Annotated in this window: 54 protein-coding genes and 2 tRNA genes (2 of these 56 cut by a window edge); 34 read left to right on the top strand and 22 right to left on the bottom strand. The window is 60.9% G+C overall.

Annotated features, from left to right (window positions below; all coding sequences use genetic code 11):
• The 4 genes in view from ACWFSR_RS10385 to ACWFSR_RS10370 are tightly spaced (at most 43 nt apart) and all read right to left on the bottom strand, a layout consistent with a single transcriptional unit that may run on beyond the window.
• Window positions 1-512, bottom strand: partial view of an AAA family ATPase gene (locus tag ACWFSR_RS10385; RefSeq protein WP_447522346.1) — the 5' portion only. 445 nt of this gene lie to the left of the window's left edge; 512 of the gene's 957 nt are visible here — the first part of the coding sequence; it begins with the start codon at window positions 510-512; its stop codon lies off the left edge, out of view.
• Window positions 513-555: 43 nt separating this feature from the next.
• Window positions 556-1,755 (bottom strand): DUF4350 domain-containing protein, encoded by a 1,200-nt coding sequence (locus tag ACWFSR_RS10380; RefSeq protein WP_447522345.1) that lies wholly within the window; start codon window positions 1,753-1,755, stop codon window positions 556-558.
• The gene (locus tag ACWFSR_RS10375; protein WP_197109621.1) at window positions 1,752-2,450 is read right to left on the bottom strand and encodes a DUF4129 domain-containing protein; all 699 of its coding nucleotides are present in this window, start codon (window positions 2,448-2,450) and stop codon (window positions 1,752-1,754) included. The genes ACWFSR_RS10380 and ACWFSR_RS10375 overlap by 4 nt, the downstream gene beginning before the upstream one ends.
• Window positions 2,447-3,673 carry a hypothetical protein gene (locus ACWFSR_RS10370; protein ID WP_447522344.1) on the bottom strand — a complete coding sequence of 409 codons (1,227 nt, stop codon included), beginning with the start codon at window positions 3,671-3,673 and terminating at the stop codon, window positions 2,447-2,449. The genes ACWFSR_RS10375 and ACWFSR_RS10370 overlap by 4 nt, the downstream gene beginning before the upstream one ends.
• A gap of 120 nt (window positions 3,674-3,793) precedes the next feature.
• Between ACWFSR_RS10370 and mtrA the strand changes: the two genes are divergently transcribed.
• The 6 genes from mtrA (at window position 3,794) to secA (ending at window position 12,303) form a co-directional block, all read left to right on the top strand.
• Complete coding sequence (gene mtrA / locus ACWFSR_RS10365) at window positions 3,794-4,474, top strand: MtrAB system response regulator MtrA (protein ID WP_197106170.1); 681 nt, start codon at window positions 3,794-3,796, stop codon at window positions 4,472-4,474.
• Window positions 4,475-4,479: 5 nt separating this feature from the next.
• On the top strand, window positions 4,480-6,093 hold the full coding sequence (gene mtrB / locus ACWFSR_RS10360; RefSeq protein ID WP_197106169.1) for an MtrAB system histidine kinase MtrB: 1,614 nt from the start codon (window positions 4,480-4,482) through the stop codon (window positions 6,091-6,093).
• Entirely contained in the window at window positions 6,086-7,762 is a 1,677-nt protein-coding gene (locus ACWFSR_RS10355; protein ID WP_447522343.1) for an LpqB family beta-propeller domain-containing protein, read from the top strand. The genes mtrB and ACWFSR_RS10355 overlap by 8 nt, the downstream gene beginning before the upstream one ends.
• A 63-nt stretch (window positions 7,763-7,825) precedes the next feature.
• The gene (locus ACWFSR_RS10350; RefSeq protein ID WP_197106167.1) at window positions 7,826-8,596 is read left to right on the top strand and encodes a ComF family protein; all 771 of its coding nucleotides are present in this window, start codon (window positions 7,826-7,828) and stop codon (window positions 8,594-8,596) included.
• A 45-nt stretch (window positions 8,597-8,641) separates the two neighbouring features.
• The gene (gene hpf / locus ACWFSR_RS10345) at window positions 8,642-9,340 is read left to right on the top strand and encodes a ribosome hibernation-promoting factor, HPF/YfiA family (RefSeq protein ID WP_197106166.1); all 699 of its coding nucleotides are present in this window, start codon (window positions 8,642-8,644) and stop codon (window positions 9,338-9,340) included.
• A gap of 161 nt (window positions 9,341-9,501) precedes the next feature.
• A complete protein-coding gene (secA, locus tag ACWFSR_RS10340) occupies window positions 9,502-12,303 on the top strand; it encodes a preprotein translocase subunit SecA (protein ID WP_197106165.1) in 2,802 nt (933 codons plus the stop codon).
• Between the two features lie 100 nt (window positions 12,304-12,403).
• On the opposite strand, the gene ACWFSR_RS10335 is transcribed toward secA, so the two are convergent.
• Window positions 12,404-12,892 (bottom strand): Rv3235 family protein, encoded by a 489-nt coding sequence (locus ACWFSR_RS10335; RefSeq protein WP_197109623.1) that lies wholly within the window; start codon window positions 12,890-12,892, stop codon window positions 12,404-12,406.
• A 150-nt stretch (window positions 12,893-13,042) separates the two neighbouring features.
• On the opposite strand from ACWFSR_RS10335, the gene ACWFSR_RS10330 reads away from it, so the two are divergent.
• Window positions 13,043-13,642, top strand: a complete 600-nt coding sequence (locus ACWFSR_RS10330; protein ID WP_447522342.1) for a hypothetical protein — start codon at window positions 13,043-13,045, stop codon at window positions 13,640-13,642.
• Window positions 13,643-13,672: 30 nt separating this feature from the next.
• Here ACWFSR_RS10330 and ACWFSR_RS10325 read toward each other — a convergent pair whose 3' ends face one another.
• Window positions 13,673-13,954, bottom strand: a complete 282-nt coding sequence (locus ACWFSR_RS10325) for a helix-turn-helix domain-containing protein (RefSeq protein ID WP_100388489.1) — start codon at window positions 13,952-13,954, stop codon at window positions 13,673-13,675.
• A gap of 119 nt (window positions 13,955-14,073) precedes the next feature.
• On the opposite strand from ACWFSR_RS10325, the gene ACWFSR_RS10320 reads away from it, so the two are divergent.
• The 3 genes from ACWFSR_RS10320 to ACWFSR_RS10310 are packed head-to-tail and all read left to right on the top strand — an operon-like array spanning window position 14,074 to window position 17,464.
• Complete coding sequence (locus ACWFSR_RS10320; protein WP_447522341.1) at window positions 14,074-14,721, top strand: hypothetical protein; 648 nt, start codon at window positions 14,074-14,076, stop codon at window positions 14,719-14,721.
• A gap of 1 nt (window position 14,722) precedes the next feature.
• Window positions 14,723-15,955, top strand: a complete 1,233-nt coding sequence (locus ACWFSR_RS10315) for an AAA family ATPase (RefSeq protein WP_197109625.1) — start codon at window positions 14,723-14,725, stop codon at window positions 15,953-15,955.
• A 9-nt stretch (window positions 15,956-15,964) separates the two neighbouring features.
• A complete protein-coding gene (locus ACWFSR_RS10310) occupies window positions 15,965-17,464 on the top strand; it encodes a sensor histidine kinase (protein WP_197106161.1) in 1,500 nt (499 codons plus the stop codon).
• A 136-nt stretch (window positions 17,465-17,600) separates the two neighbouring features.
• Here ACWFSR_RS10310 and ACWFSR_RS10305 read toward each other — a convergent pair whose 3' ends face one another.
• On the bottom strand, window positions 17,601-17,849 hold the full coding sequence (locus tag ACWFSR_RS10305) for a WhiB family transcriptional regulator (RefSeq protein ID WP_009772809.1): 249 nt from the start codon (window positions 17,847-17,849) through the stop codon (window positions 17,601-17,603).
• Between the two features lie 184 nt (window positions 17,850-18,033).
• Between ACWFSR_RS10305 and ACWFSR_RS10300 the strand changes: the two genes are divergently transcribed.
• Window positions 18,034-18,453 carry a hypothetical protein gene (locus ACWFSR_RS10300; RefSeq protein WP_197109626.1) on the top strand — a complete coding sequence of 140 codons (420 nt, stop codon included), beginning with the start codon at window positions 18,034-18,036 and terminating at the stop codon, window positions 18,451-18,453.
• Here the strand turns inward: ACWFSR_RS10300 and bcp are convergent.
• Complete coding sequence (gene bcp, locus ACWFSR_RS10295; RefSeq protein WP_447522340.1) at window positions 18,450-18,929, bottom strand: thioredoxin-dependent thiol peroxidase; 480 nt, start codon at window positions 18,927-18,929, stop codon at window positions 18,450-18,452. The genes ACWFSR_RS10300 and bcp overlap by 4 nt on opposite strands.
• Window positions 18,930-19,000: 71 nt before the next feature.
• Between bcp and ACWFSR_RS10290 the strand changes: the two genes are divergently transcribed.
• Together ACWFSR_RS10290 and ACWFSR_RS10285 are read left to right on the top strand one after the other, a co-directional pair.
• Window positions 19,001-19,073, top strand: a tRNA-Lys gene (locus ACWFSR_RS10290).
• A 594-nt stretch (window positions 19,074-19,667) separates the two neighbouring features.
• Entirely contained in the window at window positions 19,668-21,449 is a 1,782-nt protein-coding gene (locus ACWFSR_RS10285; RefSeq protein WP_447522339.1) for a hypothetical protein, read from the top strand.
• Window positions 21,450-21,487: 38 nt separating this feature from the next.
• Here ACWFSR_RS10285 and ACWFSR_RS10280 read toward each other — a convergent pair whose 3' ends face one another.
• The gene (locus ACWFSR_RS10280) at window positions 21,488-22,138 is read right to left on the bottom strand and encodes a M23 family metallopeptidase (RefSeq protein WP_231599657.1); all 651 of its coding nucleotides are present in this window, start codon (window positions 22,136-22,138) and stop codon (window positions 21,488-21,490) included.
• Between the two features lie 288 nt (window positions 22,139-22,426).
• Between ACWFSR_RS10280 and ACWFSR_RS10275 the strand changes: the two genes are divergently transcribed.
• Window positions 22,427-23,176 carry a gamma-glutamyl-gamma-aminobutyrate hydrolase family protein gene (locus ACWFSR_RS10275; protein WP_447522338.1) on the top strand — a complete coding sequence of 250 codons (750 nt, stop codon included), beginning with the start codon at window positions 22,427-22,429 and terminating at the stop codon, window positions 23,174-23,176.
• A gap of 83 nt (window positions 23,177-23,259) precedes the next feature.
• Here the strand turns inward: ACWFSR_RS10275 and ACWFSR_RS10270 are convergent, their stop codons facing one another.
• On the bottom strand, window positions 23,260-23,451 hold the full coding sequence (locus tag ACWFSR_RS10270) for a hypothetical protein (RefSeq protein ID WP_197106156.1): 192 nt from the start codon (window positions 23,449-23,451) through the stop codon (window positions 23,260-23,262).
• 160 nt (window positions 23,452-23,611) lie between these two features.
• Here ACWFSR_RS10270 and ACWFSR_RS10265 point away from each other — a divergent pair, with 160 nt between their 5' ends.
• The 3 genes from ACWFSR_RS10265 (at window position 23,612) to ACWFSR_RS10255 (ending at window position 28,879) form a co-directional block, all read left to right on the top strand.
• Window positions 23,612-24,166, top strand: coding sequence for a TetR/AcrR family transcriptional regulator (locus tag ACWFSR_RS10265; protein ID WP_197106155.1), 555 nt, complete (start codon window positions 23,612-23,614; stop codon window positions 24,164-24,166).
• A gap of 73 nt (window positions 24,167-24,239) precedes the next feature.
• Window positions 24,240-27,143 carry an MMPL family transporter gene (locus ACWFSR_RS10260; RefSeq protein WP_447522337.1) on the top strand — a complete coding sequence of 968 codons (2,904 nt, stop codon included), beginning with the start codon at window positions 24,240-24,242 and terminating at the stop codon, window positions 27,141-27,143.
• 20 nt (window positions 27,144-27,163) lie between these two features.
• Window positions 27,164-28,879, top strand: a complete 1,716-nt coding sequence (locus ACWFSR_RS10255; RefSeq protein ID WP_447522336.1) for a YhgE/Pip family protein — start codon at window positions 27,164-27,166, stop codon at window positions 28,877-28,879.
• Window positions 28,880-28,910: 31 nt separating this feature from the next.
• Here the strand turns inward: ACWFSR_RS10255 and ACWFSR_RS10250 are convergent, their stop codons facing one another.
• On the bottom strand, window positions 28,911-29,072 hold the full coding sequence (locus tag ACWFSR_RS10250; RefSeq protein WP_447522335.1) for a hypothetical protein: 162 nt from the start codon (window positions 29,070-29,072) through the stop codon (window positions 28,911-28,913).
• A 148-nt stretch (window positions 29,073-29,220) separates the two neighbouring features.
• Between ACWFSR_RS10250 and otsA the strand changes: the two genes are divergently transcribed.
• From otsA to ilvC, 6 genes are read left to right on the top strand one after another with little or no spacing between them, the layout of a single operon-like run.
• Entirely contained in the window at window positions 29,221-30,735 is a 1,515-nt protein-coding gene (gene otsA / locus ACWFSR_RS10245) for an alpha,alpha-trehalose-phosphate synthase (UDP-forming) (protein WP_197106151.1), read from the top strand.
• Window positions 30,732-31,529, top strand: a complete 798-nt coding sequence (gene otsB, locus ACWFSR_RS10240; protein WP_307783823.1) for a trehalose-phosphatase — start codon at window positions 30,732-30,734, stop codon at window positions 31,527-31,529. The genes otsA and otsB overlap by 4 nt, the downstream gene beginning before the upstream one ends.
• A gap of 27 nt (window positions 31,530-31,556) precedes the next feature.
• A complete protein-coding gene (ilvD, locus tag ACWFSR_RS10235; protein ID WP_197123723.1) occupies window positions 31,557-33,260 on the top strand; it encodes a dihydroxy-acid dehydratase in 1,704 nt (567 codons plus the stop codon).
• A gap of 34 nt (window positions 33,261-33,294) precedes the next feature.
• A complete protein-coding gene (locus tag ACWFSR_RS10230; RefSeq protein WP_197109633.1) occupies window positions 33,295-35,079 on the top strand; it encodes an acetolactate synthase large subunit in 1,785 nt (594 codons plus the stop codon).
• A 4-nt stretch (window positions 35,080-35,083) separates the two neighbouring features.
• Window positions 35,084-35,590 carry an acetolactate synthase small subunit gene (gene ilvN / locus ACWFSR_RS10225; protein ID WP_197106147.1) on the top strand — a complete coding sequence of 169 codons (507 nt, stop codon included), beginning with the start codon at window positions 35,084-35,086 and terminating at the stop codon, window positions 35,588-35,590.
• Between the two features lie 29 nt (window positions 35,591-35,619).
• A complete protein-coding gene (gene ilvC / locus ACWFSR_RS10220; protein WP_197106146.1) occupies window positions 35,620-36,645 on the top strand; it encodes a ketol-acid reductoisomerase in 1,026 nt (341 codons plus the stop codon).
• Between the two features lie 106 nt (window positions 36,646-36,751).
• On the opposite strand, the gene ACWFSR_RS10215 is transcribed toward ilvC, so the two are convergent.
• Complete coding sequence (locus tag ACWFSR_RS10215) at window positions 36,752-37,516, bottom strand: DUF1353 domain-containing protein (protein ID WP_447522334.1); 765 nt, start codon at window positions 37,514-37,516, stop codon at window positions 36,752-36,754.
• Between the two features lie 46 nt (window positions 37,517-37,562).
• Here ACWFSR_RS10215 and ACWFSR_RS10210 point away from each other — a divergent pair, with 46 nt between their 5' ends.
• Complete coding sequence (locus ACWFSR_RS10210) at window positions 37,563-38,285, top strand: Pr6Pr family membrane protein (protein ID WP_447522333.1); 723 nt, start codon at window positions 37,563-37,565, stop codon at window positions 38,283-38,285.
• Between the two features lie 9 nt (window positions 38,286-38,294).
• Here the strand turns inward: ACWFSR_RS10210 and ACWFSR_RS10205 are convergent, their stop codons facing one another.
• The 3 genes from ACWFSR_RS10205 to ACWFSR_RS10195 all read right to left on the bottom strand — a co-directional run bounded on the left by ACWFSR_RS10205 (window position 38,295) and on the right by ACWFSR_RS10195 (window position 40,229).
• On the bottom strand, window positions 38,295-39,083 hold the full coding sequence (locus ACWFSR_RS10205) for a HesA/MoeB/ThiF family protein (RefSeq protein ID WP_197106143.1): 789 nt from the start codon (window positions 39,081-39,083) through the stop codon (window positions 38,295-38,297).
• A 172-nt stretch (window positions 39,084-39,255) separates the two neighbouring features.
• Window positions 39,256-39,777: an META domain-containing protein gene (locus ACWFSR_RS10200; RefSeq protein WP_447522332.1), complete on the bottom strand. Its 522-nt coding sequence runs from the start codon at window positions 39,775-39,777 to the stop codon at window positions 39,256-39,258.
• A gap of 62 nt (window positions 39,778-39,839) precedes the next feature.
• Window positions 39,840-40,229, bottom strand: coding sequence for a DoxX family protein (locus ACWFSR_RS10195; protein ID WP_447522331.1), 390 nt, complete (start codon window positions 40,227-40,229; stop codon window positions 39,840-39,842).
• 135 nt (window positions 40,230-40,364) lie between these two features.
• Between ACWFSR_RS10195 and serA the strand changes: the two genes are divergently transcribed.
• Complete coding sequence (serA, locus tag ACWFSR_RS10190; protein ID WP_447522330.1) at window positions 40,365-41,957, top strand: phosphoglycerate dehydrogenase; 1,593 nt, start codon at window positions 40,365-40,367, stop codon at window positions 41,955-41,957.
• Between the two features lie 93 nt (window positions 41,958-42,050).
• On the opposite strand, the gene ACWFSR_RS10185 is transcribed toward serA, so the two are convergent.
• From ACWFSR_RS10185 to ACWFSR_RS10175, 3 genes are all read right to left on the bottom strand, one after another.
• A complete protein-coding gene (locus ACWFSR_RS10185) occupies window positions 42,051-42,308 on the bottom strand; it encodes a DUF6458 family protein (protein WP_197106139.1) in 258 nt (85 codons plus the stop codon).
• Window positions 42,309-42,411: 103 nt separating this feature from the next.
• Window positions 42,412-43,470, bottom strand: coding sequence for a DUF3039 domain-containing protein (locus ACWFSR_RS10180; protein WP_447522329.1), 1,059 nt, complete (start codon window positions 43,468-43,470; stop codon window positions 42,412-42,414).
• 36 nt (window positions 43,471-43,506) lie between these two features.
• A complete protein-coding gene (locus ACWFSR_RS10175) occupies window positions 43,507-44,094 on the bottom strand; it encodes an excisionase family DNA-binding protein (protein ID WP_447522328.1) in 588 nt (195 codons plus the stop codon).
• Between the two features lie 196 nt (window positions 44,095-44,290).
• On the opposite strand from ACWFSR_RS10175, the gene ACWFSR_RS10170 reads away from it, so the two are divergent.
• From ACWFSR_RS10170 to ACWFSR_RS10150, 5 genes are read left to right on the top strand one after another with little or no spacing between them, the layout of a single operon-like run.
• Window positions 44,291-45,337: a 3-isopropylmalate dehydrogenase gene (locus ACWFSR_RS10170; protein WP_197109637.1), complete on the top strand. Its 1,047-nt coding sequence runs from the start codon at window positions 44,291-44,293 to the stop codon at window positions 45,335-45,337.
• A 39-nt stretch (window positions 45,338-45,376) separates the two neighbouring features.
• Entirely contained in the window at window positions 45,377-46,483 is a 1,107-nt protein-coding gene (locus ACWFSR_RS10165) for a branched-chain amino acid aminotransferase (RefSeq protein WP_197106137.1), read from the top strand.
• Window positions 46,480-47,250 carry a fumarylacetoacetate hydrolase family protein gene (locus tag ACWFSR_RS10160; RefSeq protein ID WP_447522327.1) on the top strand — a complete coding sequence of 257 codons (771 nt, stop codon included), beginning with the start codon at window positions 46,480-46,482 and terminating at the stop codon, window positions 47,248-47,250. The genes ACWFSR_RS10165 and ACWFSR_RS10160 overlap by 4 nt, the downstream gene beginning before the upstream one ends.
• A gap of 54 nt (window positions 47,251-47,304) precedes the next feature.
• Window positions 47,305-48,795, top strand: a complete 1,491-nt coding sequence (gene gltX / locus ACWFSR_RS10155) for a glutamate--tRNA ligase (protein WP_447522326.1) — start codon at window positions 47,305-47,307, stop codon at window positions 48,793-48,795.
• Window positions 48,792-49,772 (top strand): NAD(P)/FAD-dependent oxidoreductase, encoded by a 981-nt coding sequence (locus ACWFSR_RS10150; RefSeq protein ID WP_447522325.1) that lies wholly within the window; start codon window positions 48,792-48,794, stop codon window positions 49,770-49,772. Before gltX ends, ACWFSR_RS10150 begins: the two co-directional genes overlap by 4 nt.
• A gap of 3 nt (window positions 49,773-49,775) precedes the next feature.
• Here ACWFSR_RS10150 and ACWFSR_RS10145 read toward each other — a convergent pair whose 3' ends face one another.
• Window positions 49,776-50,213: a hypothetical protein gene (locus ACWFSR_RS10145; RefSeq protein WP_447522324.1), complete on the bottom strand. Its 438-nt coding sequence runs from the start codon at window positions 50,211-50,213 to the stop codon at window positions 49,776-49,778.
• Entirely contained in the window at window positions 50,210-50,761 is a 552-nt protein-coding gene (locus ACWFSR_RS10140) for a PadR family transcriptional regulator (RefSeq protein ID WP_197109642.1), read from the bottom strand. Before ACWFSR_RS10140 ends, ACWFSR_RS10145 begins: the two co-directional genes overlap by 4 nt.
• Window positions 50,762-50,863: 102 nt before the next feature.
• Between ACWFSR_RS10140 and ACWFSR_RS10135 the strand changes: the two genes are divergently transcribed.
• Window positions 50,864-50,935, top strand: a tRNA-Gln gene (locus ACWFSR_RS10135).
• A gap of 1,358 nt (window positions 50,936-52,293) precedes the next feature.
• Here the strand turns inward: ACWFSR_RS10135 and ACWFSR_RS10130 are convergent.
• Window positions 52,294-52,761: an SRPBCC family protein gene (locus ACWFSR_RS10130; protein ID WP_447522323.1), complete on the bottom strand. Its 468-nt coding sequence runs from the start codon at window positions 52,759-52,761 to the stop codon at window positions 52,294-52,296.
• A 296-nt stretch (window positions 52,762-53,057) separates the two neighbouring features.
• Between ACWFSR_RS10130 and ACWFSR_RS10125 the strand changes: the two genes are divergently transcribed.
• From ACWFSR_RS10125 to ACWFSR_RS10115, 3 genes are all read left to right on the top strand, one after another.
• Window positions 53,058-53,366, top strand: a complete 309-nt coding sequence (locus ACWFSR_RS10125; protein ID WP_447522322.1) for a hypothetical protein — start codon at window positions 53,058-53,060, stop codon at window positions 53,364-53,366.
• Window positions 53,367-53,443: 77 nt separating this feature from the next.
• The gene (locus tag ACWFSR_RS10120) at window positions 53,444-53,920 is read left to right on the top strand and encodes a MarR family winged helix-turn-helix transcriptional regulator (protein WP_447522321.1); all 477 of its coding nucleotides are present in this window, start codon (window positions 53,444-53,446) and stop codon (window positions 53,918-53,920) included.
• On the top strand, window positions 53,917-55,206 hold the full coding sequence (locus ACWFSR_RS10115) for an MFS transporter (protein ID WP_447522320.1): 1,290 nt from the start codon (window positions 53,917-53,919) through the stop codon (window positions 55,204-55,206). The genes ACWFSR_RS10120 and ACWFSR_RS10115 overlap by 4 nt, the downstream gene beginning before the upstream one ends.
• 143 nt (window positions 55,207-55,349) lie before the next feature.
• On the opposite strand, the gene ACWFSR_RS10110 is transcribed toward ACWFSR_RS10115, so the two are convergent.
• Window positions 55,350-56,235, bottom strand: partial view of a tripartite tricarboxylate transporter permease gene (locus ACWFSR_RS10110; RefSeq protein ID WP_197123844.1) — the 3' portion only. It continues 623 nt past the right edge of the window; only the last 886 of its 1,509 coding nucleotides appear in the window; its start codon lies off the right edge, out of view; it ends in the stop codon at window positions 55,350-55,352.

Here is a 56,235-nt window from a genome sequence, read left to right as displayed (position 1 = left end):
TTCAGCAGAAAGCGGTCGAGCTGAGCTTCGGGCAGCGTGTAGGTGCCTTCGTATTCGATGGGGTTCATCGTGGCCGCGACCATGAAAGGTATGGGCAACTTGAGTGTCTTTCCATCGACCGAGACTTGGCGTTCTTCCATCGCTTCAAGCAACGATGACTGAGTCTTCGGGGGTGTGCGGTTGATCTCATCCGCGAGCAAAATGTTGGTGAAGACGGGGCCTTCGCGAAACTCGAACTCGCCAGCCTTGGCGTCGTAGACGAGCGAACCGGTGACGTCACCTGGCATGAGGTCTGGGGTGAACTGAACGCGCTTGGTGTCGAGCTGCAGTGCGCGGCTGAGGGTGCGCACGAGAAGGGTCTTGGCAACGCCGGGAACACCTTCGAGCAGCACATGGCCGCCCGTGAGTAGCGCAATGGTGAGGCCGGTGACGGCCGCATCCTGACCAACGACGGCCTTGCCTACTTCAGTGCGGAGTTGAGTGAATGCGTGCCGCAGTTGCTCGTCAGTCATATCTCGATTCTTCTCTATCTCTGGCTCGGTGGGGCTGAGGTTGTTAGGCGGGGCGGATGACGGCGTGCACTCGATCTTCGAGAGCAAGCAATTCATCGGAAAGCGTGATCAGTTCGTGGTCGGAGGTCGGCTCGCGATCGATGAGCAACTGTCGCAACGGCTCAATCGGCTGACCGACCAGTGGCGAAATCCGGTTGATGACATCGTCGATGGATGCTGTGGTCGGCATACCGCACAGTACGGCGATGCGGCGAATGGTTCCAATGCGCAGCGAATCGAGGGTGTGGAGTCTCGCTGTGGAGCGCTCATAGAGCCGCGCCCGCCCCTGCATCGTTTCGCTTGAGCGCACCGTCACGGGCAGTTTTTCGATCACGAGCGGGCCGAATCTGCGACCACGCCAGAGTGCGCCAGCCAGAAGTGTCAGCATCGTAAGCCAGACACCGGGCAAGACCCACCCGGGGGCGAGTTCAGCGGGCGTCTTGGCGTCACCGGAGTTGGCGAGGTCGAGGAAGCTTGGCGTGTACCAGACGAGCGTTTCGTGCTCGCCGAGGAGCCGCAGAGCGAAGGCCGCGTTGTCGGCTGCCGTGATATCGCCATTGCTGAGCGCATCAGTGGCGCCAAGGATCCGAAGTTCAGTCTCGCCACGGTCGAGCACGATCAGCCCGTAGCCATCGTCGTCGTTTCCGTAGCAGGCCGTGATATCGGCGCTCGGCTCGATCACGCGGTAATTGCTGGGGCCGGCGGTGATATCGGGGGCCTTCGCGACGAGCGGTGCTGAACAGGATGCCGAAACAGCATCCGAATTTTGGCCGGCGTGGGCGACTTCTGGTGCCACTCGCAGAAGTTCGGTGAGGGTCGGATCGGCGAACACGATGGTCGCCGCGAGTCCGGTTGCCGCGGCTACCTGGTCTTCGCTGAGGTACGCCTCAAAGTTAGTGAAGAACAGCGTGCTGTCGTCGGAGGAGTCGAGCGCCGCGCGAGTGTCATCGAGCGTCGTCGTAACCACCACGTCGACGCCCTGATCGCGCAATACTTCGGCGAGCGCCTGCGTTCCTGCTTCATAGGCACTGGTGGGGTCGAGCGGTGGGCCTTCGACTGCTGTCCCGGCGAGATTGAGACTCGCGATCGCGACGAGAACCACGAGAATCGAGCCGGCAACCCAGTAGAGGGCGCGCTTGGCTGTGGTGCCGACGCGGGGGGTGAGCACCGTTGTTTCTGTCGCGGTTGCTTGTGTGGCGCTCACAGGGTTGCCTCGGCAAGATCAGGTTTGGCCGCACGCACGCGTGCTTCCAGCGTGCGCAGTTCGTCGTACTGTTCTCGCGTTGCTGGTTTGCGCATGTAGCGCACGAGGTCGAAGACGTCGGCACTGTGGCCTAGCTCGCGGGCGAGCTCGGGCAGCGCGCGACTAGCGCGACTGGCGAAGCCGTGACCCGTGGTGCCTGGCGTCATGCTCACGAGAGTGCGTTCCGAGAGCCCGCGGGCGATCGAACGGAACATGTCAGCGATCGCTTCAGCAAAGTCTTCGCGCGCAGCAGCTTGCTCTGCGGATGCCCGCAATTGGGCCGCCGTGCGGTAGTCGGCCTCACCGAAGATGCCCTCTTCGTGGCGGCTCTTGCGGTTGAGGCGGGGGAGTCCGTAGACCACGATTGCAGCAATAATGGCGATCGCGACAAGAGCCAGCAGCACGATCAACACAATGGTCGGGATGCCCGTTCCTTCACCGATGGTGAGGCTCGCTAGCCAATCGCTAAACGCCTTCGAGACTCGGTCGAAGAGTGTGGGGCGGGCTGCCTGATACGGAGCCTTCGAAAGCTCGTCGATCAACCAATTCGTGGCCTGCTCCGAGTCGGGATCGACCGGAACCTCGCCAGAAACCGCGCGCGCCGAGCTGGATGACAGCAAGGCGGGCACGGTGACCGAGAGCGTCGTTAGCGTCATGAAGCCGTGTAAGGAGACGCGTCAGGTGCGCGTCGAGGCGAGCTGTCGAGGGTGAGGTACGGGTCGGGCACCGAGAAGTCACCAGCGTTCCGAGCCTCGACGAAACGAGTGAGTTCCAGGTCGAACCCTTCTTTTCGCATCCGCATGTCGATGTACAACAGGGCGGGGGCTGCTGATTGGATGACGATCGTGACGGCGCTGATCACGATTGAAACGACGATCGTCACGATGTAGAGCGCGATGAAAGCGACAACGCCGGCATCTTCGTCGCCGGTTGGATTGAGGAGGCCAACGCCGAGACCGCCGATGAAGCTCAGCGGGGCGGTAACCACACTCGACACCGTGTTCACGATGACCATGATGAGCAGCAAGATGCCGAAGGTGCGCCAGAAGCTTCCCTTGACAAGCGACCATGAGCGACGAATCGCTTGGCCGAGCGGCAAGCGCTCGATCATGAGCGCACTCGGAACGAACGCGAAGAAGGTACCGAGCCAGGCTGCGAGGAAGACACTCGCGGCGATGCCGAACAGCGTCACGAGCACTCCAATGACGATGCCAGCCGTGTCACCCCACGTGAACAGCAGCACGGCAATGCCAGCGATGAGAGCGATTCCGATAATGGCGGCGGCAGCAACAAGGGCTGACCAGCCAACGAGAGCCCACATGCGGCCCTTCGCGGCTGCCCACAGCCCGCGCAGGCGCAGTCGTTCACCGACAGCACCGCGTGCCACCTCGAGCGAGACGATTCCCTGAAGGAGTGCGCCACCGATCAGGGAGAGCACGACGGCAAAGAGTGCCGACAAAATTGTTCCGGCGGTGGCGCCAGCTTCGATGGCAGCGGCATCCGCATCGCTCGCGCTGAGCGTGCGTTCGACGCCGGCAAAGGTCACGACGCCCACGAGTACGAGCGAAGCGATCATGACGATGCTCATGATCAGCAGGGCGAACCCAAATGTGGGGCGGGGGTTGCGGCGAAGCACCATGAGCGATGCCGAAAGAATGGCGCCGAGTCCCAGGGGGGCCAAGGGGATAAGCCCGGGCTTGGGTGGTGGGGTCCACGAGGGAGCTGGAGCACCATACTGGGGCGCTCCCGGCGCGCCGTGAGGGGCTCCGGATGTCGTTCCCGGTGCGTACGCCGCAGACGGGGCAGGGGGTGCAAGCGGCTGGGAACCGTCGACAGGGTTACTGCTATCTGGCGATTGCCACGGACTGTTATCGCTCACGTCTCACCCTCGAATGTTGAACTGCATCTATTCAATCTCACTCATGTTTTCACACTCGACTACTCTTATGCGAAAGCTTCTCACTCTGTTAGCCCGAGAGCTAGAAAGTATCGAGGACACGTGAACCCGCGAATTCTTGTAGTCGATGACGACACTGCCCTGGCAGAAATGATCGGAATCGTTCTACGCACTGAAGGTTATGAACCATTTTTCTGCCAAGACGGCGCCCTAGCGTACGACGCCTTCAAGTCAGCAGCGCCCGATTTGGTGCTGCTTGACCTGATGCTGCCCGGAATGGACGGCATCGAAATTTGTGCCCGCATCCGTGAAGAATCTGGCGTGCCGATCATCATGCTCACGGCCAAGAGCGACACGGCGGATGTCGTGAAGGGGCTCGAGAGCGGTGCCGACGACTATGTCGTCAAACCTTTCAACCCCAAAGAGCTCGTTGCGCGGGTGCGCACCCGGTTGCGCCCAGCCAGCGACGCTGCCACCGGCACGCTGACCGTCGGCGACCTTGAGCTGGATGTCACGGGCCACGAGGTTCGCCGCGGCGACACCAAGATCAACCTGACGCCGCTCGAATTTGAGCTCCTGTTGGCGCTTGCGATGAAGCCTGAGCAGGTCTTCACTCGCGAGATGCTGTTGGAGCAAGTGTGGGGCTACCACTACAAAGCAGACACCCGGCTCGTGAATGTTCACGTGCAGCGGTTGCGCGCCAAGGTTGAAGAAGATCCCGACAACCCGAAGATCGTGATGACGGTTCGCGGGGTTGGCTACCGCGCCGGCGCCAGCGCCTAACTTTCATGCTCGAATTTGACTGGCGCGGCTGGATGCAGCGTATTGCTGCTCTGTGGCGCTCGTCGCTTCAAGTGCGCACTGTGGCGATCACAGTGTTGCTGTCGTCGGTCGTTGTCGCGGTGATCGCGGGCTATATGTCGCTCAGCGTTGGCGCGAATCTTTTTGATGCGAGTCGGGATCAGCTGACGCGCACGTCTTCGAATGCGACGCTTGCGGGTCAGCAGGTGTTCGATGCCGCTGATGAAGACCTGGGCCTTGAAGATCTCGATGACATGATGCGGGATGTTGCTGGCGTGATTGAGAGCGTCGCCTCGAGCACGGGTGGCACGAGTTACGCGATCTTGCGCACGCCTGGTCAAGACGGCCCGCGGGTTCCCGCTGACGTGCAGACTCAGGGGTTGTCGTCGGAGTCACTTATTTCTCAAGAGCTCCGCGACGTGGTGGCGGAATCCACCGAGCAGCGCACCTACTGGCAGTCGGTGGCACTCGAGCAGTCCGAAGATGGGGCCGTGCATCCTGGCCTCATCGTGGGGTCGACCCTCGACATTCGGGGCACGCAGTACGAGCTCTATCTGGTGTACGACATCCAAGACACTCAAGACACTCTCGTTGTAGTGCAGCAAACGCTTGGGCTTGGTGGCTTTGCCCTCTTGGCGCTCATCGGCATTGTCACGTTCGTCGTGGTGCGCCTTGTAGTCGGGCCAGTGAAGTTGGCGGCTGAGACCAGCCAACGCCTTGCCGCCGGTGAACTTGAAGTGCGCATTCCGGTTCAGGGCAACGATGTCATCGCAACGTTGGCGCGTTCGTTCAACGGAATGGCCACGAGCATGCAGCAGCAGATCACCCGGCTGGCTGCTCTCTCGCAGGTGCAGCAACGCTTTGTGTCGGATGTCTCGCACGAGCTTCGTACGCCGCTCACGACTATCCGGCTCGCCGGCGACGTTCTTTACGACCAGCGTGAGTCGTTCCCGCCCGCAACGGCCCGTACGGCTGAACTGCTTCACACTCAAGTGGAACGATTCGAGTTGCTGCTCGCCGACCTGCTCGAAATGAGTCGTTACGACGCGGGTGCCGTCGATATGGAAACCGAGCCAACCAACCTCGTGCGTCTCGTCGAGGACGCCATCGAGAGCCTCACGTCGCTGGCGGCAAGCAAGGGGTCCGAACTGCGACTTGTGGCACCCGGTGGCTACTTTGAAGCGGATGTCGACCCGCGTCGCATCCGTCGTATCCTTCAGAATCTGCTCAGTAACGCCATCGACCACGGCGATGGATTGCCGATTGTGGTGTGGATTGACAGCGACCAAGACGCGGTCGCTATTGCGGTGCGTGATTATGGCGTCGGCATGAGTCAGGGAGCCCTTGAGCGAGTGTTCGACCGCTTTTGGCGCGCCGACCCTTCGCGCCAGCGCACCACAGGCGGCACCGGTCTCGGCCTTGCCATTGCCCTTGAAGATGCTGCACTTCACGGTGGCTGGTTGGAAGTGTGGTCGGATGGGGACAACGGCTCGTGCTTCCGCTTGACCATTCCGAGAGCTCGCGGTTCTGAGTTGCGCTCGTCGCCTCTTGAACTGCCGCCGAATGATGACGTACCGAGTTTGGAGGGACCACATGCCTAAGGTCTCTCTCGCCTACCTCGCCCTTCTGGCTGCCGTTTCAGTGGCGCTCACGGGCTGTGTGGGCGTTCCGCTCTCGAGCGACGTCCAGTCGGGGCCGCTCATCGATGAACAAGACGATACTCAGTACGAAATTGTGGCATCGGGCCCTGTTGCGGGCTCAACCCAGGAGCAAATTCTTACCGACTTCATGAGCGCCGTGCGGTCGCCATCGCGTGACTATTCGGTGGCTCGCGAGTTCCTCACGAGTTCGATGAACGAGACGTGGGCTCCCGCGGCAAGCGCAACTGTCCGCGAGCGTGACAAGCTGCCGACAATCGCTCCGGCGCTCGAGGGCGATTCGCTCAGCTACTCGTTCTCCGCGCAAGCAGTGATCGATGAGCGGGGGGTGTACTCCGAGCTGCGAGCTCCGGTCTCGCAAACCCTCGCGTTCGAGTTCGAGCAGGTGGCTGGCGAGTGGCGGATATCTAGCGCTCCACCGGGAATCGTGCTCTCCGACCGTGGTTTCGAAGTGAGTTTCGAAGAACAGGTTTTGTACTATTTCGATCCCAGTTTCGCCTACTTGATTCCGGATGTTCGTTGGTTCGCTGTGCGGCAGTCCTCCCAATCGCGTGCCATCCAGGCGCTGTTGGCCGCAGATTCTGCCTGGGTGCAGCAGGGCGTGCTGCTGACGGCGTTCCCGCCATCCACAACGCTCGGCGCTACCAGCAGCCTGACCTCGGGGCGGGCCGTCGTTGACCTGAGTTCTGAAGCGCTCGCCGCGAATACTGTTGCTCGCGAGCGCATGCAGCAGCAATTGTCGGCCACGCTGCACACGCCCATTGTGGTGTTGACGGTCGACGGTCGCGATCTCCAGAGCACCAGCTCAGGGCAGAGTGCTGCTGTGATTGAGCCGGGTTCAGCTGGGCCGCTCGTGGTAGGAACCGGCAGCGAGTTCGGGTTCAGCACGAGCGATGGACTCAGCGAAATCAACGAACTGAGCGCATTTGTGGTCGAGGCAGGCGCGACAACCGCGGCGCTGTCGGCCGACCGGCTTTCTGTGACCTATCGGGCTGCCGACGGAGGTGCCTACTTTGCAACGGTGGGAGTCGCTCCGCGACTGATTGACGAACGACCCGGCTTGGTTGCGCCGTCGCTTGATCCGTTCCGATTCGTGTGGTCAGCGCAAGAGGCCAGTGCGACGTCGCTCTCCACGTTCGAGGTCGACGGCACCGAGCATCCGCTGCAAACGACGCTGCCAGCGGATTCCACAATCGTGTCGCTGGATGTCTCGCGTGACGGTGCGCGACTGCTCGTGTATCTCTCCACGCCGTCTGGGCCGCAGTTGTTGGTGTACGGAATCGTGCGCCAGCAGGGCAATGTGCCCGTGCAACTCGTGGAGCCGGTATCGCTGCCGGTTCGCGCCGGGGAAGCCGTTGACGCCGCCTGGGTCGGTTCCAGTACGGTCGCGACGCTCTCGGGAACCGCTGACTCCACCGAGGTGACTGCCTACGAAATTGGTGGCCCTTCTCGTGAGCTCGGCGATGTTGACGGGGCGACGCAGCTGGTCAGCACGGGAGCAAACACTGATGGGCTGCGGGTGCTGGCTGACGGCGAAGTATGGCGGCCGCAAGGCAGCCAGGCGTGGGTGCTCGCGGGGCTCGACGCCTCCTTCATGGCGTCGCAGCAGTAACAGCTATCCACTGATCACCCGCGATCGTCGTCGTGGGGTGACGCCTCCGGGCACGCTCGACTCATGACGCCTTCCGAGCAGCCTCCCGACCAACCTTCCGGCGGTCGTGAGCCCATCGGGTGGAGTGTGCTGGTGCGCGAGGCACTGCGCGACGCTCTCGCACTCATCCTTCCCGTGGAGTGTGCCGGATGCCAACGCCCCGACCGAGCGCTGTGCGACGAATGCGCGCGCAGTCTCGTCTCGCACACGAGCATCCACTCGACACCGCAGCACCTGCGCGTGTACGCCGCGCTGAGGTACGAGGATCGTGTTCGGCGGGTTCTCCTCGCCTTCAAGAACCATCACCGCACCGACCTTGCGCGACCGCTCTCCGTTGCCCTTCTCTCGGCCCTCAGGCGCGCGCTCAGCGAGTCAACGGCGCCCGGGGGAGCATCGGGCCCTATCGAGATCATTGCGGTCCCCAGCAGCAAGACGGCGATGCGCACGCGGGGCTACCATCCCGTCGGGCTCGTGCTGAAAACCGCCGGCGTCCGCCACGCCCGGGCGCTTCGCGTCGCTCAAAAAACTCGAAGCCAGAAAATGCTGAGCGCCGAGGAGCGCGCCGTCAACGTGAAAGGGGCGTTCATTTCGGTGCGTTCGCTCGCCGGCAGCCGCGTAATCATTGTGGATGACGTGCTCACCACAGGAGCGACCCTCGACGAAGCCGCGAGAGCGATTTCAGCCGCGGGCGGAACAGTTATCGCGGCCGCAACCATGGGGTTCACTCCAAGAACGCTGGCGGTTCGTGACATTGCCAGCGGCGAGGGCTACGGTATGGAAAAGGGCGCGAAATAGAAGCTGCCTCACGGGGCAGCCGCGCATTATGGCTAGGAGGTCGCCGTGGAAATCACCGTCAACGGACGAAATGTAGGAGTCACGGATCGTTTCCGTGAGTACGCGATCGAAAAGTCTGAGAAGGTTTCTCACTTGGCCGAGAAGGCAATCGCCTTCGAAGTCAAGGTAACCCGACACCACGAAACCAAAGGTTCCAGTGGAGACGACCGCGTTGAGTTGACGTTGATTGGACCAGGTCCGCTTGTTCGAGCGGAAGCTGCTGGTTCAGATAAGTATGTTGCTTTCGATTTGGCTATGGCCAAGCTCGTCGAGCGAATCCGCCAGTCGAAGGATCGCAAAAAGATTCACCGCGGAAACCACCGCCCCACTTCGCTTCGTGAAGCGAGCGCTGGCGGTTTTGCGGTTGTTGATATCACCCCCGCAAGTCCCGACGTGATCGAAAAGGTCGCGACCGGAGCAATTCCTATTCAGGGGGAAGAGGCGGAACCAGGGGACGAGGACTACTCGCCCGTAGTTATTCGCCGCAAGGTGTTCCCGTCCAGCCACATGACGGTGGAGGAAGCTCTCGATCACATGGAATTGGTCGGCCACGACTTCTTCCTGTTCGTCGATAGCCAGACCGATCGTCCGAGTGTGGTCTACCGCCGCAAGGGCTGGGATTACGGCGTTATTGCTCTCGAAGAAGAGGCAGAAGACGCAGTTCCCAGCGGCCGCTCGCGCAAGCGCAAGGTCGCTAACGGCTAAGTACACCAAGTTTTTGGCTTGGAGTTGATACGATTACGAACCGGTAACGCGGCTGTGCGCTGATCGCACACACCGCGTTACCGTGACGTAAGCGTCTAAAAGACTGCGCTTCGTCGAGCAGTGCCAGCGTCGGACCCGTCCGACAAGAATGGGAGTATTCGGTGGCGAATGTTTTAGAACGCGCTCTTCGCGTAGGTGAGGGTCGACTTCTTCGACGCTTGAAAGGCTACGCGGCGGCCGTTAACCATCTCGAGGATGACTTCAACACCCTCACTGATGATGAGTTGAAGAACGAGACTGTAGAACTGCGCGAGCGCTATGCCGGTGGAGAGTCGCTCGACGACTTGCTCCCCGAGGCTTTCGCTGCGGTCCGTGAAGCGGCAAAGCGAACTCTGGGCATGCGTCACTTCGACGTTCAGCTCATGGGTGGTGCAGCACTGCACTTGGGCAACATCGCTGAGATGAAGACCGGTGAGGGCAAGACCCTCGTGGCAACGCTCGCTGCCTACCTCAACGCCATCGCGGCGCAGGGTGTGCACGTCATCACGGTCAACGACTACTTGGCCAGCTACCAATCTGAACTTATGGGCCGCGTTTTCCGCGCCCTCGGCATGACAACTGGATGTATCGTCTCCGGTCAAGCGCCTCCTGAGCGTCGCGAACAGTACGCGGCTGACATCACGTATGGAACCAACAATGAGTTTGGCTTCGACTACCTGCGCGACAACATGGCGTGGCAGGCGAGCGACATGGTTCAGCGCGGACACTATTTCGCTGTCGTTGACGAGGTCGACTCGATCCTCATCGACGAGGCACGTACCCCGCTCATCATCTCGGGTCCTTCGTCGGGGGAGGCGAACCGGTGGTTCACCGAGTTTGCGAACCTCTCCAAGAAGCTCATTCCTGAAGTTGACTTTGAGGTCGACGAGAAGAAGCGCACCGTTGGTGTGCTCGAGCCCGGTATCGAAAAGGTCGAGGACTACCTCGGCATCGACAACCTGTACGAATCGGCGAACACTCCGCTGATTTCGTTCTTGAACAACTCGATCAAGGCTCGTGCGCTGTTCAAGAAAGACAAGGACTACGTCGTCATGAACGGCGAAGTGCTGATCGTTGATGAGCACACCGGCCGTATTCTTCAGGGCCGTCGGTACAACGAAGGTATTCACCAGGCGATTGAGGCCAAAGAGGGCGTTGCGGTTAAGGCCGAGAACCAGACTCTTGCGACCGTCACTCTGCAGAACTACTTCCGTTTGTACAACAAGCTGTCGGGCATGACCGGTACCGCCGAGACTGAGGCGGCAGAGTTCATGTCGACCTACAAGCTTGGCGTGGTCGCTATCCCCACTAACCGTCCGATGCAGCGCATCGACCAGTCCGACCTGATTTACAAGAACGAGCAGTCCAAGTTCGAGCAGGTTGTCGCTGATATCGCGAAGCGCCACGAGCAGGGTCAGCCGGTTCTGGTGGGTACGACAAGTGTTGAGAAGAGCGAACTGCTCTCGCGCATGCTCGCCAAGAAGGGCGTCAAGCACGAGGTGCTGAACGCTAAGAACCACGCTCGCGAAGCAGCAATCGTTGCTCAAGCGGGTCGTCTCGGCTCTGTCACCGTCGCCACAAACATGGCTGGTCGAGGCACCGACGTCATGCTCGGCGGAAACGCCGAGTTCTTGGCCGTCGCTGAGATGAATGCCCGTGGCCTTAACCCCTCGGAAACTCCTGACGAGTACGAAGCCGCCTGGGATGACGTCTTCGCTGAGGTCAAGTCGGGTGTCGAAAAGGAAGCTAAGAAGGTTATCGATGTTGGTGGGCTTTACGTGCTTGGCACCGAGCGCCACGAATCTCGTCGTATCGACAACCAGCTGCGCGGTCGTTCCGGTCGTCAGGGCGACCCGGGCGAGAGCCGTTTCTACCTGTCGTTGCAAGACGACCTCATGCGCTTGTTCAACAGTGGTGCCGCTGAGGCGCTAATGGGGCGTTCGTCGGTTCCCGACGATCTCGCTATTGAGTCCAAGGTCGTCAGCCGCGCCATCCGCAGTGCGCAGTCGCAGGTTGAATCTCGTAACGCGGAGATCCGCAAGAACGTTCTCAAGTACGACGATGTTCTTAACCGTCAGCGTGAAGCAATTTACAGCGACCGCCGTCACATCCTCGAGGGCGATGATCTGAAGGACCGCGTTCAGCGCTTCCTGAAAGACGTCGTGACTGAGGTTGTTGACGTTCACACTGCCGAGGGCCACTCCGAGGAGTGGGACTTCGATGCGCTGTGGGTCGAGCTCAAGACGATGTACCCGGTCGGTATCACTGTCGACGAGGTGCTCACCGAGGGCGGTGCGCGCGGCAAACTGACGAGCGCGTTCGTCGCCAAGGAAGTTCACTCGGATGCCGTTATCGCTTACGAGCGTCGCGAACAGCAGCTGGGCGAGACCGCCATGCGCGAGCTTGAGCGTCGAGTTGTCCTCAGCGTGATCGACCGCCGCTGGCGCGATCACCTCTACGAGATGGACTACCTGAAAGACGGTATTGGTCTGCGGGCTATGGCTCAGCGTGACCCGCTCGTCGAGTACCAGCGTGAAGGTTTCGCTCTCTTCCAGAGCATGATGGGTCAGATTCGCGAAGAAACCGTTGGCTTCCTCTTCAACCTTGATGTCGAAGTCAATGGCGGCGGCGAAGCGACTACGGTTCAGGCGCGTGGTTTGGATGCCCCGGCTGCACCGGCAACTCAACTCAGCTATTCGGCGCCAAGCGCTGATGCGTCGGGTGAGGTTGAGGTTCGCAACGATCGCGGCCAGGTTGAGCGCGCGGCAACGGCTCAGGCGCAGCAGTCGAAGGTTGCTCCTCAGCAGCAGGCGCAGCCCCAGGGCAACGATCGTGGCGCGTTCGGTCAGCGTCCCGAGGGCGCTGCCCCGGAGGCTCCGTTGAACCGTTCCCAGCGCCGAGCGCAGGAGAAGCGTAAGAAGTAGTGAGATCTCACGCCGGCGATTGAACGCCGGCTGCACACAACGAATGCCCCACTCGAGTTTCGAGTGGGGCATTCGTTGTGTGCGCTGTAGGGGTGTGAAACTACAGCACGTTGATGGCGGTCGCTCGCCAGCGCTTGTCGAGGCCTTCGAGGCGCACGGCGACAGCGCGGGTGCGGGCACGACCGCGCACGATAACGACGGCTTCGATAGCGCCATCGCGGGGCTCGCACAGCCTGATCGAGCCCATGCTGAAGCTGGGGCGAGTGACGGGCTGGCCTTTGGCTCGACGGGCGCGTGCGGAGAGCACGGTGCGCTTGAGCAGATGACGGTAGACGTCGTCGGTGACCCACCGAGCGATCTGTTCCAGGTCGCGTGCGCCGGCGAGTACTTCGATCACGCAGCGAGTGAGGTTCTCGACGAGGGGAGCGGGGTCAGGCAGCTCGGCGCTCGGAGTGGGCTGGTGGCCAAAGAACTCGTCGGGAACGAAGCGAGGCCGGATGACCTTCGACGGAAGGGTTCCAGTGCGCTGGCGCGCCTGTCGGGGTATTTCCACACTCGGTAAGGAGGCGGGAAGGGGCTCGGTACTCATGATCTCCCGGGTAAAAGGTCAAGACGGCGATGTTTACCCCCATAAGGGGGTAGACCACACTTAAGCAGGAAGTAGACCAGTTGTCTATGACCAATCTTCAATTGTGGATAACAATTTGGAGCCGAGAGCCACCGTCAGTACCGTCAACGCATGCGCTGGGACAACCTCTTTGACGACCTCGAGAGCCAGCTCGAGCGCGAAATCACCGCCGATGACCTTGAGATCGATGCAGAAGAGGAACGGCTGCGGTTGGGCCGGCTCAGCATCCGCGACCGCATTGTGGCGCTGCACACCCGCAGCACTTCCGAGTCCCCGCTGACTCTTTCGGTGCTTTTGATCACCGGCACGCGCGTGATCCTTCGCCCCGTCATCATTGGTCGAGATTGGATGTCGGCTGACCTCGTCGACGAGAGCGGCCGTCCTGGTCAGTGCATCGTTCCTTTCGCGGCGTTAGCCGGCATTTCGATGGGGGCGGCTCACATCACGCCGAGCCTCGCGACCACGCCTTCCAACGGACATCCGAGTCTCTCTCAGCGGTTGAGCCTCAGTTATGTATTGCGGGATCTGTGTCGGAGACGCCGGGCTGTTTCGCTTGTACTGGTTGCGGGGGAGGTGCACGGCACGATTGACCGCGTTGGCCGTGACCATCTGGATGTTGCGGTGCACGAGCGTGGGGCGGTGCGCCGCGAGACTGCGGTATCGGAGTACCGCTTGGTGCCGTTCACCAGCGTCGTACTCGTTCGGCCGTAACTTTCGTTAGCGTTAGCGTTAGCGTTAGCGCTAGCGCGTGCGTTGCTCGCCGAAGTTGACTTCGGTGACCGTGGCGATGTCGGACTGGTTCCACAGACTCATGCGACGAGTCTCTTCGTAGAGGGCTTCAATATATGACTCGAGAACGGAATTCTCGATGCGCCATTGACCCTTGCTGCCCACTTTGATCGCGGGTAGTTCGCCGGAACGCACGAGTTCAAGAACCTCATGCGGAGAGACGCTGAGCACTTCGGCAGTGTCGGCCAGGGTGAGAAATCGCCCGAGGCCCTCTGCTGGGTTGATCGCGTTCATGCATCGATTATGCGGCCATGAAGCTGGGAATGGGGTTGATGTGGATAACTATCGCGCCACTTCCGGGCGGTAACGAACCATGGTGCCATGATCAAGACCCGACGTGGAGAGTGCGCGCTATGAGCCGTCGCTCCGGCAGAACTCAGTCCCAAGCGCGTGCGCGAGCGTTCGCTCTCGACCCGCGGTTAGCGATCGGTGTCGTGCTCGTCGTTGCCTCCGTGGCTGGTGTCGTTGCGATCGTTGCTGCGGCTGACGATTCCACTGAGGTCTACGCCGCAGCGTCGTCCTTGACGCCGGGTGATCGAGTCATGAGCTCCGATCTGGTGATCCGCAGCGTCAAGCTCAACGAAGCGACCAACCACTACATCGCTCGGGGCGAGCTGCCGGCTGAAGGCTTTATTGCGACCAGGCCAATTGAGGCAGGGGAGCTGGTGCCCACATCCTCGCTTGGCAGTCATGATGGGCTCTCGCTGACCTCGGTTGTGGTGTCCCCTCAGGGAGGCTTAGCCACCTCGGTGACCACGGGAGCGGCGGTCGACGTCTGGGCCAGCGCTGAGACGGAAGAGGGCGGCTATGGTGCCCCAGGCGTCATTATCGCGGGAGCCGTCGTCGTGCGCTTGGTCGAGGATGATTCGCTCGTGTCGTCGGCTCAGGGGAGTGCCATTGAGTTGCTGGTGCCGCGCTCGCGTGTAGCCCGCTTGCTTGAGGCGATGGCCAACGGCGATGTTCTGTCGGTCATCCCGGCGAACTTGCCCGCGGAGGGCTGAGATGACCGCGTTCGCTCTCGCAATGCCCGTGAATCTTGAGGATCAGTTCGCGTTCGAGGTCGGGCATCATGGCCACGAGATTGTGCTGCGCGCGGTGAGTGCGCCCGAGCTCGCCTCACGAGTGGCCGGCGCCCACGCTGATATCGCGCTTGTCGCGGCAGAAGCGCGGTACCTCACCGATCGACTTATTGCGTCCTGCGATCAGAGCGGGGTGCGCCTCGTCGCGATCGCCAGTAGCGAGCGTGAACAGCGCTACGCGAGCGACCTCGGGCTCTACGACATCGTGGATGCTGCCGAGGGGTGGGCGGGGCTCGATGCTCTGCTCTCTCAGTCCCCATGGGGTTCAGAGCCTCCGCCTCGCGAGCGCAGCGCGCTCGGGCAAGTGATCGCAGTGTGGGGCCCCGGCGGGGCTCCCGGCCGAACATCCATTGCTATTTCCGTTGCAGCCGAACTGGCAGCGCTCGGGTACAGCGTGGCGCTCGCCGATGTGGACACTCACGGGGCATCGGTGGCGCCGGCGCTCGGCATGCTCGATGAAGCTCCGGGCTTTGCGGCAGCTTGTCGGTTGGCAGGCACCGAGACTCTCACCACCGAAGAGCTGGGGCGTATCGGGCAGCGGTATGAGTCGCCGCTCGGGGCTTTTTGGGTACTCACGGGCATCGGGCGACCGAGCCGTTGGCCCGAGCTCTCCTCGGAGCGGGTGGGAACCACGATCGCCCAGTGCCGCCAATGGGTCGATTACACCGTGCTCGATACGAGTTCCAGTTTGGAGAATGACGAAGAAATTACCAGCGACCTTTTCGCCCCGCGTCGCAATGCTGCTGCGGTCACGGCGGTGCGTGCGGCAGATCACGTCATTGCGGTCGGCTCAGCAGATCCTGTGGGCCTGTCGCGGTTTTTGCGCGCCCATGTCGATCTTCTTGAGACCGTGACTACCCGCAGCGTGAGCGTCGTCATGAACAAGGTTCGCGTGAGCGCCAGTGGCATGAATCCGCACGGCCAGGTCACCCAAACCCTCTCGCGATTCGGAGGTATCGAGCATCCAATACTGGTTCCTCACGACCTCTCGGGCTTCGATGGGGCCGTGCTCAGTGGCAAGACTCTGGTGGATGCGGCACCGCGATCGCCAGCGCGTGCCGCGATTCGTGACCTCGTGACATCGAGACTCGTGCCCGAGGAGACAGAGTCAGTTCCCCCACGGTCATTGTTCAGCAGGATGGTGGCGCGCAGGTAACCTGTAGGGGTGTCGACTCTCAGTGATCTAGTCCAAGAGCAGGGCCATTCGAGCGAAGCAGATATCGAATGGCTGCACATGCTTGTCGGCGACTGGCAGCTTCTTGCCGATCTTGCGTTCGCGGATATCGTGCTCTGGGTGCCCAGCGACGATGACCAGTTCGTCGCTGTTGCCCACGCTCGCCCCAGCAGTTCAGCCACGCTTTTCTACCGTGACTTCGTTGGTCAGAAGATCAAACCGGAGTGGCATGCGCAGGTCACCGAGGCCTTCGAGACCGCTCGCATCGTCGATACCGCGGCCCCCGCGTGGTACGAAGAGACTCCGACCCGCGTGCGCGCGGTTCCCGTCATGCGTCGGCTCACGGCCACGGGCAATGAGACAACGGCAACGCCGATTGCCGTCATCACGCGGCACACCAATTTGGGCGACGCTCGCACTCCCTCACGTCAAGAGCTCACCTTCAACGGATGTGCGAACGACCTTTTTGCGATGATTGCGGCAGGTGACTTTCCCGATATGGGCGCTCCGGCAGCACCGCGTCGAGGCGCTCCCCGCGCATCCGATGGTCTGATCCGTTTGGATGTCGACGGTCTCGTGACATTTGCAAGCCCCAATGCGCTCTCCGCGTTCAACCGCATCGGTTTCTCTGGGGAGCTTGAGGCGGAATCGCTCGCCGAAGTAACGACCACTTTGATCGCAGGCCAGCCCGAAGTGGATGAGTCGCTTCCGCTGGTCGTGACCGGTCGAGCTCCGTGGCGTACCGACATCGAAGCGCGAGGAGTGACGGTGTCGTTGCGGACGATCCCGATTCGCGACCGCGGTGAACGCGTTGGCGCCATCGTGTTGTGCCGCGATGTGACAGAGGTTCGTCACCAAGAGCGTGAACTCATCACGAAGGATGCGACGATCCGGGAGATTCACCACCGGGTGAAGAACAACCTGCAGACGGTCGCATCACTGCTGCGCATTCAGGCGCGTCGAACCCACAGCGAAGTTGCGCGCGAAGCGCTTGGCCAAGCTATGCGCCGGGTAGCGGCAATCGCCGTGGTGCACGACACCCTGTCGGAGGGGCTCAACCAGAACGTCGACTTCGACGTCGTGTTCCACCGGGTATTGAAGCTCATCGCCGAAGTCGCATCGAGTCACAACACGACAGTGCACCCAACATCCGTGGGAAGTTTTGGAGCTCTCCCGAGCGAGTACGCGACACCGTTGGCGCTCGCGCTTACCGAGCTCGTCACCAATGCCGTCGAACACGGTCTAGCCGGTCGGGCTGATGGAACGGTCGAAATTGATGCTCGTCGCACGGCAGACAAGCTCACCGTGCAGGTGCGCGACAACGGTGTGGGGCTGGCCGAAGGGCGCGTCGGTGAAGGCCTCGGCACCCAGATTGTGCGCACGCTCATTCAGGGAGAGCTCAGCGGAACCATCGACTGGCACACGATCGTGGGCAGTGGCACGGAAGTGACGATCGACATCCCGCTGACCTGGCTCACGCGCGCCAAGTAGGGCAGAAAATCGCCGACTAAAGCGGTGCCCAGCCGAGCGAGGCGGCGGCCTACTCAGGCGCGACGAATAGCGCAGATTCTGATCTGCAGAGTTGGTCGCGTCGGTAGGCCTCACGGCCTGCGGCGAAGAGTGTTGCTTAGGAAGCGCGGCGTGCGCGTGCGGCGCGACGCTTGAGAGCGCGACGCTCGTCTTCGCTGAGTCCGCCCCAGACGCCTGAGTCTTGGTTGGTCTCGAGTGCGTACTGGAGGCACATTTCAGTTACTGAGCAGCGACCGCAGACGGCTTTTGCTTTTTCAATCTGATCAACGGCCGGACCAGTGTTTCCGACCGGGAAGAATAGCTCCGGGTCAGCGGTGAGGCATGCAGCGTTATCGCGCCAGTCCATGTGTAGCTCCTTACAGTGTGTTGCGATGCTCGAGCGCACAAAAAAATTACGCCCTGATCGGCGTCGAGCTTGAGAAATTATGTGGGTCTCGCTCGCAACACTGGGAGCCAGAAATCAACCTCAACTAGAATCGCATATCGTCAAAGGCAAAGCAATGGTCTTTCAGCGATTTAACGGGGAGCGAATGGTAGACGAACTTGTCCCAGAAGAGAAAACGTCACGTCATCATCCGTATTTGATAGCGCTGGCCGTAGTCATCTTCCTTGAGAGCGCCGTACTGTTTGCCGCTCTGGCGTACTTGATCTTCGAGCTGGGAGCAGAAACTCCGCAGTCGTATCCGAGTGCAATTGCGCTGACTGTTCTGACCGCAATCGCGGCAGTGTGGGTAGCGATAATTGGTATCAATGCCCTGCGGCAACAGCCCTGGATCCGCGGCGCCGCCGTCGTCTGGCAGGTACTACAGATCTCGGTGGCGATCGGCAGTTTCCAAGGGGTGTTTGCGCGGCAAGATATCGGATGGTTGCTGCTGACTCCGGCAATCGTGGTGTTGGTGCTGCTCTTCACGAAACCGGTGCTTGCGGCAACCACCCGCCACGAGGGTTAGTCGAGCCCGAGCTTCTTGCGCAACGACGCAACGTGACCGGTCGCCTTCACGGCGTAGAGGGGGAGTGTGATGGCTCCCTGCTCATCGAGCACAAAAGTGGATCGGATGACGCCAACAACCTGCTTGCCGTACAGGTTCTTTTCGCCCCAGGCTCCATACGCCTCGTGCACCGCGTGGTCGGGGTCGCTGAGGAGGGGAAAAGTGAGTGCTTCCTGCTCGCGAAACTTCGTGAGCTTCTCGGGAGTATCGCGAGAAATGCCCAGCACGACATAGCCCTCCGACTGCAGCGAGCCGAGCTGATCACGGAAGTCACAGGCTTGCTTCGTGCATCCGGGAGTCATGGCCGCAGGATAAAAATAAAGAATCACTTTCTTGCCAGAAAAGTCGCTCAAGGACACCGAATTTCCGTCCTGATCAGGCAGTGTGAAGCTCGGTGCGGGGGTGCCGGCGGCAAGTCGTGAGGATTCAGTGGTCATTGTGCTCCTTAGTCGCTTTAACTCATGGTAACGTTGTTCCTCGGTTGCCCTGAGAGGGAAAACCAAGCCACGCACCTCTAGCTCAATTGGCAGAGCAACTGACTCTTAATCAGTGGGTTCCCGGTTCAAGTCCGGGGGGGTGCACAGCAAGAAAAGCCCCGTGATCCTTACGATCACGGGGTTTTTCGTTTAATACTCGCGTGAGCTCCCGCACACTTATTGCTCGCCGATTTCTGTCTGTAGTGCGCCGCTCCCAAGCCCACTCGACATCGCCCGCGGCATGCTCGCTCAGAGCCCGCAGGCGAGCGTGTGCAGCGCTATCGTGGGCCGTTCGCGGGAGAGTAACGGCGCGGTCATTTTCGTCGACATAGACGGCATCCAGTGGTTCGGATCTCGTAGCGGCACGCACGTGGGCGGCGAGCGATTCGGGGGTCGGAGATTCTCGAGGCTAAGGAGGGATTGGCTCACCCTGCGAAGTGGTATCGCACAATTTTGGCCAACAAACACGTCTACTGTCCACCGAATGGGGGGCGTGCTAACTTGTTGGGCACACCAGACCGGCCCGCTCCGGTCACCCCCGATGGTGACGAAGAAGGTGATACCCGAATCACTCCCCAGCGGCGCAGTTCACCCCCGTGAATGCGCTCGCACTCCCTGTCGTGAGCCAATGGCGGCTCCGATTCTGCAGTTGCGTGCGGATGCGCCGAAACGCATTCCCCCTGCAGAAAGCTGCCACACATGTTCATCAAGAAACTGCTGGCGACAGTTGCCAGCATTACCCTCATGACTGGTGCACTTCTCGGTGTATCCTCACCCGCATTTGCTGACGATGCAGTACCCGCCCACGACCCACCGGTGACCGAAACCATCACCGACACCCCTGCGGCCGCCCAAGAATCTCCGGCCCCCGCATCCTCTCCCGAACCCGCCGTGGCCGCCCAACCTCAGCCTGTGGTGGCGGTTGTGCCTGAAACGCCTGCTCCCGAGCCCTCGGCCGCCGCACCCGTCGAGAACCCTGCTGCCGCGGAACCAGCGGCAGCAGCGGCTCGTTCCTCTCAGCCCGAACAGCAGTCCCGACCGCAGAACAACACAAAGGTCTGGGTGTGCAAGTTTGTGTCGAGCGACAATTCTCCATCGGGCTACCAACTCAAATCAGGCAAACAGCCCATTCAAATGAGCATCAATGCGCTCGGCGATGACGTCAACGACACGGGCAGTTTCAATGATCGCCACCCCTCATTCGTTGTTGCAAGCGACGATGTGAGTCTGTGCTCGCGCACAGAGGTAATCGTTGATGAGGAGGTCACGTGCCCGACGTACCAGTACGGCGGAATCGTGAACGTCACGACCTCAACGAAGTTCTTCTATGGCAGCGCTCAGGTGGACTTCACTCAGACGCAGTCCACACGCCCTCTCACCGCGGGCGAATTGCGCGCCTGCGACCCTCCGTCCACTGAGGTGTACGTGTGCCAGTTCGTGCCGAGCGAGAGTCATCCAAGCGGTTGGGTCGTGCAGGAAGGGGCACAACCTGTACTCCTAGCGGAGGGCGATCTCGGGCCGGACGTCAACGATACGGGCGACTTTGACCCGCAGGCTCCCTCGTTTATCGTGGCCAGCGACGATAGTTCGTTGTGCGCATCGAAGACGGTTGAGCGCTCCACGGAGATCATGTGTCCCACGGTGAGTTCTGACGGCTATGCGACGATCACGACCGTGCGCTCGTTCTTCTATGGCTCGATCAAGGTCAAAGAACGCACTACCGAGAACATTCGTGCGCTGACGGCACAAGAGAGCTCTCAGTGCCCGCCAGTGGTTGAACCGCTCGTGGCGACCGCGCAAGCGGACTTCGCTGCGGCAACGTGCAATGCTCCGGAACGGTTGGTTCTTGGGCCAATCGTGAATGCCACCTGGGGTGAGATCACTGATCCCGAGGGCCCGAACGATTACAGCGTGACAGCAACGGCACATGCGGGGGCGCTCTTTGCTCCACCAGCAGGTCCAGGGCTGCGCGCGGTTGGAGGACTGACGACGCTCACCTTCAGCGGAATACTCAACCCACAACTCGATCCGTTCGACCCTGAGTGTGACCTCGTGACGCTGGGCCTCGTAATGCCGGCAGTGACGTTCTCGCAAGCGAGTTGTGACGTCGGGGGCAGCTACACGCTTGGTGTGGCCGCCGGGTATGACCCCGCATTGGTGACGTTCACGGTGAACGGTGTCTCTGGCATCGTGGCGGGAACGTACCCGGTAGCAGCATCCGGTTCGGTCCTCGTGACTGTCCAAGTTGTCGAGCCGAACGGTCTTGAATTCGACTGGAGTGACCCCCCTGCTTTCGAGTTCCAGACCCCGAGCAGTGACGACTGCGTGGCTCCCGAAGTTGTTACCGCACAGCTACCCACCCTTGCCTACACCGGCGGAGGCGGTAGTGCTGGCGCCTGGTGGCTGTTGCCTCTGAGCATGATTGTGCTCGGTGGCGCCGCCATCGTCGTCAGACGCCGAATGGATGCTGAGCTCCACTAATCAGCGCAGTCCTGCCCCGGCGCGAATTCGCGTCGGGGTTAGGGCAACCACGGTGTCGGATCGACGCGGGTGTCGAACACGTAGACCTCGAAGTGGAGGTGGGGGAACGTCGAGTAGCCGGTGTTTCCGACTGATCCCAGAACGGTGCCCGCTGCTACCCACTGGCCGGCAGTGACGACCTGCGAACCTTCGATCATGTGAGCGTAGAGAGTCTTGATTCCGTTGCCGTGATCGATGATGACATGTCGACCCCAGCCGCCACCGTCGGTGACGCTTTCCACGGTGCCTGGGGATGCGGCGATGATGTCGGATCCTTCGGGCGCCATGATGTCGATGCCGCCATGGAATTCGTTGCCATCCCGGTAGCCGAAGCCGTCGTTGACATCACCGTTGGCGGGGAAAAGTTCGAGGGTGCCGGTAAGGCCGGCGGCCGTGACGACGACTTGCTGCTGCACTTGTTCGACGTCGTAGCTGTCGCGCACGACAGGGGCAGGAAGCCCGGTTGCGGGCGAGGCGAAGGTTTGCACGTCGTCAACGGTTGTTGTGCTCGTCGCGGAGGCGGGCGGGGCGGCGAGAGTTGCGGCGTCCGCAAGGAACACGTCGTTGTCGTGCGTCGGGAAGACTGCCGCGGGAACTGTGCCGCCGACGAGGATCGCCCCTACGGCGAGCATGGTAATTGTTCGTTTCAACAGCGTTCCTTAGTTGGGTTCAGAAAGGTGTGGCTGCGTCGGGGAAGGCACAATCTGATTGAGCCTGCCGCTCTCGTTGGTGAGACGTGAGTTAGAGCAAGACAGAGGCTCGATTGGTGCGAACTGCAGCACACTCGCCGAAAGCGCTTCGATGCGGTTAGACAGGCGAGTAAGTCAGCAAAAATACGGGACGAACCTGAGAACGACACTCAGGGAGCAACAATTCATTGCGATCGCCCTATATCCTTTGGGTGCAAACGTTCTATTTCTTCGATGGGGAGGAGCCGCATGGGCACCAGTTCGCGACCGATTATTGGTCTCACGTCGTACCTAGAGCAGGCCCAGACCGGTGTCTGGGATCTCCCCGCATCCTTCCTTCCGAAGATCTACTTTGAAGCGGTGACGGATGCCGGTGGCATCGCAGTCCTGCTCCCTCCTCAGCCTGTCGACGACGACATCGCCGCATCCATCGTGCAGGGGCTCGATGGTTTGATCCTCACCGGCGGCAAAGACGTCGACCCGGCGCGCTATGGCCAGGAACCGCATCCGACAACGGACGTTCCCCGCAAGGACCGCGACGCCTTTGAAGACGCGCTCGTACGCGCCGCTATTAAACAGAACGTGCCATTTCTCGGAATCTGCCGCGGGGCGCAAATTCTGAATGTTGCGCTGGGCGGCACGATCATCCAGCATCTGCCCGACGTTATTGGCTCGACGCGCTACAGCGCAGGCGGGGGAGTGTTCTTGGTCAACGATGTGGCTGTTGAACCTGACACAACTCTCGCGGGTCTACTGGGTGGCGATGATTCCGTAGCGGTGAAGTCGTACCATCACCAAGCGATCGACGCTCTCGCTGACGGCCTCGTCGTCACCGGACGTGGTGACGACGGCGTGATTCAGGCAGTCGAATTGCCGAGTGTTGATTTTTGTGTCGCTGTGCAGTGGCATCCAGAAGAGGATGCCAAAGAAGACGCCCGCTTGTTCCGTGGCATTGTCGAAGCGGCAGCCCGGCATCGCGACAAGCGTTCACGGGCTTAGCGCTAGCCTGACGGGCTGATGCGCTAGACCGACGAGCTGATGCCCGACGCCTCTGCCGACGCTCAGACGTCGCTGCGACGTCGTTAGTTTTCGAGCTCGTAGGAGTCGCTGGCTTCTTTGGCGATCGTTCCGACGGCGATGGCGACGGTGATTCCCCAGCTGATCCACATCAGGATGAGGCGCCAGTCGCGCGGGCCCTGCTTGGTGGTCTGGTAGATGCTCCAGCCGCCGGCGACTGCACTGAGGAGACTGCCGTTGAACAGGTACTTGCGCATGTTTTCCTCCGCGGGTTGGTGTTCTCCCACGCTAGCGCGTGAATCTGATGGAGGCTACTCGGCAGCCTGTGCAGCACAGAAGATCGCCCTGGCGCTGAATTTTCACTGAGAAAGCGCCCCCGATGTGACTCCTGACCGATCGGTCAGTTAGGCTCTTCGGGTGTCCAGTCAAGAACAGCTTCAACGCATCGCGCTCGCCGAGTTCTCTATTGCCGGCTATACCGGCACGTCGATCAATCGTATCGCCGAGCTCGCCGGCCTCTCCAAGTCGAGCGTTCTCTACCACTTCACCTCCAAAGAGGCGCTCCTCGAAGCGGCCGTCTCGCCCGCCATCGACCGACTCGAATCTCTCGTCTCTGACCTTGAAAAGAGCGGGATGGAGCCAGAAAAAAGGCAAGCTTTTCTTGCTCAATTCGTCGATTTTCTCTTTGACTGTCGCCAAGAAGTGCACATGTTCATCAACCAGGGGCCATCGCTCGTGGGAGTTCCGGTGCTCGATCGTGCGAACGACATTGTGCGTCGGCTCGCCCAAGTCTTCGCCGCGACCGCGTCGAACCCGCACGACGCCATGCGCTTTGGGATCGCGCTCGGTGGCTCTGCGTACATGCTCTGCACGTCAGCGAACCTCTCCCTGCCCATCGAATCTGACGACGACACCCGCCAAGCCCTCATCGCGATCATGAGCGATTTACTCGCTCCCGTTCGCAACAACTAACTCAATGGCGCCGAGCCTCACCACTCGCCGCCCCTAGACCTCACTCGCGCAGTCCACAAGAACCGGAGCACCCGTGGCCACTCTTCTCTACCGACTCGGTCGATTCTCGTATCGGCATCCGTGGCGTGTGCTCGTGGTGTGGTTTCTTCTCGTAGTGGGCACTCTGGGCGGCGGAATCGCTCTCGGCGGGCAAACTGAGGAGTCGTTCGAGATTCCGGGAACTGAGTCGCAAGTTGCGCTCGACCGGCTGGAAGCAGTCTTCCCTTCGGTGGCCGGGGCATCCGCCACCGCCGTGGTTGTCGCCGAAGACGGATCGCGCATTGAGAGTTCCGAAGCCGTCATCGAACGCATTACAGCGGCCATCGATCGCATCGACGGCATAGATTCGGCCGTGAGCCCTTTCGATGAGTACGCCGGAAAAGCCATCTCGGACGACCACAGCATGGCGATCATCCGGGTGCAATTTGATGGGCCAGTTACCGACGTCACCGAAGCAACAGTTGAGGCGCTCGTGGATACCGCCGACATCGGTGAAGATTCCGGGCTGCGCGTCGAATATGGCGGACTCGTGTTTCAAGACACCACCTTTGGCATCACCGTTACTGAAGTGGTCGGTGTCGTGTTCGCGGCTCTCGTGCTCGTGATTACCTTTGGGTCGTTGCTTGCGGCGGGGATGCCGCTGCTGAGCGCCCTGATCGGCGTTGGCATCGTGATGGGCCTCATCACGACTCTCTCCGCGTTCACGACGGTGTCGAGTTCTGCACCCCTGCTTGCCCTCATGATTGGGCTCGCCGTCGGCATCGACTACGCCCTCTTCATCGTGTCGCGCCATCGAGCCCAACTGGCGCACGGAGAAGAACCAGAGGAATCGGCCGCGATGGCCGTTGGCACCGCCGGAAGTGCGGTCGTATTTGCCGGCGTCACCGTGATTATTGCCCTGCTTGGCCTTCTCGTGGTCGGCATCCCCTTCTTGAGCGTGATGGGTATCGGTGCGGCGGTCGCGGTGTTCATCGCTATGGGAGTTGCCACAACGTTGCTGCCCGCGCTGCTGGGCTTTGCGGGCCCTCGGATGATCCCCAAGAGCGGATCGCGAGCGCAGCGTCGATTCACGGCATCCGCCGACGAGAGCAAGAGCATGGGCGCCCGCTGGGTGCGCGGCGTCACGAAATACCCATGGTTGGCGGCGATTGCCGTCGTGGCCATTTTGGGTACCCTTGCGATTCCCGCCGCCAGCCTGCAGCTGAGCCTGCCAGACGGCGGTTCGGAGCCGACCGGCTCGACTCAGCGCGAAGCCTTCGACCTTGTCACCGAAGGCTTCGGCCCCGGCTATAACGGGCCGCTCGTTGTTGCCCTCGACATCACGCAGACCATCGATATTCAGGATGACCTCGAAGCGATCGCAGCAGACCTCGAGAAACTCGACGATGTCGACTTCGTATCGCAAGGTTTTCCCGATGAGGGGCTCGACACCGCGATCATCCAAGTGACGCCATCAAGCGCGCCGGACTCCGCGGAGACCAAAGCGTTGGTGCAGACCATTCGGGATCTAGCTCCGGAGCTTGAACGTAAGTACGACATTCAGAGCTTCGTGACGGGAACCACCGCAATCGGTATCGACATCTCGAACCGACTGAGTAATGCGCTGGTCCCGTTTGGGCTCATTGTGGTCGGACTCTCGGTTGTGCTTCTCATGATGGTCTTCCGCTCCGTGTTGGTGCCCCTCAAGGCCGCCGCCGGATTCTTGCTCTCTGTCGTGGCCTCGTTCGGTGTCGTCGTCGCGGTGTTCCAGTGGGGCTGGTTCGCCGACGTGATCGGTGTTGAGAATCCCGGCCCCATCCTGAGCTTCATGCCCATCCTGCTCATGGCGGTCCTGTTTGGGCTCGCGATGGACTACGAAGTGTTCCTCGTGTCGGGAATGCGCGAGGAGTACGTGAAAACTCGCGACGCGATGGGCTCAGTTCGTCACGGTTTTGCGAGCAGCGCCCGCGTGGTCACCGCCGCCGCGCTCATCATGTTCTTCGTCTTCTTCGCCTTCGTGCCGGAAGGCAGCGGAACCATCAAGCCCATCGCCCTCGGGCTCGCTGTGGGAATCGCCTTCGATGCCTTCCTCGTGCGCATGACCCTTGTGCCCGCCCTGATGGCGCTGTTCGGCAACGCCGCGTGGTGGCTGCCCGCCTGGCTCAACAAGCTCCTTCCCGACGTGGATATCGAAGGGGAGCAGCTGCGTGAGCACCGCCACGAGCTCGAATGGGCATCCACTCAAACTGAACTCGCTATGAGCGCCGAGTACCTCGTCGCCGGTGACGACCGCCAGCGGCTTGGCCCTATCTCGCTTGCTGTGCCGCGCGGTTCTCTCGTCATCGCGTCAGGAGACCGCCACGACCGGCGCATCATGGGTGCAACCCTTTCTGGCATCCTGCCGCCCCTCTCCGGAATGGTGCAGGTTGCCGGTTATCCGCTTCCCTCTCATGCCGACCAGGTGAATAAGAGGGTTGCGCTCGCCGAGGTGGCAGGAACGCCCTATAGCGAAGACGCCGCCTCTCTGGGGGCAACTCTGCGCGAGCGTCTCGAAATGACACAACGCTGGCAGGATACCCCTCGCACTGCGGCGAAAGTGCGCGACTGGATCGCGCGTGTAAACGACGTTCTTGGTGACGTCACCGCTCGTCGCACCGTTCGGGTAACTGCTGACACCAACGTCAACGCCCTACCGCAACTCGAGCGATCAGTAGCGCTCGCGGCAGTGGGGCTCTCCGAGGGCACCGAGATTGTGTTCTTCGACCGCTTCGATCAATTTGCGGAAGCAGAAGATGAAGCGGCGTTCTTGACCGCGGTAACGCGCCTTGCTGACGCGAGCACCACCCTCCTCTTCGGAACCGGCAGACCCGTTACCCTCGCCAGCTCGATTGACCGCGGAGAACGCAACGTGATCGTCGTCGACCTTTATCTGCTTGCACCGGAAGGACTCCTTCGATGAGCACCTCAGAAACTCCAACAATGCCCCGCCAGCGGTGGTTGACCGTCATCGGTTTCGCCGCCGTCGCCCTGCTACCACTCGCCTTCACTGGGCTGTTCGTGGCCGCGGCGGGAGACGGAGACAACGCGATCGACAACATCCCTGTCGCTCTCGTGAACAATGACGAACTGCAAACAACGACGACCACCGATGGCGACGAACAGATTGTCTTTGCCGGTCGCCAACTGGTCACCGAGCTCACCGGTGCTGACGGTTTCGAGTGGACAATTACGAACTCTGACGACGCAAAGGATGCTCTTGCCCGTGGAGACGTCTACGCGATCCTCACCGTGCCCGCCGAGTTCTCTGAATCGATCCTGTCGCTGTCTACAGAGGACCCCACTCAGGCACAGATATCGATCCACACCGATGACTCCCACAGTTATCTCACCGGATCTGTGGCCCAGGTTGTTGGCCAATCCATGACAGACACGTTCGGTCGCGCGATTACATCGCAATACATCGATGGCATTTATGCCAGCGTCGGCGAGCTGGGGGGAGCACTGGCCGAGGCTGCTGACGGAGCAACCGAACTTTCGGATGGTGCCAGCGAGTTCTCACGCGGCCTCGGCAGCTATACGGCAGGGGTCGACTCGCTCTCGTCGGGTCTCGCAGACCTCAACTATGGGGCGGGCAATCTCTCGGGTCTGACCACCGGCGTTAGCGACTACACCTCGGGTGTCTCGCAGCTCGCCTCCACCCTCGCGGCGATCAACCCCGCTATTCAGGCGCAACTCACCGACCCACAACTCAAGGGCACGCTTCAAGCCGTTGTCGACGGGCTCAACGAGGCGGCCGCAGGCGGGGGAACCCTGAGAACCCAGACCGCGGATGCCGTTGGCGGCATCCAATACGGAATCTCTCAGAGCGCGGCGGGGGCTTCCGATCTCTCTGACGGATCTGGCGCACTCACCGAGGGAGCCGAAGGCCTAGCTTCGGGTGCCGGCGAGCTCGCAACCGGGTTGAGCGAGGGTGCAGCTCTCGTTCCGAGCGCCGATGAGACTACTGACACGACGACCAATGCTGATATCGCTGCCGAGCCGATCACGCTCTCTGTCACCACCGACAACGAGGTAACCGAACCGGCCCAGGCAATCGCGACCTTCTTCATCCCCTTGGGTCTGTGGTTGGGAGCGCTTGCGGTGTTCCTGGTGTTGAGCCTGCCCTCGTATCGCTCGCTGTCGTCGACGGCCCGCGACGGCCGAATCGTTGCTTCAACGCTGATTCGGGCATCCATCGTGACGGTTATTCAGGCGGTGCTGCTCGTGTTGCTTCTGCATGTGGTGGTGGGAGTCGATTGGGCTTTGGCGCCGGCAACGGCTGGCTTCGCACTTCTGATGGCGCTCTCGTTCGCTGCTTTCCACTACTTCTTGATCGCGGCGCTCGGCAAGGGAGGGCTCGTGATCTCTCTGTTCCTGCTGGCGATTCAATTGGTATCGACGGGTGGGGTGTATCCGATTGAGGCCCTTGCCGCGCCGTTCCAGGCGGTGAGCCCGTTCCTGCCGCTGACTTATGCGGTTGAGGGAATGTACTCGATTCTTTCGGGGGGAAGCGCGCAATCTGCGGTAGCGGCGGCGTTCGCGCTACTCGCTTTGGGAGTGGTCAGCGTTGCGCTGTCAGTGCTCTCGGTGAAGCGGATACGAAAATCGACCGCGACAGGAGCGATCCTGTCGGCGGCCGATTCTCGAGCGCTCTAGCGAGAGAGCAAATGCTGCATTCGCGTGGTGACTAGCTGAAGAGACCCTCACGAATGGTGTCGCGTAGCTCAACGAGCTCGGGGTAGTCCTCGAAGAAGCGAAGCTTCTGCTCGACGATGCTGTCGCCGGCAGGAAGGTCGTCAGAGAGAACCCACTCGGCGAAAACCTCGGCAGCTTCCTGGCGTGGGCGCACGCACCCGCGGAGCCGTGGGCAAGAAGGAGCCTAGCGGGGGCCGACATCCGGTCCGCGGCGGAACATGTCTCGGTTTTGTCACAAGAAAGAATTGGTTCGGAAACGTCATCTCCAGCCACTCTCCAAGCCTCGCTGGTAACGTAACTACATGATGGAAGCCAAGAATGATACTTCCCCGTCCGAGTACGACTTCGTTGTCGTTTCGAACCGACTTCCAGTGGATTGCACTGTTGAAGAGGATGGGTCACTGAGCTGGAAGCGTTCTCCAGGTGGTCTCGTTACGGCTCTCGAGCCGATGATGCAGAAGGCCGACGGCGCCTGGGTCGGGTGGGCTGGTCGCCCCGATCTTGAGATCGAACCGTTCCATCAAGACGGCATCCAGATCATTCCCGTGCCTCTGAGCTCCCAAGATATTGAGGAGTATTACGAGGGCTTTAGCAACGACACTCTGTGGCCGCTTTACCACGACGTGATTGCGCCACCGGCCTACCACCGCGAGTGGTGGGATGACTACGTAACGGTCAATAAGCGATTTGCGGATGCCGCAGCAGCCATCAGCGCCGAGGGTGCTGTCGTGTGGGTGCAGGACTACCAACTCCAACTCGTGCCGCGCATGCTGCGCGAGATGCGCCCCGATCTGACCATTGGTTTCTTCAATCACATCCCGTTCCCGCCCTACGGGATCTTTGCGCAGCTTCCGTGGCGTACCCAGATCATTGAGGGCATGCTCGGAGCCGACGTCGTCGGTTTTCAGCGCTCCGCTGACGCTTCGAATTTCTCGTCAGCCGTTCGCCGTCTCACGAATCATCCGACCAAGAATCCGGCGATTGAGGTCACGATTGAGGGGCAGCCGACTCGCCGCGTCGTAGCGAAAGCCTTCCCGATTTCGATCGACTCTCGCAGTTTTGAACAACTGGCGCGCGACCCCGCGATTCAGCAACGTGCTCGCGACATTCGCAAGGGGCTCGGTAACCCGAAGACGGTGATGTTCGGTGTTGACCGTCTCGACTACACCAAGGGCATCCGTCACCGTCTGAAGGCCTATGGCGAACTGTTGCGCGATGGCTCGATCGAGGTGGGCGATGTTGCGCTCATTCAAGTCGCGAGCCCGAGTCGTGAACGCGTTGAGGCCTACATGCACCTGCGCGACGAGATTGAGCTGACCGTTGGCCGCATCAACGGTGAATTCAGCACGCTGAGCCATGCACCCATCAACTATTTGCATCAGGGTTTCCCTCGCGAAGAGATGGTTGCGCTGTATCTCGCCGCAGACGTGCTGCTCGTGACGGCGCTTCGTGATGGCATGAACCTGGTGGCCAAGGAGTACGTGGCAGCCAGATTCGATAACGATGGTGTGCTCATTCTGAGCGAATTTGCGGGAGCGTCAGAGGAGCTTCGCAAGGCACTCCTTGTTAATCCGCACGACATCGACGGTTTGAAAGACGCGATGATGAAGGCCATCACTATGCCCAAGGCTGATCGAGCACTGCGGATGCGTTCCATGCGCAAGCGTGTGCTTGAACACGATGTGGAGCGCTGGTCGAATGCGTTCTTGAAGAACTTGGCGGCGACGCGCTCTGATCGTCACCGCCGCATTGCCCCACTCGAAATGGCCGAAGAGGTCGAGTGGACCATCGAACGAAAGCGAGTGAAACGCCCGTGAACTACTCGACTGCCTCCGAAATAGAGGCGGCCATTGACCAACTCGTTTCGGCGCAAACGCTCCTGATTGCTCTCGACTTTGACGGCACTTTGGCACCAGAAGTCGATGACCCGCTGGATTCACGCGCCATCCCGGCTGCCCAAGAGCAGTTGGTGCGGATGCTCGACCTCGCCGACACCCGCTTGGCTCTCGTGTCTGGTCGTGCGCTCGACAGCCTCGAGCACGTCGCGCATCTGGGCGATCGCGTGCTGTTCGGTGGCTCGCACGGGTTGGAGTACCGCCTCGACGAGGGCGACTCGCACTTGCCGATGAGCGCAGAGAACACGGCCGCTCTTGAGCGCCTCGATGCGCTTACGCACGAGTTGGCCGATAGCGCTGAGGGCGCGTGGGTGGAAATTAAGCCAGCCGGGCGAGCTCTGCACGTTCGGATGACGTCGGCAGAAGACGCGGAACGGCTCACGGCCGAGTCGGTGGCGCGGGTCGAAGCAGAGATCCCGGGCCTCACCACTCGCTTCGGCAAGAACATTATCGAGTTTGCTATCCACGATGCCAACAAGGGCGATGCAATTACGCGCCTGCGGGACTACGTGGGGGCGGATGCCGTCTTCTTTGCCGGCGATGACACGACTGACGAGGATGCGCTGGTGGTTCTCGGGCCAGATGACCTCGGAGTGCGCGTCGGCGATGCGCCATCCGTTGCCCGGCTGCGGGTGGCCGGAACAGCCGAAATCGCACAACTTTTGGCTGTCTTGGCAGACAAGCGTCACGCCGTGGTATCGGCGCGCGCAAACTGATGTAGCGGTACGCCCTAAACTCGAAGCATGTCTGAGAGTGATTCGATCGATATCAAACCACGTTCCCGCACAGTCACCGACGGGATTGAAGCCACTACATCGCGCGGAATGCTTCGCGCTGTCGGCATGGGTGATGCCGACTGGGATAAGCCCCAAATTGGTATTGCAAGCTCGTGGAACGAGATCACGCCGTGCAACCTCTCGCTCGACCGTCTTGCTCAGGGTGCCAAGGAAGGCGTTCATGCCGCGGGGGGATACCCACTGCAGTTCGGCACGATCAGTGTCTCTGACGGCATCTCGATGGGCCACGAGGGAATGCACTTCTCGCTCGTGAGCCGCGAGGTCATTGCTGACTCCGTTGAGGTAGTCATGGAGGCCGAGCGCCTGGATGGCTCTGTCACGCTCGCGGGTTGCGATAAGTCGCTGCCCGGAATGCTGATGGCTGCGGCACGCCTCAACCTCGCGTCCGTCTTCCTGTACGCCGGCTCGATCGCTCCGGGCTGGGTCAAGCTCAGCGACGGCACCGAAAAAGACATCACGATCATTGACTCCTTTGAGGCCGTCGGCGCCGTGAAAGCGGGCCGGATGAGCGAGGCTGACGCCAAGCGCATCGAGTGTGCCTTCGCTCCTGGCGAGGGTGCCTGTGGTGGCATGTACACCGCCAACACGATGGCGAGCGTCGCGGAAGCGCTGGGAATGAGCCTTCCCGGCTCAGCAAGCCCCGCATCCGCTGACCGTCGTCGCGACTACTTCGCGCACCGTTCGGGCGAAGCCGTCGTCAACTTGTTGCGCAAGGGCATCACGTCGCGCGACATCATGACGAAGAAGGCGTTCGAAAACGCGATCACCGTTGCCATGGCTCTCGGTGGTTCCACCAACGTTGTGCTGCACATTCTGGCGATCGCCAGCGAGGCCGAAGTTGAGCTCACGCTCGACGACTTCAACCGCATCGGTGACAAGGTTCCGCACCTTGCCGACCTCAAGCCGTTCGGCCAGTACGTCATGAACGACGTCGACCGTCACGGCGGACTTCCCGTGCTCATGAAGGCGCTCCTTGAGGAGGGCCTCCTTCACGGAGACGCTTTGACCGTGACCGGCAAGACCGTTGCCGAGAACCTCGCTGAGATGGACATTGATCCACTCGATGGCAAGGTGTTGCGCACCTTCGATAACCCGATTCACCCCACCGGTGGCCTCACGATCCTCAAGGGCTCGTTGGCTCCCGAGGGCGCTGTCGTCAAGACGGCCGGCTTCGACCTCTCAGAGTTTGAGGGTCCTGCGCGGGTCTTCGAACGCGAGCGTGAAGCTCTGGATGCTCTCACTGCCGGCACTATCGAGGCTGGCTCGGTTGTCGTCATCCGCTACGAAGGTCCCAAGGGTGGGCCGGGTATGCGCGAGATGCTCGCGATCACTGCAGCCATCAAGGGTGCTGGACTCGGTAAAGATGTACTACTCTTGACGGACGGACGATTCTCAGGCGGCACAACCGGGCTGTGCATCGGCCACATAGCTCCCGAAGCAGTAGACGCAGGTCCTATTGCCTTCGTGCGCGATGGTGATCTGATACGGGTCAATATCGCAGCTCGCTCGCTCGACTTACTTGTCGACTCCGCTGAGCTCGAAGCCCGCCGAAAAGGCTGGGCCCCTCTCCCTCCGCGTTACACGCGAGGCGTTCTCGCCAAGTATTCGAAGCTTGTGCAGTCCGCCGCTCGCGGTGCGGTCACCAGTTAGCGCCAGCTCACCATTCAACTAAAAGGATTTACACATGTCCTCTGAACCCGCACCGCGGCCGAAGAGCACGACACCGGACATCTTGACCGGTTCAGGTGCCATTCTGCGCAGTCTGGAAAAGCTGGGCGTGAAAGACGTTTTCGGCTTGCCCGGCGGCGCCATCATGCCCTTCTACGACGAACTCATGGCATCCACTGCTATCCGTCACATTTTGGTTCGCCACGAGCAGGGTGCTGGTCACGCTGCTGAGGGCTACGCCTCGTCATCCGGAAAGCTCGGTGTCTGCATTGCGACGTCGGGTCCGGGAGCAACGAACCTCGTAACGGCAATCGCGGATGCCCACATGGACTCCGTGCCGATGCTGGCGATCACCGGCCAGGTGTTTTCGACCTCGATGGGAACCGACGCGTTCCAAGAGGTCGACATCTCGGGAATCACGATGCCGATCACGAAGCACTCCTTCCTCGTCACGAAGCCGGAAGACATTCCGGCAACCATCGCGGCGGCGTACCACATTGCGACAACGGGCCGCCCTGGTCCGGTGCTCGTTGATGTCACGAAGGACTGCCAGCAGGCATCCGCCCCCTTCATTTGGCCACCCAAGGTTGACCTGCCCGGCTACCGCCCGGTTATGAAGGCGCACGGCAAGCAGGTTCAGGCCGCAGCGCAAATGCTGGCCGAGGCCGAGCGCCCCGTGTTCTACGTCGGTGGTGGCGTTGTTCGCTCCGGCGCTTCTGCAGAGCTGCTCGAGCTGGCAACCCTCGTGGGGGCGCCCATCGTGACCACTTTGATGGCTCGCGGTGCGTTCCCCGACTCCAACGAATTGAACCTCGGGATGCCGGGAATGCACGGCTCTGTGCCTGCTGTTCTCGCCATCCAAGAGTCCGATCTCCTTATCTCGCTCGGCGCTCGTTTCGACGACCGCGTCACGGGCAAGCCGAGTGAGTTTGCGCCTCTCGCGAAGGTTATTCACGTTGATATCGACCCGGCTGAGATCGGCAAGATTCGCGCGGCCGAGGTTCCTATCGTTGGCGATGCAAAAGACGTCATCATCGACCTCACGGCAGCGTTTACTGACGCGAGCGTGTCGACGAAGCCTGACTACACCGCGTGGTGGGAGCGACTCAACTCGCTTCGCAACCAGTTCCCGCTCGGGTTCACCGAACCTGATGACGGTCTGCTGTCGCCGCAATATGTGATCCAGCGCATCGGTGAAATCACCGGGCCGGAAGGCATTTTCGCCGCCGGTGTTGGCCAGCACCAGATGTGGTCTGCACAGTTCATCAAGCATGAACGCCCCAACTCGTGGCTCAACTCTGGTGGTGCCGGAACGATGGGTTACGGCGTGCCCGCTGCCATGGGCGCGAAGGTAGCGAACCCCGATCGTCCCGTGTGGGCGATCGATGGTGATGGATGCTTCCAGATGACCAACCAGGAGCTTGCCACCTGCACGATCAATAAGATTCCGATCAAGGTCGCGATCATCAACAACTCGAGCCTCGGCATGGTTCGTCAGTGGCAGACGCTGTTCTATGACGGACGCCACTCCTTCACCGACCTCAACACCGGGCACGACACGGTGATGATTCCGGACTTCGTGAAGCTGGCGGATGCATACGGGTGCCTCGCTATCCGCGTCACGAAGAAGGAAGAAATCGATGCCGCCATCCAACTCGCGCTCGACACGAATGATCGCCCCGTGGTGATCGACTTCGTCGTCAGCCGTGACGCGATGGTGTGGCCGATGGTGCCGCAGGGCGTCGGAAACTCAAGCGTGCAATATGCCCGCGATCACGCCCCCGAGTGGGAAGAGGAGTAGAGCGATGGGTCACGTACTTTCCCTGCTGGTAGAAGACAAACCAGGTCTGCTCACTCGCGTCGCTGGGCTTTTTGCCCGTCGCGGGTTCAATATCCAGTCGCTGGCTGTTGGCTCGAGCGAAATCGAAGGACTCTCGCGCATCACCGTTGTGGTGGATGTCGACGAGCTTCCCCTCGAGCAAGTCACGAAGCAGCTCAACAAGCTCATCAACGTGATCAAGATCGTGGAACTCGACCCTGACCAGTCGGTTACGCGCGAGCACTTGCTCATCAAGGTGCGTGTAGACAACACGACGCGCTCACAAATTCTCGAAGCGGTAAACCTGTTCCGTGCCCGTGTGGTCGATGTCGCATCCGATGCGCTCATCATCGAAACCACGGGGGACTCGGGCAAAATTCAAGCATTCCTCCGAGTGCTCGAGCCCTACGGGATCAAAGAAATTGCTCAGAGTGGACTGCTGGCCATGGGCCGCGGTTCGAAGAGCATCACCGACCGAGTTTTCAAGAACTAACAGAACAACAACAAAGGAGAATCACTACTGTGACCGAGATCTTTTACGACAAAGACGCTGACCTCGCCCTCATCCAGAGCAAGAAGGTTGCCGTTATTGGTTATGGCTCGCAGGGCCACGCCCACGCGCTGAACCTGCGCGACTCAGGCGTTCAGGTCAAGATTGGCCTCAAGGAGGGCTCGAAGAGCATCCAGAAGGCAACCGACGCCGGCTTTGACGTGCTCACCAGCGCCGAAGCAGCCAAGTGGGCTGACGTTGTTGTCATCCTCGCTCCCGACCAGCACCAGCGTGGCCTCTACGCCGCCGACATCAAGGACAACCTTGTTGCGGGCGACACCCTCGTCTTCGGACACGGCTTCAACATCCGTTTCGGTTACATCGACGCCCCTGCTGACGTCGACGTCATCCTCGTTGCTCCCAAGGGACCGGGTCACACCGTTCGCCGCGAGTACGAAGCAGGCCGTGGCGTTCCCGTCATCGTTGCTGTTGAGAACGACGCCACCGGTACCGCGTGGGACATGGCCTGGTCGTACTCCAAGGCAATCGGTGGACTTCGCGCCGGTGGCATCAAGACCACATTCACCGAAGAGACTGAGACCGACCTGTTCGGTGAGCAGGCTGTTCTTTGTGGTGGAACCTCGCAGCTCGTTCAGTACGGCTTCGAAACCCTCATCGAGGCTGGCTACCAGCCGCAAATCGCCTACTTCGAGGTACTTCACGAGCTCAAGCTCATCGTTGACCTCATGTGGGAGGGCGGCATCGCTAAGCAGCGTTGGAGCGTTTCTGACACCGCTGAATACGGCGACTACGTTTCGGGCCCCCGCGTCATCGACGAGTCGGTCAAGGAGAACATGAAGGCTGTTCTCGCAGACATCCAGTCGGGTGCCTTCGCCGACCGCTTCATCAAGGACCAGGATGCTGGCGGAGCCGAGTTCCTCGCCCTGCGTGAAAAGGGCCAGAACCACCCCATCGAAGCAACTGGCAAGGAGCTTCGCGCTCTCTTCGCTTGGAAGCAGCAAGACTCCGACTACACCGACGGTTCAGCTGCACGCTAACTTTCGCTCGTCACACCACCGGCCGTTCCGCATTCGCGGGGCGGCCGGTGGTCGTTAACGGTGCGGTGTACCGATGGCGGGGTTTTCGCTGGGACCAGCAGCGCAATTAGGCGGGCGGCAGCGTCGTGCCGTGGTCGGGCCAGCGCAGGGTCGGCTCGGCCTTGGGGGCGGGGCCGGGAGTGCCTGTTCCGACCCAGATGACGGTCGCGAGCAGTTGTTCCAAGCGGGAACCAATGAACGCGGCCGCAACGAGGGGCGCGTACAGCGCACCCAAATAGGTCGACGCAAGAACGAGATCCGCGTTCTTGCCCCACACCAACGCCAGTGCAGCGGGGGCAGCTGCGAGCAGCAACCAGAGCGGCTGAAAGAGAACACCAAGAACTACCGCCGCTATGAGCGCCAGAATGCCCAGCGCGAGTTGAGCGACGATGAGCCAGCCGAGCACACCGCCATGGTGAACGTAGCGTTCGATGCCCACTGCAGCCCACATGACGCGGGCACGTAATTGGTGAACCCCACTATCAGCGAGGGCTACCCTGAACGTTTCATCAGCTACCCGACGGAGCGCGAGACGGTCGTCGGTGGGAGCGAGCCGGGTTTGGTGCGTGAGGTGGTCGTGCAGAATCGCGGCGAGGGTTTGCTTGCCGTAGCTAGCAATCAGCCCCCAGAGAAACGGCGGCACGGAGGCGAAGTCGGTGCTGTTGCCTTCCGTGGGTGGCAGAGCGGGGTCGTGTGCAGGCACTTCGATAACGCCGCCGCCGGGGCGAGGGTCTTGCCAACAAAACGGCTCCGCGACCTGAAAATCGCGGTCGAGTCGGTAGATCAGAGGCAGGCTGCGCAGTTCATTCCCGTGGCAATCGGTGAACGGCATGCTGAACTCCTCTGTCGGACTGGCGTCTGCAGACTAGTCTGTCGGAGTGACGACGAATGTGCAGCGCAAGTTCCCCCGATCCCGCGACTTCGCCTTCGTTGGCGGCCCGCCGAAAGTGCTGCGGCTTGTCGGCGCGCTGCGGCTCCTTGCGGCGGCGCTGGTTCTCGCAAGTATCGCCACCCAGGTGATCGACGAGTCGATTCACAATGACTTCGTGGCGGTGGAGTACTTCAGCTACTTCACTATCCAGTCGAGCCTGATCACCGTCGTGATTCTTGCGCTGAGCGGGCTGGTGGCTGTGCGCCGCCAAAGCGAGTCGAACCTGTTGGGCGTGCTTCGAGCATCCGTCGTCTCGTATGCGGTCGTCACCGCCGTTGTCTACAACGTGCTGCTGCGCGGGCTACCCGACGAAGGCTATGTGGGCATTCAGTGGCCCAACGAAGTCATTCACGTGTGGGTGCCGCTGTTCTTACTGCTCGACTGGTTGTTCTCGCCGTCACGCCCAGTGTTGCGGATGCGCGACGTGCGCATTGTGGTCATCTACCCGGTCGCGTGGTTGGCCTTCACGATCGTGCGCGGGTTGCTCGACGGCTGGTTTCCGTACCCCTTCTTGGAGCCCAATGGCCCCGACGGCTGGGGCGGAGTGTTCGTCTACGTGCTCGGAATCGCCGCGTTTATCATCGCGATCGCGGTGGGGCTGATTGCGATCAGTCGGGCTCGGTGGGCGCGCTGGGCGATCAGCGATCGCGTCACTGCGTCAAACCGGTAGCCCAGAGCGTTAGCTAGTGGGCCACTCGTCAACGGGGGAGTACGCGAAGAGGTGGCGGTAGTCCGCGAGTTCAGTAATAGGTGCCGCGTCGGGAGCACGCTCGAATGGCACTTCGCAAAATTCGCCAGAAAGAGCATCGTAGTTCGTGGCCCGGTTGAGTAGCGTCGTGCCAACCTGAGCCGCAATCTTGATCGCTTCGCTCGTGACGATTGATGCGACGACGCTCACGGCGCCAGGGAAGATGCCATGCATCACGTTGGTGTCCACCGTCGCGGTCTCGGGCGGCAGCGGGTAGAGGTCGCGGAAGCCCGCGCCTCGAGCCGGCCACGAGACTCCGGCCTGGGCCCAGAACTCGCAGGCGACACCCCACACCAGCGGAATTCCGGTGATCTCGGCGGCATCCGCTGCAAGGTAGTGGGTCGCATAGTTGTCGCTGCCGTCGACCACGAGGTCGTACTCCGCAAAAAGCTCGAGAGCGTTGTGCGGAGTCAACTTGGCATCGATCGCAATAACGGTTGTCGCGGGGCTGAGATCAGCCACCCGCTCAACAGCAGAGACAACTTTTTTGTAGCCGACATCCAAGAGCCGGTGGATGTGCTGGCGGTGCAAATTGCTGAGCTCAACACGGTCATCATCAATGACGCCAACGGTGCCGACGCCGGCCGCAGCGAGCGACGGAATGACCGTGCTGCCGACGCCACCCGCGCCAATCACGAGCACGCGAGAGCGCGCCAAATTCTTTTGCGCCGTCTCGCCAAAGTGGGTTAGCGCGAGCTGGCGGCTAAACCGCTGATCCATAGTGTGATTGTTCCACCGGGAGGGTGAGATTCGGATGAGAAACCGTCGTGGGCGACTTGTTTAGCCGCGAACTGGGGGTTCTGGGAGCGTGCACTCTGCCCTGTTCGGGGTGGTTAGGGGCCCGGTGCTAACCCGGATTCCGCTCGGTGCAGGTGCAGGTGCGAGGGCAGCGCTAGCCGAGTGGCAGCGACGACGACGGCAAGAAGTTGAGATTCACGCCGTTGCCCTGCAACACGAGGCTGCCACCAGTGGGGATGGCTGTTGTCGTAGCGGCGAGCGCAGCGAAGTAACGCGACTCGAAGTCCATGAGCGCAGCGTCGGTGCAGGCGCGTTTAGTCGAAGCGATGGGGCCAACGGTGAGGTCACTCGGTTCGCCAGTGAACGTGGCGTTGTAGTTGTTGCAGGCCGATTCGCCGGCGATTTCGATGCCGGCGATGGTGAGCGTCACGGTCACCGCCTCGTCGAGGGTCAGGGCGCCCGAGGGGTCGCTGCCGTCTGCATAGATCCAGGTGCCGTCGATGCCTTCGATGGGAATCGCGTCTCCCGGAGTTTCTTCGACTCCGAGCCCGGGACTGCTGTCGATCGGGGGTTCGTCAGAGCCGACCGGCGTTGCGGGGCCGGCGCACGCGGTGAGAGCGAGCAGGCCAGCAGCCAGCAGCGGGGTGAACTTCGCGAGAACTGATTTCGTGGGCATTATTTCCTCCTACCTAGGTAGACGAAGGGCTGTGCGGTTTCGTTGGGGCAGACCCAAAACTTTTACAGCGCAGCCAGCACGACTAACACGATCAGCACCAGTTGACCGGCGAATCGTGGCCAGAACGGTAGGGCTGCTTTTCCAAAGCGATCAGGGTCTTTGGCCGCGTACGCATTGGCCGGAAAAACGGCAATCAGAAACAGTACAAGCGCGATCCCGGCGATGAATCGCACCGGTTCCCACAAAAGCCCCAGACCGCCAGCGATCTCACAGAGTCCGGTGATGGTCACGAGGGCGCTGGGGGAGGGCATCCATTTCTGGCGCAGAGCTGGTGGGATCATGGCCCGCATCGTGCGCGCCGGGGCGGCCACAAAGTGGCTAACGCCCATCGCGATAAAAGCCAGCGCGAGGACAATTCGCAACGCCCACTGGGCGATCTCAACGGCATCCATGATGGCTCTATCGTCGCACTGAGTTGTCACATGGCAACGGGGGCTTCCCGTCGCCGCTAAAGTTGCAGTAGTTGTCTACTCAAGCAGCCTTCGTTGTGTTAGCGCGAAGTCCCCGCGAATTGAAGGATCAGATCTGTGGCTAAGCCGATCGTTGTGATCGCCGAAGAACTTTCCCCCGCAACAGTTGACGCCCTCGGGCCCGACTTTGAGATTCGAAACGTTGACGGCACTGACCGTGACGCGTTGAAGTCTGCGCTCTCTGACGCGCAGGCCGTTCTCATCCGTTCAGCAACCCAAATGGATGCCGATGCTCTCGCTGCCGCGCCTGGCCTGAAGGTCATCGCGCGCGCCGGTGTTGGCCTCGACAACGTGGACATCAAGGCGGCTACCGCTGCTGGTGTCATGGTTGTGAACGCCCCTACTTCCAACATCATCTCGGCTGCCGAGCTGACCGTCGGGCACATCTTGAGCCTCGCGCGTCACATTCCGGCTGCCTCCAGCGCTCTCGCGCAGGGGCAGTGGAAGCGCTCGCAGTACTCGGGTACCGAACTCTTTGAGAAGACGATCGGCATCATCGGCCTCGGCCGTATCGGTGGTCTCATCACCGAGCGAATGCAGGCCTTCGGCACCAGCATCATCGCGTATGACCCCTACGTCACGGCCGCTCGCGCGCAGCAGATGGGCGTCACGCTCGTCTCGCTCGACGAGCTGCTTGAGCGTTCGGACTTCATCACGATCCACATGCCCAAGACTCCTGAGACCACGGGCATGATCTCGACTGAGCAGTTTGCTCGCATGAAGTCGAGCGCGTACATCGTGAACGTGGCCCGTGGTGGCCTCATCGACGAAGACGCTCTCTACACGGCACTCAAGTCGCGTCGCATTGCCGGCGCCGGTCTTGACGTGTTCGTCAGCGAGCCGCCCACAGGGTCGCCGCTGTTGTCGCTCGAGAACGTCATTGTCACCCCTCACCTGGGTGCTTCGACTTCTGAAGCGCAAGAGAAAGCTGGCGTTTCGGTAGCCAAGTCGGTTCGACTCGCCCTCGGTGGCGAGCTGGTGCCTGACGCAGTGAACGTTGCTGGTGGCATCATCGACCAGAGCGTGCGCCCCGGCATCCCGCTCATGGAAAAGCTTGGCCAGGTCTTCTCTGGTCTTTCCGACAGCCCGCTCACCAGTGTCGATATTGAGGTTCGCGGCGAGATCGTCGAGTTCGATGTCAACGTGCTCAAGCTTGCTGCTCTCAAGGGCATCTTCACGAACGTTGTCTCCGAGACGGTCAGCTACGTCAACGCTCCGGTTCTTGCCGAGCAGCGTGGCCTCACGGTTCGTTTGATTACGGATGTCGTGAGCTCCGAATACCGCAACCTGCTGACCATTCGTGGTTCGCTTGCTGACGGCTCGCAGGTTTCTGTTTCGGGAACCCTGGTCGGAAACAAGCAGCTCGAGAAGATCGTCGAGATCAACGGCTACGACATCGAGGTCCCGCTCGCGGATCACCTCATCGTCATGATGTACGAAGACCGCACCGGAATCGTTGCCGTCTTCGGCAAGGAATTCGGCGAGGCCAACATCAACATCGCAGGCATGCAGATTGCGCGCGAAAGCGAAGGCGGCAATGCCCTCTCCGTGCTCACGGTTGACTCGCAGGCATCCGCCGATGTGCTCGCCACGGTTGCCGAGCGCATTGACGCTCGCTACGTGCACGCGATCGACATCGTCGACGCTTAGTCACTTCGTTCGCGCCCTCGTGGTGTGAGCAACACAAAAGGCGCGCCCCGGCTTCAGGGACGCGCCTTTTGTGTGTGTTGAACGTGGTGGTCGTTAGATGGTTTCGTCGGGGGTTGTGGTGGTGCGACGCTCGCTGACCGAGCCATTCGCACCGTCTGTTCCGTTGTGCACGGTGGTAACAGAGGTGCGCTTACGCATCATTAGTACAAGCCCGATGATGAAAGTTACAGCTCCCGCTGCCATCAGGATGTAGCCGATGAGGTCGATGTTGACGCCTTCGACTTGGAAATCGAGCGCGAAAGTAAGAATCGCGCCGATCACGACAAGGACAATTCCGGTTCCAATACTCATGAGCCCAATTTTAGCCCACCTAATCCAGCGCGCAATCAGACAACGTTCAGAAAAGCGGCGATCACGTAAAGGGTGCGACGCGCAGCACAGCATTCGGACTTGACTATTGACTGATGGTTTCGTACGTCGTCCTGCAAGTTCGGCAGCTCGGTAAGTCGCTCGGGTCCTGGCTCGGGACAAACCATTGGCCGCAAATTGCTCGTACAGCGAGGCCAAAAACTGTGGCGTCCGCAAGCGAAGCTTTCCGGGCGAAATGGCTACGGCTGATCACTAGGTGAGAGCTCGGAGCGGCGGTCGTTTCCGGTTGGCCTTCGATTCGTGAAGAGCTCACGAGCTGTCTTAGCCGTGCGAGGGGTACGGTCGCGGAATAGATCAGGCGGCGAGGATTAGGACTGCTGTTGGCCTCCCACTTCTCCATGTCGCATTCGAATGGCGCCTGCAGTAGATGTAAAAGTTCACCACGAGCTTGGGATTCGCCGAAATCTTCCATTTCGATCTCGATAGTGATCAGCGCATCGGTTGCAATCCGATCGATGCCTATCGTGACGCCCATGCTGCTAAAGCACGCCGGAAGCGCTACGGTCGAGGACCATTCGAAGAGCGTGAGGTCGAGATCAAAACTACGCAGTGCGTCAAACAATGCTCCTACTGCCGCGCGTTTGTTGGCGCTGGACTCTGCGTCGAGGGCTTGTATCTTCCTCAGGGTCTCGTCACGCGTTGAGGGGAGAATACTTAGTAGATTCTCCTTCGACTTGCGTTCGAGGACATCGTAGAAGTTGTCCGTGTCTCCCTCGCGCCGTAACCCGGCGGCAACCAGCCAGTAGTTCCCGTCGTTCTTTGGGTCAACGACTGCGCCTCGCCATTGTTCGGCTCTGATCTCGAACCAAGGAGAGCGCAGGCCTGCCTGGGTGACGTATTTTATGCGATTGCCCCATGCTAGCGTGCCGGAGTCCTCGAATTCCTCGGTCCCTATTCGAGCAGCGCGGCGAATGATCGGGTGGTTGAGTGCCGTAATTGAGCCGAGCCGTTTAAACTGACTTTTTTCGAGTGCGTCCGCGTCACCGGACCCAAAAGCTCCGGAGCGATTGAGTTCGTTTAGGAGCCTTATAGTCGGGCGCGCGGCATGACTCGGTCGCATCGGTCCGGTCTTCTTTGCTTGCACAGTTTGAGCTTATCGTTGCCCTCCGACGAATCGAGTTCAGTAGCCCAGCGAGCGAAGTTCCTCCGTGTCCACCCCGGCCGCCTCAGCAAGTTTTTCGCGCTCGGAACGGTGAGCCATCGCAATATCTTCTGCGAAACGCTTGCGATCAATTTCGCGCTGCTCAATGTAGCGCTGAAGGTCATCGAGCTTGATGCGACGGTGAGTCCCGACTTTGTGGAACGGCATTGAGCCAAGATCGAGAAGTTTGTATAGAGTCGGGCGGCTTATGCCTAGTAAATCCGCGGCATCGGCTGCACTGAGTGCCCCGCTTTTGTCGCTGGAAACTAGGCTCACGCTCTTGCCTTCCTCGATGGAGTCAAGAATGTCAATGAGGAAATTGCGAACTGGTTCTTCAGCATGTGTTGCAAGCGCAGAGCGCAGGTTAATTGTTGTTTCGTGGGAGTTGATATCAACACCAGGTTCTAGGGTGCGCATTATCTCGTTTTCCGTAGAGGCGGCAATAGCCAACTGGATTTTGTTATGAATTATCGCTTTTAGTGCGGGTGTCTGTAAATCAACAGTTGCTTTGCTATCGAGTTTCTTATCTGAAATAACTGTAACGCATAAATATCTAAGTTTGCACATCTTCTTAGGTAATTGTCATAAAGCCCCGAACCTAAGAAAGCTAAAGAGCTTATTGGGCGCGGCGCGCGGCTACTGCCTAAGCTTCAACATCCCAGATCGAAAATTCCCATTGCTTGCGACCTCTGCTGCGTTTTGGAACGCTGCATTTCTCTGTTCCTGAATGAAGTCCTCACCCCCGCAGCGGTACTGTATTTACATGCCTTCTCAGATCAAGCTTGCAGTCATTCCCGGTGATGGTATTGGGCCAGAAGTTGTGGCCGAGGCCCTCAAGGTTCTGAAGGCAACCGGTGTGGATGTCGCACCCACCGAGTTTCCTTTTGGCGCCGCTCATTACCTCGAGTCGGGCACCATTCTTGAAGACTCCGACATCGCTGAGCTTGCGAAGCACGACGCGATTCTTCTGGGCGCTGTTGGGGGAGACCCGCGCGATCCTCGCCTCACGGGCGGCATCATCGAGCGCGGCCTGTTGCTGAAGCTGCGTTTTGCGCTTGATCACCACGTGAACCTTCGCCCAACCAAGATTTTCCCTGGCGTGACGTCACCGCTGGCCAACCCCGGCGAGGTTGACTTTGTTGTCGTGCGGGAGGGCACCGAGGGCCCCTACGTGGGCAATGGTGGGCGCATCCGCACCGGCACACCGCACGAGATTGCCACTGAGGTGTCGATCAATACGACGTTCGGTGTTGAGCGCGTTGTTCGGTTCGCTTTCGCGCAGGCGATGGGTCGCGACCGCAAGAAGGTCACGCTCGTGCACAAGACCAATGTGCTCGTGCACGCGGGTGGTTTGTGGCAGACAACGGTCGACCGGGTGGCGGCCGAGTTCCCCGAGGTTGACGTCGATTACATGCATGTCGACGCGGCGACGATTTACCTGGTCACAAATCCGAGTAGATTTGACGTTATCGTCACCGACAACCTTTTCGGCGACATCCTCACAGACCTCGCAGCAGCCATCAGCGGCGGCATTGGTTTGGCCGCCTCCGGCAATCTGAACCCGAGCGGGGAATTCCCCTCCATGTTCGAGCCGGTTCATGGCTCAGCGCCCGACATTGCGGGCAAACAACTCGCTGATCCCACGGCGGCAATCCTGTCGATTGCATTGCTGCTGTCACAGTTCGGCGAATCGGATGCCGCGGCCCGCGTCACTGCGGCCGTTGAAGCCGATCTCAGCACCCGTGGCGACACGGCACGGTCCACGTCTGAGATTGGCAGTGCAATTGCCGACGCTGTAGCGCAGAATTAACCCACCGCCATTATGGCTGTACGTCATTAAGGACATTTGATGAAGAATCTGCTGGCTGATCGCCCTCTCACTTTCATGGTGAAGAAGAACCAAGAACCTCGCTCGGTCGAAGAGCGCGACGCGATTCTGGCTAACCCCGGCTTCGGCGTGAACTTCACCGACCACATGGTCGACGTGTGTTGGTCAGAGATGGGCGGGTGGCACCGTCCGCGCGTGCAGCCGTATGGCCCCATCCAGCTCGACCCTTCTGCAGCGGTGTTGCACTACGGTCAAGAGATTTTCGAAGGCCTTAAGGCATTCCGGCACGAAGACGGTTCCATTTGGTCGTTCCGCCCCGAGGCGAACGGTGCGCGCTTGCAGCGTTCCGCGCGCCGCATGGCGCTGCCCGAACTACCTATTCCCGCCTTCATCGACTCGCTCAAGCAGCTCATCGCGGTTGATGCTGACTGGGTGCCGAGCGCTCCGGAAACGAGCCTTTACTTGCGCCCCTTCATGTTCGCGAAAGAGGCATTCCTCGGAGTGCGCGCGGCCAAGAAGGTCAACTACTACGTGATCGCGAGCCCTGCTGGCGCCTACTTCACCGGTGGCGTCGCTCCGGTGTCGATCTGGATTTCCACGAACTTCACGCGCGCAGGCAAGGGCGGTACCGGGGCGGCCAAGACGGGCGGCAACTACGCCTCGTCGCTCATCGCGCAGCAAGAAGCTGCAGATCAGGGCTGCGCCCAGGTTTTGTTCTTGGATGCCGAAGAGGGCAAGTACATCGAAGAGCTCGGTGGCATGAACGTTGTTCTCGTCAAGAAAGACGGAACCCTCGTTACGCCGCACTCCGAGTCAATTCTTGAGGGCATCACGCGTGACTCGGTGCTTCAGCTTGCTGAAGACCGCGGTCACAAGGTTGAGCGTCGTCGCGTCACTCTCGAAGAGTGGCGTGAGGGTGTTGCCTCGGGTGACATCACCGAGGTGTTCGCGTGTGGCACCGCCGCAGTGATCACGCCTATTGCTCTGCTCAAGGGTGACGGTATTGAGATTGGGTCGGCGGATGCTCCTGCCGGCGAACTGACGATGTCGCTGCGCGAAGAGCTCACCGATATCCAATATGGCCGTCGCGAAGACAAGCACGGCTGGATGATGAGGCTTGACGCATGAAGGTAGCTCGGTTCAGTGCTGGCACGGGAGCCCGCTACGGGATCATCGATGGCGACGACATTGTTGTGCTGACGGGTGACCCGATGTTCAACGGTTTCGAGACCACCGATGAGCGTTTGCCGCTCGCGGACATCAAGCTGCTGGCACCGGTTATCCCGCGCTCGAAGGTGGTGGCGTTCGGTCGCAACTATGCCGAGCACGCGAAGGAACTCGGCAACGAGGTTCCGGATGCTCCCATGATGTTCATCAAGCCGAACACGTCTGTCGTGGGCCCCGGCGATGCGATCATGTTGCCGCCGCAGTCGGACGAGGTCGCGTTTGAGGGAGAGCTTGCCGTCATCATCGGCAGCATTGCCAAGAACGTTGCTGAAGCCGATGTCGACAGTGTGATTTTCGGCTACACGATCGCCAACGACGTCACGGCTCGCGACCTGCAGAAGTCTGATGGCCAGTGGTCACGTGCCAAGGGCTTCGACACGTTCTGCCCGCTCGGGCCGGTAATCGAGACTGAGTTCGAGGTGGGCTCGCAGAGCATCCGCACCACGGTGAATGGTGATCTCAAGCAAGACGGCACCGTTGACCAGATGATTCATTCTGTTGCTGCGCAGGTCGTTTACGCTTCGGCCGCATTCACGCTGTTGCCCGGTGACATTATTCTCACGGGCACGCCTGCCGGTGTTGGCCCGCTCGTGCACGGCGACACTGTCGACATCACGATCGAGGGCATTGGCACGCTGAGCAACCCGGTTCGTTCTATCGCCAAGTAGGCGCTGCCGCAGAACCGCCTGCAGAGGGCGGTTCTGCGGCTTAGAATGGTGGCAATGTCTGCTCCATTTTCTACTGCAACCGCTTCCGACGTTCGCGTTCGGTTTTGTCCGTCACCTACCGGTACGCCCCACGTTGGGCTGATCCGCACTGCCCTGTTCAACTGGGCCTATGCGCGTCACACCGGCGGCAAGATGGTGTTCCGTATTGAAGATACGGATGCCGCTCGCGACAGCGAAGAGAGCTATCTGCAGCTTCTCGACGCCATGCGCTGGTTGGGGCTCGACTGGGATGAGGGCGTGGAGACTGGTGGGCCGAACGAGCCTTACCGTCAGTCGCAGCGCACCGACATTTACCTTGAGGTCATCGAGAAGCTGAAGGCTTCCGGTCACCTCTACGAGTCATTTGCGACGGGCGAAGAGATCGAGGCCCGCAACGTGGCGAACGGTCGCGACCCCAAGCAGGGCTACGACAACTTTGAGCGCGACCTCACCGCCGAGCAGATCGCCGCATTCAAAGAAGAGGGCCGCAAGCCGGCTTTGCGTTTGCGCGTGCCCGACTCTGACCTCAGCTTCGACGACCTGGTTCGTGGCGACATCACGTTCCCCGCTGGTTCGTTCTCTGACTTCGTTGTGGTGCGCCCGAACGGTGCTCCGCTGTATACCTTCGTGAACCCGGTGGATGACGCGCTCATGGGCATCACGCACGTGCTGCGCGGTGAAGACCTGCTCTCGAGCACTCCTCGCCAGATCGCCCTCTACACGGCACTCATCGAGATCGGCCTCACCGACGCCATCCCGCGCTTCGGTCACCTTCCTTACGTGATGGGCGAGGGCAACAAGAAGCTCTCCAAGCGCGACCCCGAGTCGAACCTGTTCTTGCACCGCGACCGCGGTTTCATCCCCGAGGGGCTCATCAACTACCTCTCGCTGCTGGGCTGGTCGCTTGCTGCTGATCGCGACGTGTTCTCGATCGACGAACTCATCGCCGCCTTTGACGTAGAGAACGTGAACCCGAACCCGGCCCGTTTCGACGTGAAGAAGGCGGAGTCGCTCAATGGCGACCACATCCGTCTGCTGTCTGCTGAAGAGTTCGCTGGCCGTCTCGTGCCCTACCTGGTCGCTGCTGACGTTATTTCGGCAGAGCCGACCGAGGCTGAGCTGGCGACACTGGCTGCCGCCGCGCCTCTCGTGCAGGAGCGCATGCAGTTGCTGGGCGATGCTCCCGCACTGTTGCAGTTCTTGTTCACGGCGGATGCCGATCTCACCGTCGACGCCGATGCGATGCCGAAGGCCGAAGGCCCCGAGGTTCTGGATGCCGCGATCGCCGTGCTGACTGATCTTGATACGTGGACGCACGATGCTATCGAGGCCGCCCTGCGCGCCGAACTCATCGAGGTGAAAGAGATGAAGCCGCGCCTGGCTTTCGGGCCCTTGCGTAGTGCGATCGCTGGTCGCCGCATCAGCCCGCCGCTCTTCGAGTCGATGGAACTGTTGGGCAAGGAATCGTCGCTGGTTCGCCTGAAGGCGTTGCGCGCCCAGCTATGAGTGAGCAGTTCGACTGGGATGTTGTCATTGTCGGCGGCGGACCGGCCGGACTGAGTGCTGCCCTGAACTTGGCGCGGGCACGTCGTCGCACTCTCGTGCTCGACAGCAATCGCCCCCGCAATTCGGCGACGTTCCACTCTCACGGCTTTTTGAGCCGCGATGGTATTTCTCCTCTCGAGCTCCGCAAGATGGGCCGTGAGGAGCTTGAGCAGTATCCGAACGTGTCGTTCGAGCGCACGATTGTGGAGGGTATTGAGCCTCTGGATGCTCCTGACATCACGGATGCCGCTAGCGCTCTTGATGTTGCGGATGCCGCTGGCGCTCTTGAGGGCGCACCGGCGACCGTCGGCGCGGGCTTCACCGTGACGCATCGCGGGGGAGCGGTCACGACCCGCACCGTGCTGATTGCGACCGGGTTGCGCGAGGTTCTGCCGAAGTTGCCGATGCTGCGCGCGTTCTATGGCACGAGCATCCATTCGTGCATGGAGTGTGACGGTTACGAGTATGCAGATAAGCCGATTGCGCTGATTGGGCACACGGATGACTTGGCCGAGCGCGCACTGCTGCTCTCGCAGTGGAGCCGCGATCTGATTGTCTTCACGCAGGGCGTTGGCCACGTGAGCGATGCTGATGAGGCGATGCTCGCGGAGCGTGGTGTTCGCGTGGATCGTCGTGAGGTGGCGGATGTCGCGGGTGACCGCGATGGCATGAACGGTGTTGTGCTTGCCGACGGCGAGACGATCCCGCGTGAAGCGGCATTTGTGCGCCCCTATTATGAGACGGCGCTCGACTTTGCGGCGGGCTTGCAGCTCGCACTCGACGCGGAGGGGCTGATTGTCGTGGACGCTGCCGGCCGCACCAGCACGGCGGGAGCCTATGCGATCGGTGATGCCACCCCGCCCGGCCCCCAGCAACTCATCGTTGCCGCGGGTGACGGCGCTGAGGTTGCCGCGGTTATCAACCGCGACTTGCTCTAGGGGTCACTTCGCCGCGCGACCACGGGTCAGCAGCATGGTGACGAGGCACGCCGCGAACATCACGGCGGTGACGGGGGCCCAGACGGCTCGTTCGACGGCGCTTGGCGTGATGACGTTCAGGATGACGCCCACACCCGCATAGGCGGTGGTTATCCAGGCGAGCACGGCGATGAGCCGGCGTGGAGCGAATCTCAGGGGACCGCGTTCGGTGCGAGCAAGCATTGCTGCCGCCATAACGAGAACGAGGGCGGCAGAGACGCCCGCAAAGATGCGGCCCTGAGTGGGGAGCGTGCCTTTGTTCGCCCCGCCTTGGGTGTATTCGCCGAGGGGCGCTCCGAGCACAACGGCGAGTTGGAAGAGTGCGACGAGGGTGAAGAGCACGGCAGCGATGGTGGCGCCGATGCGCGCAGCGCGGTGGATGACGTTGGTGTTCTTGTTCATCGGGTGGACTCCTTGTGGTCGGCGAGTTGGGCACGAAGTTCATCGAGCCACGTGATCTCGGCCCGCGCGTGGGCTCGTCCCGATTCGAGCGTTGCGTATTGCAGCTGAATGGCGAGAGTGGCTTTCGAGGGTTTGTGGGGTGTGCTCGATGCGAGAGCGTCGAGTGTGGTGAGAAGTTCCACGGCAGCGGAGCGACGTTGGTCGAGCAGTTCGATAACGCCAGTGGTGCCGAGTGACGCGGCGAAGAACAGCCGCAAGAGAAAAGGTTCGCGGGAGTTGTCTGGCTCAAGGGGCGAGGCCAGCCACGCCTCCAATGCTTCGCGGCCTGGTTCGAGCAGCGTGTACAGGCGGCGGTCGGGTCGGGTTGCCTGCTCGACGGTGGTGCTTTCAACAAGGCCGTTGGCTTCGGCGCGGTGGAGGGTGCGGTAGAGCTGCGACTGATCGGCTGGCCAGAAGTGTGCGGCAGTTGTCGAGAATGCTTTGCCGAGTTCATAGCCCGTCATGGGCTGAATCGCGACGAAACCGAGCACAGCGTGGAGGAGGGACATGCTCTGAATATAGGACAAGTCCTATATGGCGTCAAGGAGTGAACCACAACCCGCTCAGGATGCGCTAAAGTAGTAAATCGGTTCGGCTGCGGCTGAATCCTGTGGGGTATGGTGTAATTGGCAACACGGAAGATTCTGATTCTTTTGTTCTTGGTTCGAGTCCAGGTACCCCAGCAAAACAACTAGGGAGCAACTCCCGCCCAGCCCGGCTCACGCCGGGCTTTTTCTTTGCCGGTGCCTTGTGGGGTCTGTTTCGCTTTTGATCACACAAGATTCAGATTCCGTTGTGGGCGGCGTGAGTGAGTTATGCGGGTGCATTCTCGCTCACGTGCATTTCTCAATCTAAATACCTTCGGTGCCGCAGGCTGTAGAGGTCTAACCTGAGGGATATGTTCCTGCTGGATACAAACCTTCTTTCTCCAGAATGTACGGCTTCGAAGCATCGGTGGCTGGGGGGTTCTCAGTTCACATCCTCCGTGTCGGCCCAAGAAGTACTCGGGATGCAACGTCCCGGCAAGGAGGGTGGGTATAGGTACGCTCTACCGGCCTTCGACGAGCGTTTCGTCGGCACCCGTCAGGGAATTCCGCCGGACTCGCTAGTTCGTATGGCCATGGAACACGCCAAGCGCTTACCAGTCTCTAGACATACCGATCGCTTTATAGTTCCGAGGTCTCGGCTTCGAGCGGAATCGCTCGAGTTGGGACATTCGGCCCTCGCGATCGCACACGAAGTCGGGCTCGACCGCCTGTTTCGTACGTTCGCTATGCGAGGACTCCCCGGCAAGACGCTCAGGAGAGTGCTTCCCAAGTGGAACTTTCTGCGGAGTGAGATCGAAGGTGTGATTCCGTTGGATGACGACATTGCGGCGCAAGCGGTCGTGCTCGCGAACCTGTTCGTCCATGAGGGGCACCGAGTAAAAGGTACATCTCGCAACACAATGAACGACATGCTCGTGGCGGCGACTTCCCAAATCAGCGCAATGCCCCTCTTGAGCGCGGATGTGCAGCTAATGGGCTTCTATGAAAAGCACGGCTGGTCGGTGACGGAGAGGGGCTCGGTGTTCGTCGCGACCCCTAAGCCCAGAAATCCTGCCACGAATGAGGATGCGAAACCACGTTCAGAGTCCCGCGGATACGTTAATCGTCCATTATGGCTCCGGTCAAACACTAGCTAATGCGTGCCGGCGCTTCCGACGTTGAACCCGTCCATTTGTCACCAGTCACCTAGCCCAACTTCGGTGCGAAGTCTCAGAAAACGTAGCGACGCGAAAACGGCCAACCAATTTTTGCAGTAAATCCGGCTAGTAGCCTAGAGGAATTCGATTTTGGACCTGATTCTTCACCGGCTCGCAGCGGCCACGAGATCGCGACGTGGCGGTTCTCGGGGACCTATCAGCGCGCGAACCGTCGGTCCTGATTTTAGTTCTGCTGCCGAAGCAAGCCTTCCGGGAGCATCTTCCGTCCGCCCCGCTCTACCGCGTCTTTTGAGCGCTTGGTGCGCGTCGCCGATATTCACTTCTCGGATTCTTGGTCTATTCGAATTGATCTAACGACACGGAACTGCGCACGAGCGCAGCATTTCGCTCCTCGAGTAACGTCTGCATATAGCGGCGGAGGAACAGCTTCTCCACGAGACGCCCGAGTGGCCCGAAGGGGGCCGCGAAGGTGAGGCGGTCCTGCATGTGAGTGCGGCCGTCGATCTCTTCGAAGAGATGCTCGTGGTGGTAGGCGGCGAAAGGGCCACGGACTTGTTCATCCGCAAACCGGTGCGGAGCATCCACGTCAAAAATTCGGATCGTCAGCCGCAGCGGCAGGCCGAAGTGGCGTGCCGACCAGGTCACCACGTCGCCCTCGACGAACTTGCCAGTGGTGCGGCCGGCGATGACCTTTTCGCGGTGGTGTGTCATCGAATCGAGGTGCAGGTTCACGCTTAGCGACAGCGCGCACACCTCGGCGATCGGGGCGTCGAACACCGTATCGAGCACGATCAACTGGGTCATAAGTTGAGCATACGTTCACCAACGCGAGGTTGGCGGGTACGGTTCGCATCGCTGGTGCCGATTCAGCAGATCTCGCAGGTCGCCTCGTTCTGGGGAAGAAAACTATCGCGCAGCGACGTGGGGCCGAGTACGATCAGCGCAGTGATTCAGCACCACCAAGGGAGTTGAAGTGAGCAGTACGTCCCGCCTTCGTCCACCGGTCTCAACGCCAATCGGCGTCCCTGTTGTTGTCTAGAAGAGAGGCGCACCGCAGGGGAGTGCGGAAATTAGGCTTTGGGGTCGCCAGTATTTTTCTAGTGATTGGCCTGAGCGCCTGTGCTGGGGTGCCCCCGCGGTACGACAGCGTTATCGGGATGACGCTCCTCGATGCCACGCCATTGCTCCCGGGTGACCTCTACATCTACGACCTATCGACACCGCTTCTCGATGTCGAGCCCAGCTATGACGGCGGTGAGCCTGCGGGGCGTTGGGTGATCGTGGCACAGTGCCCTGACATTAACGCCGGGGCAATCGGCATAGTCCCGATCGACGACTACGCGGGCGATATCAAAGCCACCGCCGAGGATCAGGGATGGAACTACACGCTGCTGGAGTGTGCTGAATAGGCAGTGCGGGGGAGGCGTCGACTCACCCCATAATTGCGGCGGTTAATTTATATAGCCGGGCTATGTATAGTGGAGGAATGCCAACTTCGCTTCTCTCCCTGCTGGGCGACCTCGTCTCGGTCAACCAGCGCCTCACGCGGTTAGCCGCACGCGCCACCGGCAGCTCCGAATCGCCCGCAGTGTGGCGCACCCTCAGCGTGCTCAACTCCGGCGGGCCCATGCGCCTCGGCGAACTTGCCGAACTCAGCCGCGTCGCCCAGCCGACCGCCACGAAGCTCGTCAGCAACCTCACCGAACGCGGTTGGGTCAATCGCCTCGCCGATCCGGATGACGCCCGCGCCTCCCAAATCGCCGTCACCACCGCCGGTGCCGATGCGCTCATCGCCTGGCGCGACGAACTCGCCGGAGCCATGCTCCCGCTCTTCGCCGACCTCGACACCGACGACGTAGCCGTGCTGCGCCGCGCCGTCGAAATCATCGGCAAACGAGCGGATGCCGCAGCCGACCTCGCGCCGGGCGCCCCCGTCACCGCACCACCAGAAGGACAATCATGACCCGCACCACCGCATCCGACACCGGCGCTCAAACGTCCGAAACCGTGAACCCCAACGCGAGCACCACCAGCAGCATCCTGCACCAACCGCGCGCCGTCTGGGCCGTCGCCTTCGCCTCGGTGATCGCCTTCATGGGCATCGGCCTCGTTGACCCGATCCTGCCCGCCATCGCCCAAGACCTGCAGGCAACAGCCACCGAAACCGAGATGCTCTTTACGAGCTACCTGCTCATCACGGGTGTCGCCATGTTCTTCACGAGCTGGATCTCGAGCCGAATCGGCGCCAAACGCACCCTCCTCATCGGCCTCGCCCTCGTCGTGCTGTTCGCCTTCGCCGCAGGGCTGTCGGGCAACGTCGAATGGGTCATTGGCTTCCGCGCCGGCTGGGGGCTCGGTAATGCCCTCTTCATTTCGACGGCTCTCGCGACCATCGTGGGGGCGGCATCCGGAGGCACCAGCTCGGCGATCATCCTCTACGAAGCAGCGCTCGGCCTCGGCATCGCGATCGGGCCACTTCTCGGCGGCCTACTCGGCGGCATCAGCTGGCGCGGCCCGTTCTTCGGCACCGCAACCCTCATGGCCATCGGTTTCATCGGCATCGTGACCGTCATGAAAACGGATGCTGTGCGCCCCACCCCAACGCCGCTCTCAGCGCCCTTCCGCGCTTTAGCCAACCCGGCCCTCGGAGTGCTCGCCGCCGCAGCGCTGTTCTACAACATCGCTTTCTTCGTGCTGCTCGCCTACACGCCGTTCGCCCTGGTTCCGCTCGGCTTTGGCAGCGCCATGACCCTCGGCTTCATCTTCTTCGGCTGGGGACTCTCGCTCGCCGTCACCTCCGTGTGGGTCGCGCCGCTGCTCACGCGCCGCCTGCCGCGCACCCTTGTGCTGCGACTCGTGTTGCCCCTGCTCGCGCTCGACCTCGTGGCGGCCGCGCTCTTCATCGGCTCCGGCCCCGGCCTCATCGTGTGTGTCGTCGTCGGCGGAATGCTCCTCGGCGTGCTCAACACCGTGCTCACCGAATGCGTCATGGAAGCCACAGACCTGCCGCGCTCGGTGGCGTCATCCGCCTACTCGGGCGTGCGCTTCCTTGGGGGAGCCATCGCCCCACCCGCCGCCACCATTCTCGCCGCCGCTATCTCACCGGCAACCCCGTTCTACGCGGCAGCAGGCTCCGTGCTCGTCGCGACCCTCATCGTGATCCTCGGTCGCAAACGCCTACGGAAAGCGGATGGCGCAGAGATCAGCATCACCGAAGAAGCCGAAGTCATCGCGGCGGGCGACCGCTAACGGTGCCAGCCGTTTAGCGCGTGACCTCCAGAGCGCAACGAAAAGCCGCCCACGCCCAGTAACCAGCTGGAGGGTGGGCGGCTTCTTTTCGCTCGCGAGTGTGTCGGCGACTGTTCGGGTCTAGCGTCGCCGGCTGCTCGGGTCTAGAGAGGCTTGCGGTAACGCAGCAGCTTGCCGATGAGCTTCTGCAGTACTGGGTAGAGCAACACGATGATCGTGAGAATCATCAGCGCGGCGCTCATCGGGCGGGTCAAGAACTGCGTAAGGTCCCACTCTGTCTTGATGACGCTCTGCATGAAGTTCTTTTCCACAATCGGCCCAAGAACCAACCCGAGCACTACCGGGGCGAGCGGGAACTTCGCCTGTTCCAGCAGATAGCCGAGGATGCCGAAGATCAGCATGATTCCCACTTCGAGCAGGCCGTTGTTGATCGAGAACGAACCCACGACACAGAACGCCACGATGATGGGCATCAGCACCGAGTTAGGCACGCGCAGTAGCATTCCGCTGCCGCGGATGGCGAGGTAGCCGAGCGGGATCATCAAGATATTCGCCGCAATGAATACGATGAAAATCGAGTACAACAATGGCGCTTGACTATCGAACAGCGACGGCCCCGGCTGTACGCCCTTGACGAGCAGCACACCGAGCAAAATCGCGGTGATTGTGTCTCCCGGGATGCCGAATACGAGTGTCGGAATATAGGCAGAGCCGACCCCGGCATTGTTGGCAGAACTCGCACCAACAATGGGTTGGATGTGCCCCTTACCGCTACCGAAGTTCTTGCCCTCTTTCGAGCCATTCTTGGTGACCGCGTAGGCCACCCACGCGGCGATGTCTCCGCCAGCACCGGGCAACGTGCCGATCGCGCTGCCGATGACGTTGCCGCCGACTGCTGTCTTCTTGTAGTTCCACAGAGTGCTTGCGGCATTGCGCAGCAGCCCCTTCGACTCGATACGAATCGGTAGCGCTGCTGGGGGAGGGCTGATCACGTTGCGCAGCACCTGCGACAAGCCGAACAGGCCGATC

It is taken from the genome of Salinibacterium sp. NYA9b (assembly GCF_976973725.1).
This window is presented reverse-complemented; position numbering and strand designations above follow the sequence as displayed.

Coding starts and splice junctions, on each gene's coding strand:
- ACWFSR_RS10375 (WP_197109621.1), bottom strand. CDS start 2,450: ATGACGCTAACGACGCTCTCGGTCACCGTGCCCGCCTTGCTGTCATCC.
- mtrB (WP_197106169.1), top strand. CDS start 4,480: ATGCTCGAATTTGACTGGCGCGGCTGGATGCAGCGTATTGCTGCTCTG.
- ACWFSR_RS10355 (WP_447522343.1), top strand. CDS start 6,086: ATGCCTAAGGTCTCTCTCGCCTACCTCGCCCTTCTGGCTGCCGTTTCA.
- ACWFSR_RS10350 (WP_197106167.1), top strand. CDS start 7,826: ATGACGCCTTCCGAGCAGCCTCCCGACCAACCTTCCGGCGGTCGTGAG.
- ACWFSR_RS10335 (WP_197109623.1), bottom strand. CDS start 12,892: ATGAGTACCGAGCCCCTTCCCGCCTCCTTACCGAGTGTGGAAATACCC.
- ACWFSR_RS10330 (WP_447522342.1), top strand. CDS start 13,043: ATGCGCTGGGACAACCTCTTTGACGACCTCGAGAGCCAGCTCGAGCGC.
- ACWFSR_RS10325 (WP_100388489.1), bottom strand. CDS start 13,954: ATGAACGCGATCAACCCAGCAGAGGGCCTCGGGCGATTTCTCACCCTG.
- ACWFSR_RS10320 (WP_447522341.1), top strand. CDS start 14,074: ATGAGCCGTCGCTCCGGCAGAACTCAGTCCCAAGCGCGTGCGCGAGCG.
- ACWFSR_RS10315 (WP_197109625.1), top strand. CDS start 14,723: ATGACCGCGTTCGCTCTCGCAATGCCCGTGAATCTTGAGGATCAGTTC.
- ACWFSR_RS10305 (WP_009772809.1), bottom strand. CDS start 17,849: ATGGACTGGCGCGATAACGCTGCATGCCTCACCGCTGACCCGGAGCTA.
- ACWFSR_RS10300 (WP_197109626.1), top strand. CDS start 18,034: ATGGTAGACGAACTTGTCCCAGAAGAGAAAACGTCACGTCATCATCCG.
- bcp (WP_447522340.1), bottom strand. CDS start 18,929: ATGACCACTGAATCCTCACGACTTGCCGCCGGCACCCCCGCACCGAGC.
- ACWFSR_RS10285 (WP_447522339.1), top strand. CDS start 19,668: ATGTTCATCAAGAAACTGCTGGCGACAGTTGCCAGCATTACCCTCATG.
- ACWFSR_RS10275 (WP_447522338.1), top strand. CDS start 22,427: ATGGGCACCAGTTCGCGACCGATTATTGGTCTCACGTCGTACCTAGAG.
- ACWFSR_RS10270 (WP_197106156.1), bottom strand. CDS start 23,451: ATGCGCAAGTACCTGTTCAACGGCAGTCTCCTCAGTGCAGTCGCCGGC.
- ACWFSR_RS10255 (WP_447522336.1), top strand. CDS start 27,164: ATGCCCCGCCAGCGGTGGTTGACCGTCATCGGTTTCGCCGCCGTCGCC.
- otsA (WP_197106151.1), top strand. CDS start 29,221: ATGATGGAAGCCAAGAATGATACTTCCCCGTCCGAGTACGACTTCGTT.
- ilvD (WP_197123723.1), top strand. CDS start 31,557: ATGTCTGAGAGTGATTCGATCGATATCAAACCACGTTCCCGCACAGTC.
- ACWFSR_RS10230 (WP_197109633.1), top strand. CDS start 33,295: ATGTCCTCTGAACCCGCACCGCGGCCGAAGAGCACGACACCGGACATC.
- ilvN (WP_197106147.1), top strand. CDS start 35,084: ATGGGTCACGTACTTTCCCTGCTGGTAGAAGACAAACCAGGTCTGCTC.
- ACWFSR_RS10215 (WP_447522334.1), bottom strand. CDS start 37,516: ATGCCGTTCACCGATTGCCACGGGAATGAACTGCGCAGCCTGCCTCTG.
- ACWFSR_RS10205 (WP_197106143.1), bottom strand. CDS start 39,083: ATGGATCAGCGGTTTAGCCGCCAGCTCGCGCTAACCCACTTTGGCGAG.
- ACWFSR_RS10200 (WP_447522332.1), bottom strand. CDS start 39,777: ATGCCCACGAAATCAGTTCTCGCGAAGTTCACCCCGCTGCTGGCTGCT.
- ACWFSR_RS10195 (WP_447522331.1), bottom strand. CDS start 40,229: ATGGATGCCGTTGAGATCGCCCAGTGGGCGTTGCGAATTGTCCTCGCG.
- ACWFSR_RS10185 (WP_197106139.1), bottom strand. CDS start 42,308: ATGAGTATTGGAACCGGAATTGTCCTTGTCGTGATCGGCGCGATTCTT.
- ACWFSR_RS10175 (WP_447522328.1), bottom strand. CDS start 44,094: ATGTGCAAACTTAGATATTTATGCGTTACAGTTATTTCAGATAAGAAA.
- ACWFSR_RS10170 (WP_197109637.1), top strand. CDS start 44,291: ATGCCTTCTCAGATCAAGCTTGCAGTCATTCCCGGTGATGGTATTGGG.
- ACWFSR_RS10165 (WP_197106137.1), top strand. CDS start 45,377: ATGAAGAATCTGCTGGCTGATCGCCCTCTCACTTTCATGGTGAAGAAG.
- ACWFSR_RS10160 (WP_447522327.1), top strand. CDS start 46,480: ATGAAGGTAGCTCGGTTCAGTGCTGGCACGGGAGCCCGCTACGGGATC.
- gltX (WP_447522326.1), top strand. CDS start 47,305: ATGTCTGCTCCATTTTCTACTGCAACCGCTTCCGACGTTCGCGTTCGG.
- ACWFSR_RS10150 (WP_447522325.1), top strand. CDS start 48,792: ATGAGTGAGCAGTTCGACTGGGATGTTGTCATTGTCGGCGGCGGACCG.
- ACWFSR_RS10145 (WP_447522324.1), bottom strand. CDS start 50,213: ATGAACAAGAACACCAACGTCATCCACCGCGCTGCGCGCATCGGCGCC.
- ACWFSR_RS10140 (WP_197109642.1), bottom strand. CDS start 50,761: ATGTCCCTCCTCCACGCTGTGCTCGGTTTCGTCGCGATTCAGCCCATG.
- ACWFSR_RS10130 (WP_447522323.1), bottom strand. CDS start 52,761: ATGACCCAGTTGATCGTGCTCGATACGGTGTTCGACGCCCCGATCGCC.
- ACWFSR_RS10120 (WP_447522321.1), top strand. CDS start 53,444: ATGCCAACTTCGCTTCTCTCCCTGCTGGGCGACCTCGTCTCGGTCAAC.
- ACWFSR_RS10115 (WP_447522320.1), top strand. CDS start 53,917: ATGACCCGCACCACCGCATCCGACACCGGCGCTCAAACGTCCGAAACC.